General features: G+C 68.3%; 52 protein-coding genes and 3 tRNA genes (1 of these 55 cut by a window edge). 31 read left to right on the forward strand and 24 right to left on the reverse strand.

The features are described from left to right. Positions 1–45 precede the first annotated feature (45 nt). From Q0A34_RS07055 to msrB, 5 genes are all read left to right on the forward strand, one after another. Positions 46–121 (forward strand) — tRNA-Gly (locus Q0A34_RS07055). Positions 122–166: 45 nt separating this feature from the next. Further along, positions 167–238: transfer RNA gene (locus tag Q0A34_RS07060), tRNA-Val, on the forward strand. 39 nt (positions 239–277) lie between these two features. After that, a tRNA-Gly gene (locus Q0A34_RS07065) sits at positions 278–353 on the forward strand. A gap of 124 nt (positions 354–477) precedes the next feature. Continuing rightward, positions 478–1,836 (forward strand): glycosyltransferase family 87 protein, encoded by a 1,359-nt coding sequence (locus Q0A34_RS07070; protein ID WP_291479295.1) that lies wholly within the window; start codon positions 478–480, stop codon positions 1,834–1,836. A 5-nt stretch (positions 1,837–1,841) separates the two neighbouring features. Continuing rightward, positions 1,842–2,273 carry a peptide-methionine (R)-S-oxide reductase MsrB gene (gene msrB, locus Q0A34_RS07075; protein ID WP_291479296.1) on the forward strand — a complete coding sequence of 144 codons (432 nt, stop codon included), beginning with the start codon at positions 1,842–1,844 and terminating at the stop codon, positions 2,271–2,273. Positions 2,274–2,276: 3 nt separating this feature from the next. Here msrB and hemQ read toward each other — a convergent pair whose 3' ends face one another. The 3 genes from hemQ to hemE form a co-directional block, all read right to left on the reverse strand. Continuing rightward, the gene (gene hemQ / locus Q0A34_RS07080; RefSeq protein ID WP_291479297.1) at positions 2,277–2,996 is read right to left on the reverse strand and encodes a hydrogen peroxide-dependent heme synthase; all 720 of its coding nucleotides are present in this window, start codon (positions 2,994–2,996) and stop codon (positions 2,277–2,279) included. 124 nt (positions 2,997–3,120) lie between these two features. Continuing rightward, on the reverse strand, positions 3,121–4,545 hold the full coding sequence (gene hemG / locus Q0A34_RS07085) for a protoporphyrinogen oxidase (protein ID WP_291479298.1): 1,425 nt from the start codon (positions 4,543–4,545) through the stop codon (positions 3,121–3,123). After that, positions 4,542–5,723, reverse strand: a complete 1,182-nt coding sequence (gene hemE, locus Q0A34_RS07090; RefSeq protein WP_291479299.1) for a uroporphyrinogen decarboxylase — start codon at positions 5,721–5,723, stop codon at positions 4,542–4,544. Before hemE ends, hemG begins: the two co-directional genes overlap by 4 nt. Positions 5,724–5,813: 90 nt before the next feature. Between hemE and Q0A34_RS07095 the strand changes: the two genes are divergently transcribed. Then, positions 5,814–6,473: a DUF3000 domain-containing protein gene (locus Q0A34_RS07095; RefSeq protein ID WP_291479300.1), complete on the forward strand. Its 660-nt coding sequence runs from the start codon at positions 5,814–5,816 to the stop codon at positions 6,471–6,473. Positions 6,474–6,483: 10 nt separating this feature from the next. After that, entirely contained in the window at positions 6,484–7,767 is a 1,284-nt protein-coding gene (locus Q0A34_RS07100; RefSeq protein WP_291479301.1) for a ribonuclease D, read from the forward strand. Here Q0A34_RS07100 and dxs read toward each other — a convergent pair. From dxs to dut, 5 genes are all read right to left on the reverse strand, one after another. After that, the gene (gene dxs, locus Q0A34_RS07105; protein WP_291479302.1) at positions 7,760–9,688 is read right to left on the reverse strand and encodes a 1-deoxy-D-xylulose-5-phosphate synthase; all 1,929 of its coding nucleotides are present in this window, start codon (positions 9,686–9,688) and stop codon (positions 7,760–7,762) included. The two genes, Q0A34_RS07100 and dxs, sit on opposite strands and share 8 nt — an antisense overlap. Before the next feature lie 161 nt (positions 9,689–9,849). Beyond that, on the reverse strand, positions 9,850–11,178 hold the full coding sequence (locus Q0A34_RS07110) for a TRAM domain-containing protein (protein WP_291479303.1): 1,329 nt from the start codon (positions 11,176–11,178) through the stop codon (positions 9,850–9,852). After that, positions 11,175–11,819 (reverse strand): DUF3159 domain-containing protein, encoded by a 645-nt coding sequence (locus Q0A34_RS07115; RefSeq protein WP_291479349.1) that lies wholly within the window; start codon positions 11,817–11,819, stop codon positions 11,175–11,177. Before Q0A34_RS07115 ends, Q0A34_RS07110 begins: the two co-directional genes overlap by 4 nt. A 17-nt stretch (positions 11,820–11,836) precedes the next feature. After that, positions 11,837–12,682 carry a DUF3710 domain-containing protein gene (locus Q0A34_RS07120; RefSeq protein ID WP_291479304.1) on the reverse strand — a complete coding sequence of 282 codons (846 nt, stop codon included), beginning with the start codon at positions 12,680–12,682 and terminating at the stop codon, positions 11,837–11,839. 84 nt (positions 12,683–12,766) lie between these two features. Then, the gene (dut, locus tag Q0A34_RS07125; RefSeq protein WP_291479305.1) at positions 12,767–13,225 is read right to left on the reverse strand and encodes a dUTP diphosphatase; all 459 of its coding nucleotides are present in this window, start codon (positions 13,223–13,225) and stop codon (positions 12,767–12,769) included. A gap of 96 nt (positions 13,226–13,321) precedes the next feature. Between dut and Q0A34_RS07130 the strand changes: the two genes are divergently transcribed. Beyond that, positions 13,322–13,828 carry a DUF3093 domain-containing protein gene (locus Q0A34_RS07130; protein ID WP_291479350.1) on the forward strand — a complete coding sequence of 169 codons (507 nt, stop codon included), beginning with the start codon at positions 13,322–13,324 and terminating at the stop codon, positions 13,826–13,828. Positions 13,829–13,984: 156 nt separating this feature from the next. Here Q0A34_RS07130 and Q0A34_RS07135 read toward each other — a convergent pair whose 3' ends face one another. Together Q0A34_RS07135 and Q0A34_RS07140 are read right to left on the reverse strand one after the other, a co-directional pair. After that, positions 13,985–14,284, reverse strand: a complete 300-nt coding sequence (locus Q0A34_RS07135) for a DUF4193 domain-containing protein (protein WP_291479306.1) — start codon at positions 14,282–14,284, stop codon at positions 13,985–13,987. Between the two features lie 318 nt (positions 14,285–14,602). Beyond that, positions 14,603–15,535: an inositol monophosphatase family protein gene (locus Q0A34_RS07140; protein WP_291479307.1), complete on the reverse strand. Its 933-nt coding sequence runs from the start codon at positions 15,533–15,535 to the stop codon at positions 14,603–14,605. Between the two features lie 81 nt (positions 15,536–15,616). Between Q0A34_RS07140 and ppgK the strand changes: the two genes are divergently transcribed. Both ppgK and Q0A34_RS07150 read left to right on the forward strand, forming a co-directional pair. Beyond that, positions 15,617–16,414: a polyphosphate--glucose phosphotransferase gene (gene ppgK / locus Q0A34_RS07145; protein ID WP_291479308.1), complete on the forward strand. Its 798-nt coding sequence runs from the start codon at positions 15,617–15,619 to the stop codon at positions 16,412–16,414. Between the two features lie 102 nt (positions 16,415–16,516). After that, the gene (locus Q0A34_RS07150) at positions 16,517–18,157 is read left to right on the forward strand and encodes an RNA polymerase sigma factor (protein ID WP_291479309.1); all 1,641 of its coding nucleotides are present in this window, start codon (positions 16,517–16,519) and stop codon (positions 18,155–18,157) included. 88 nt (positions 18,158–18,245) lie between these two features. Here Q0A34_RS07150 and Q0A34_RS07155 read toward each other — a convergent pair whose 3' ends face one another. From Q0A34_RS07155 to Q0A34_RS07165, 3 genes are read right to left on the reverse strand one after another with little or no spacing between them, the layout of a single operon-like run. Beyond that, the gene (locus Q0A34_RS07155) at positions 18,246–18,620 is read right to left on the reverse strand and encodes a hypothetical protein (RefSeq protein WP_291479310.1); all 375 of its coding nucleotides are present in this window, start codon (positions 18,618–18,620) and stop codon (positions 18,246–18,248) included. 41 nt (positions 18,621–18,661) lie between these two features. Beyond that, entirely contained in the window at positions 18,662–20,371 is a 1,710-nt protein-coding gene (locus tag Q0A34_RS07160) for a DEAD/DEAH box helicase (RefSeq protein ID WP_291479311.1), read from the reverse strand. Continuing rightward, complete coding sequence (locus tag Q0A34_RS07165) at positions 20,368–20,610, reverse strand: DUF3039 domain-containing protein (protein ID WP_291479312.1); 243 nt, start codon at positions 20,608–20,610, stop codon at positions 20,368–20,370. Before Q0A34_RS07165 ends, Q0A34_RS07160 begins: the two co-directional genes overlap by 4 nt. Before the next feature lie 136 nt (positions 20,611–20,746). On the opposite strand from Q0A34_RS07165, the gene Q0A34_RS07170 reads away from it, so the two are divergent. The 6 genes from Q0A34_RS07170 (at position 20,747) to galE (ending at position 26,468) form a co-directional block, all read left to right on the forward strand. After that, positions 20,747–21,229 carry a DUF3099 domain-containing protein gene (locus tag Q0A34_RS07170; protein ID WP_291479313.1) on the forward strand — a complete coding sequence of 161 codons (483 nt, stop codon included), beginning with the start codon at positions 20,747–20,749 and terminating at the stop codon, positions 21,227–21,229. Continuing rightward, the gene (locus Q0A34_RS07175; RefSeq protein ID WP_291479314.1) at positions 21,186–22,793 is read left to right on the forward strand and encodes a methyltransferase; all 1,608 of its coding nucleotides are present in this window, start codon (positions 21,186–21,188) and stop codon (positions 22,791–22,793) included. The genes Q0A34_RS07170 and Q0A34_RS07175 overlap by 44 nt, the downstream gene beginning before the upstream one ends. Continuing rightward, positions 22,790–23,266 (forward strand): D-aminoacyl-tRNA deacylase, encoded by a 477-nt coding sequence (dtd, locus tag Q0A34_RS07180; RefSeq protein WP_291479315.1) that lies wholly within the window; start codon positions 22,790–22,792, stop codon positions 23,264–23,266. The genes Q0A34_RS07175 and dtd overlap by 4 nt, the downstream gene beginning before the upstream one ends. Before the next feature lie 196 nt (positions 23,267–23,462). Next, positions 23,463–24,605 carry a sigma-70 family RNA polymerase sigma factor gene (locus Q0A34_RS07185; protein ID WP_291479316.1) on the forward strand — a complete coding sequence of 381 codons (1,143 nt, stop codon included), beginning with the start codon at positions 23,463–23,465 and terminating at the stop codon, positions 24,603–24,605. A gap of 168 nt (positions 24,606–24,773) precedes the next feature. Beyond that, positions 24,774–25,463 carry a metal-dependent transcriptional regulator gene (locus tag Q0A34_RS07190; RefSeq protein ID WP_291479317.1) on the forward strand — a complete coding sequence of 230 codons (690 nt, stop codon included), beginning with the start codon at positions 24,774–24,776 and terminating at the stop codon, positions 25,461–25,463. Positions 25,464–25,469: 6 nt separating this feature from the next. Next, positions 25,470–26,468, forward strand: coding sequence for a UDP-glucose 4-epimerase GalE (gene galE, locus Q0A34_RS07195; RefSeq protein ID WP_291479318.1), 999 nt, complete (start codon positions 25,470–25,472; stop codon positions 26,466–26,468). Here the strand turns inward: galE and Q0A34_RS07200 are convergent. Continuing rightward, complete coding sequence (locus Q0A34_RS07200) at positions 26,425–27,753, reverse strand: DUF4192 family protein (protein WP_291479319.1); 1,329 nt, start codon at positions 27,751–27,753, stop codon at positions 26,425–26,427. The two genes, galE and Q0A34_RS07200, sit on opposite strands and share 44 nt — an antisense overlap. A 162-nt stretch (positions 27,754–27,915) precedes the next feature. On the opposite strand from Q0A34_RS07200, the gene Q0A34_RS07205 reads away from it, so the two are divergent. After that, a complete protein-coding gene (locus tag Q0A34_RS07205) occupies positions 27,916–28,941 on the forward strand; it encodes a PAC2 family protein (RefSeq protein WP_291479320.1) in 1,026 nt (341 codons plus the stop codon). Positions 28,942–28,949: 8 nt separating this feature from the next. Further along, complete coding sequence (locus tag Q0A34_RS07210; RefSeq protein WP_291479321.1) at positions 28,950–31,505, forward strand: DEAD/DEAH box helicase; 2,556 nt, start codon at positions 28,950–28,952, stop codon at positions 31,503–31,505. Here Q0A34_RS07210 and Q0A34_RS07215 read toward each other — a convergent pair. After that, on the reverse strand, positions 31,492–32,463 hold the full coding sequence (locus Q0A34_RS07215) for a hydrogen peroxide-inducible genes activator (protein ID WP_291479322.1): 972 nt from the start codon (positions 32,461–32,463) through the stop codon (positions 31,492–31,494). The two genes, Q0A34_RS07210 and Q0A34_RS07215, sit on opposite strands and share 14 nt — an antisense overlap. 182 nt (positions 32,464–32,645) lie before the next feature. On the opposite strand from Q0A34_RS07215, the gene Q0A34_RS07220 reads away from it, so the two are divergent. The 3 genes from Q0A34_RS07220 (at position 32,646) to hrpA (ending at position 37,975) form a co-directional block, all read left to right on the forward strand. Further along, entirely contained in the window at positions 32,646–33,242 is a 597-nt protein-coding gene (locus tag Q0A34_RS07220) for a peroxiredoxin (RefSeq protein WP_291479323.1), read from the forward strand. Position 33,243: 1 nt separating this feature from the next. Continuing rightward, on the forward strand, positions 33,244–33,768 hold the full coding sequence (locus tag Q0A34_RS07225; protein WP_291479324.1) for a carboxymuconolactone decarboxylase family protein: 525 nt from the start codon (positions 33,244–33,246) through the stop codon (positions 33,766–33,768). A 73-nt stretch (positions 33,769–33,841) separates the two neighbouring features. Then, positions 33,842–37,975 (forward strand): ATP-dependent RNA helicase HrpA, encoded by a 4,134-nt coding sequence (hrpA, locus tag Q0A34_RS07230; RefSeq protein WP_291479325.1) that lies wholly within the window; start codon positions 33,842–33,844, stop codon positions 37,973–37,975. Between the two features lie 3 nt (positions 37,976–37,978). Here the strand turns inward: hrpA and nrdR are convergent, their stop codons facing one another. Both nrdR and Q0A34_RS07240 read right to left on the reverse strand, forming a co-directional pair. Next, a complete protein-coding gene (gene nrdR / locus Q0A34_RS07235) occupies positions 37,979–38,440 on the reverse strand; it encodes a transcriptional regulator NrdR (protein ID WP_291479326.1) in 462 nt (153 codons plus the stop codon). Positions 38,441–38,519: 79 nt separating this feature from the next. Next, a complete protein-coding gene (locus Q0A34_RS07240) occupies positions 38,520–38,909 on the reverse strand; it encodes a hypothetical protein (RefSeq protein WP_291479327.1) in 390 nt (129 codons plus the stop codon). Between the two features lie 481 nt (positions 38,910–39,390). Here Q0A34_RS07240 and lexA point away from each other — a divergent pair, with 481 nt between their 5' ends. After that, on the forward strand, positions 39,391–40,071 hold the full coding sequence (lexA, locus tag Q0A34_RS07245) for a transcriptional repressor LexA (protein ID WP_363316436.1): 681 nt from the start codon (positions 39,391–39,393) through the stop codon (positions 40,069–40,071). A gap of 89 nt (positions 40,072–40,160) precedes the next feature. Here the strand turns inward: lexA and ptsP are convergent, their stop codons facing one another. Then, positions 40,161–41,879 (reverse strand): phosphoenolpyruvate--protein phosphotransferase, encoded by a 1,719-nt coding sequence (gene ptsP, locus Q0A34_RS07250; protein WP_291479329.1) that lies wholly within the window; start codon positions 41,877–41,879, stop codon positions 40,161–40,163. 192 nt (positions 41,880–42,071) lie between these two features. Between ptsP and Q0A34_RS07255 the strand changes: the two genes are divergently transcribed. Both Q0A34_RS07255 and Q0A34_RS07260 read left to right on the forward strand, forming a co-directional pair. Further along, a complete protein-coding gene (locus Q0A34_RS07255; protein ID WP_291479330.1) occupies positions 42,072–42,860 on the forward strand; it encodes a DeoR/GlpR family DNA-binding transcription regulator in 789 nt (262 codons plus the stop codon). Positions 42,861–43,049: 189 nt separating this feature from the next. Next, entirely contained in the window at positions 43,050–43,319 is a 270-nt protein-coding gene (locus Q0A34_RS07260) for an HPr family phosphocarrier protein (protein ID WP_291479331.1), read from the forward strand. 19 nt (positions 43,320–43,338) lie between these two features. Here Q0A34_RS07260 and Q0A34_RS07265 read toward each other — a convergent pair whose 3' ends face one another. After that, a complete protein-coding gene (locus Q0A34_RS07265) occupies positions 43,339–44,691 on the reverse strand; it encodes a solute carrier family 23 protein (RefSeq protein ID WP_291479332.1) in 1,353 nt (450 codons plus the stop codon). A gap of 10 nt (positions 44,692–44,701) precedes the next feature. Further along, positions 44,702–46,153: a GTPase HflX gene (hflX, locus tag Q0A34_RS07270; RefSeq protein WP_291479333.1), complete on the reverse strand. Its 1,452-nt coding sequence runs from the start codon at positions 46,151–46,153 to the stop codon at positions 44,702–44,704. 48 nt (positions 46,154–46,201) lie between these two features. Here hflX and Q0A34_RS07275 point away from each other — a divergent pair, with 48 nt between their 5' ends. Next, on the forward strand, positions 46,202–46,978 hold the full coding sequence (locus Q0A34_RS07275) for a hypothetical protein (RefSeq protein WP_291479334.1): 777 nt from the start codon (positions 46,202–46,204) through the stop codon (positions 46,976–46,978). Then, positions 46,971–47,477 (forward strand): hypothetical protein, encoded by a 507-nt coding sequence (locus Q0A34_RS07280; RefSeq protein ID WP_291479335.1) that lies wholly within the window; start codon positions 46,971–46,973, stop codon positions 47,475–47,477. Before Q0A34_RS07275 ends, Q0A34_RS07280 begins: the two co-directional genes overlap by 8 nt. Positions 47,478–47,506: 29 nt before the next feature. Here the strand turns inward: Q0A34_RS07280 and dapF are convergent, their stop codons facing one another. Both dapF and miaA read right to left on the reverse strand, forming a co-directional pair. Continuing rightward, positions 47,507–48,454: a diaminopimelate epimerase gene (gene dapF, locus Q0A34_RS07285; protein ID WP_291479336.1), complete on the reverse strand. Its 948-nt coding sequence runs from the start codon at positions 48,452–48,454 to the stop codon at positions 47,507–47,509. Positions 48,455–48,464: 10 nt separating this feature from the next. Further along, positions 48,465–49,409, reverse strand: a complete 945-nt coding sequence (miaA, locus tag Q0A34_RS07290) for a tRNA (adenosine(37)-N6)-dimethylallyltransferase MiaA (protein WP_291479337.1) — start codon at positions 49,407–49,409, stop codon at positions 48,465–48,467. Between the two features lie 100 nt (positions 49,410–49,509). Between miaA and Q0A34_RS07295 the strand changes: the two genes are divergently transcribed. Further along, positions 49,510–50,814 carry a DUF349 domain-containing protein gene (locus tag Q0A34_RS07295; RefSeq protein WP_291479338.1) on the forward strand — a complete coding sequence of 435 codons (1,305 nt, stop codon included), beginning with the start codon at positions 49,510–49,512 and terminating at the stop codon, positions 50,812–50,814. On the opposite strand, the gene Q0A34_RS07300 is transcribed toward Q0A34_RS07295, so the two are convergent. Both Q0A34_RS07300 and miaB read right to left on the reverse strand, forming a co-directional pair. Continuing rightward, the gene (locus Q0A34_RS07300; protein WP_291479339.1) at positions 50,815–51,582 is read right to left on the reverse strand and encodes a hypothetical protein; all 768 of its coding nucleotides are present in this window, start codon (positions 51,580–51,582) and stop codon (positions 50,815–50,817) included. Then, a complete protein-coding gene (gene miaB, locus Q0A34_RS07305; protein WP_291479351.1) occupies positions 51,575–53,089 on the reverse strand; it encodes a tRNA (N6-isopentenyl adenosine(37)-C2)-methylthiotransferase MiaB in 1,515 nt (504 codons plus the stop codon). The genes Q0A34_RS07300 and miaB overlap by 8 nt, the downstream gene beginning before the upstream one ends. 210 nt (positions 53,090–53,299) lie before the next feature. Between miaB and Q0A34_RS07310 the strand changes: the two genes are divergently transcribed. The 4 genes in view from Q0A34_RS07310 to Q0A34_RS07325 are tightly spaced (at most 30 nt apart) and all read left to right on the forward strand, a layout consistent with a single transcriptional unit that may run on beyond the window. After that, complete coding sequence (locus tag Q0A34_RS07310; protein ID WP_291479352.1) at positions 53,300–54,028, forward strand: amino acid ABC transporter ATP-binding protein; 729 nt, start codon at positions 53,300–53,302, stop codon at positions 54,026–54,028. Between the two features lie 12 nt (positions 54,029–54,040). Continuing rightward, positions 54,041–54,934, forward strand: a complete 894-nt coding sequence (locus Q0A34_RS07315) for a transporter substrate-binding domain-containing protein (RefSeq protein WP_291479340.1) — start codon at positions 54,041–54,043, stop codon at positions 54,932–54,934. 30 nt (positions 54,935–54,964) lie between these two features. Continuing rightward, positions 54,965–55,654, forward strand: coding sequence for an amino acid ABC transporter permease (locus Q0A34_RS07320; RefSeq protein WP_291479341.1), 690 nt, complete (start codon positions 54,965–54,967; stop codon positions 55,652–55,654). Next, positions 55,654–56,578: the 5' portion of an amino acid ABC transporter permease gene (locus Q0A34_RS07325; protein WP_291479342.1), read on the forward strand. The gene runs 14 nt beyond the window's last position; the window shows 925 of its 939 coding nt (coding positions 1–925); its start codon is at positions 55,654–55,656; the stop codon falls past the right edge of the window. The genes Q0A34_RS07320 and Q0A34_RS07325 overlap by 1 nt, the downstream gene beginning before the upstream one ends.

Genomic DNA, 56,578 nt, shown 5'->3' on the forward strand with positions numbered 1-56,578 from the left:
CGAAACCTATAGAGTTCTGGGTCGCACCGGTACTACACGGTGCTTGCGGATGTAGCGCAGTTGGTAGCGCATAACCTTGCCAAGGTTAGGGTCGCGAGTTCGAGTCTCGTCATCCGCTCCACTCCCCCGGTGGCACCTTCACGGTGTCGTCGTGGTGTGAGTTCCCGCGCGTTTAGCTCAGCGGGAGAGCGCTTCCCTGACACGGAAGAGGTCACTGGTTCGATCCCAGTATCGCGCACGGACAGTCCCCCACGGGGCTGCTCAACAGCAGGACAATGCGGATGTAGCGCAGTTGGTAGCGCATAACCTTGCCAAGGTTAGGGTCGCGAGTTCGAGTCTCGTCATCCGCTCCACTCACGAAGGGCCCACCGACCACCGTCGGTGGGCCCTTCGCCGTGTCCGCACGCCCGCCCCGTCAGACGGGAGGGACGCGTGGCGGTCCACCGTTTCCGCCGGACAGTCACTAGAATTCGCACAGTGACTGCACAGATGACCCCGGGCGGTGCCACACCAGGCGCCACAGACACCGACAGCACCCGTACCGGCCGCTACGGCAGACTGTCCGGTTATCTCCGCACCCCCGCAGGCGCCCTCACCATGGCCGCCTGGCCACTGGCCTTCTTCACCATGCTCCACCGGATGTTCCTGCACCCGCAGAACAACCACCCCACCGACGACTTCACCACGGTCTGGAACGCCCTCCACCGGTTCCTCGACGGCGTGCCCGTCTACGACGAGAACTACAGTTTCGTCGACCCCCACTACCTCTACTCCCCCGGCGGAACACTCCTGCTCAGCCCACTGGCCCTGCTTCCGTCCTGGGACGCAGGCCGGATCCTGTTCATCTTCGCCAACGGGGCGGCGGTGTTCCTGGCCCTGGCCGTCCTGACGAAACTGGCCAGGCGTCCGCTCACCGGGCCCGTCCTCCCTGTCGCCGCCTTCCTTGTCTTCTCCACGGAGTCGGTGACCAACACCCTGCTGTTCTCCAACGTCAACGGCGTGCTTTTGCTCGTCGAAGTCGTCTTCCTCTGGCTGCTGCTCGTCGGGTCCGGCGACGTCTCCTGGCGGTTCGGGGCGGGGACGGGCACCCGCAGTACCGCAGCGGCCGTGCTCGCCGGCATCGCGGTCGGCCTGGCGGTCACCGTCAAACCCCAGTTCGCCGTCCTGCTGTTCCTCCCGCTGGTGAAGCGGCAGTGGACGGCGCTGGCCTCCGCCGTCGCCGTCCCGGTGGTGTTCAACCTCGCCGCCTGGCCACTGATGAACCAGCCCGCCGACTACTTCGACAAGCTGATGCCCTACCTCAGCGAGGTACGCGACTACGCGAACTCCTCGATCTCCGGTGTGGGGGTCTACTTCGGGATGGGCGACTGGTTCATCCTGACCCTGCGGGGCCTCAGCGCGCTCGCCGTCGCCGTCGCCGTTCTCGGACTGCTGCGGTGGCGGAACTCCGACCCGCTGATGTGGGCGTCGACCACCACCGGCATCCTGATGACCGGGGTATTCCTGGTCAGTTCACTCGGCCAGATGTACTACTCCATGATGCTGCTGCCGATGATCTTCACGGTCTTCTGCCGGCTGTCGGTGATGCACAACCCGGTCACCTGGATCGGCGTCTACTGGTGCATGTCCGGCGACTCCTGGAACTCCGACCGGTGGGAGTGGCCGGGGCGTATCGTCGAGTACACCCGCGGGACCGTCGGCTGGGGACTGATCGTCCTCACGGCGGCGACGACAGTGGTCGTCTGGCTCGTCACCGACTGGCGACGGCAGCACCGCGGGGGTGCCGTCACGGCGGCACAAGAGACAACCGAGGAACACCAACGGGAACAGAGGTAACCGCGATGACCGAGAACCGGCCCGACGTCCGTCCGCTCGAGGACTTCTCCGCACTCACCGACGACCAGTGGCGTGAACGCCTGTCGCCGGAGGAGTTCCAGGTCCTGCGGAACTCCGCCACGGAGCGGCCCTACACCAGTGAGTACACCGACTCCGAGGCCGAAGGCGTCTACCTGTGCCGCGGCTGCGGTACAGAGCTCTTCCGCTCCACCGAGAAGTTCCACTCCCACTGCGGCTGGCCGTCCTTCTTCGACCCCGCGGACTCCGACGCGGTCGAGACACGGGTGGACGACTCACTGGGCACCAGGCGGACCGAGGTCGTCTGCGCCACCTGTGGCGGCCACCTCGGCCACGTCTTCGAGGGCGAGGGGTACGACACCCCCACCGACCTGCGTTACTGCATCAACGGGATCGCCCTGCGGCTCAGGGAAGACTGACCGTCAGGGCAGTTCGGCGATGAAGGCGGAGAGCTCGGCGGCGTCCCCGTTGACCCGGCGCCCGGTGAAGAAGGGCACCTCCTCGCGGACGTGCCGTCGGGCCTCGGTGTAGCGCATCTTGTACATAAGGTCGACGATGCGGTCCAACGTCGGGCTCTCGAAGGCGAGGATCCACTCGTAGTCGCCCAGGGCGAAGGCCGGGACCGTGTTCGCCCGCACCTCGTCGAAGCCACGCGCAGCCATGCCGTGCTCGGCGAGGATCGTCCGACGCTCCTTGTCGGGCAGGAGGTACCACTCGTAGGAGCGCACGAACGGGTACACCGCGACCCAGTCGCCGGGATCCTCCCCCATGATGAACGACGGCAGGTGTGACTTGTTGAACTCGGCGGGTCGGTGCAGGGCGGAGTTCGACCAGTAGCCGTCGCAGCACCGGCCCACCGTGGTCTCTCGGAGGAATCGGCGGTAGGCCCGCTGCAGGTCCTCGAACTTCTCCGCGTGCCACCAGATCATGATGTCCGCTTCCGCACGCTGCCCGGTGAGGTCGTAGACGCCCCGGACGGTGAGCTCCTCGTCGTCGAAGGACGCGAGGAACGCCTCCAGGTCCGCGGCGGCGGCCGCCCGGGCCTCCCCGTCGTCCGGCAGCTCACCGTTGCGGACGGTGAACACCGACCACATCGTGTACTGCAGTTTCTCGTTGAGCTCCCTGAAATCGAGCTTCGCCATGCTGTCCGTCCACCTGTCCTTGTCCGTCGACCTGTCTGAATGTCTCCCCGCCGATCTTAGCCACTGAGGGCCGCTGGCCTCCGGCGGGCGGGAACGCCGGGGCCCGGGTTGCTGTCAGAGCTCGTCAAAGCTCGTCCGCGATCTTGCGGGCCGCCGACCGACCGCTCTCCGCGCACGCCGGCACTCCCACGCCCCGCAGGTAGGCACCTGCCACCGCGATCCGCGGAACCTCGCCCACCGCCGCCTCGGCGACTCCCATGAGCTCGGTGTGGCCCACCCCGTAGACGGGGAGGCCACCCCACCACCGCTGCACGAAAGTCTCGCTGGGCCGACGGGTGACTCCGGTGACCTGCGCCAGGTCCTCGACGGCGTAGTCCACCAGAGTCTCGTCGTCGGCGTCGAGGAGTCCGGGGTCCCGGTACGTTCCGAAACTGGCGCGCACGAAGCCGCCGCCTGCGCCGAGATGCTCACCCAGGTGCGGCCACTTACGGGAGGAGAAGGTGAAGGCCTTGGCGTGCGTGGGCCCGTCCTCGCCGATGAGGATGCCCGAGCGTTCCGGCAGCCCCACGGGGCCGTCCGTGCCGGAGTAGCTCATGCCGACCACCACCGAGCTGGCCAGCTCGACACCTCCGAGGATGTCCGCCGCATCGGGGACGAGGTCCTCGAGCAGCACAGAGGCGGTCGGAGCAGGAGTGGCCACGACCACGGCGTCCACCGTGCCGACCGGCTCCAGGTAGATCCGGCCGTTGAGCCGTCCGATCTCCTCCACCTGGGTGTCGACGTGGATGTCCGCACCCGACAGCTCCACCAGACGGGTGATCAGCGTGCGGTAGCCCGAGGCCAGTGAGTTGAACGCCGGTCCGGCGGCCTCACCGGAGGCGGCCGCCCGCAACGCCCGTGCCTCGGCGACGGCCGTGGACAGGTGGACGTCCTCTCCCCTGGCGGCCAGGTCGTCCATCGCCTCCGCGACCGCCGGGACGGTCGCCCGGAGACCGAGGTCGTCCGCCGAGCAGGAGTACACCCCGCCCAGCATCGGCGACACCAGCCGCTCGACGACCTCGTCACAGTACCGTCGACGAACCAGCTCGCCGACGTTCACGTCGTCGCCGACCACCCACGGCAGGGGGGCTCCCTCGCGTTCGGCGTCCACCGCCCGCCGTCCACGGTCACTGAGCACCCCGGCGACGTCCTCGCCGGTGGCCGGGATCCCCATGACGGTGGCCGGCGGAATGTCGACGAGCTCGCCGTCGACCAGGAACGCACTCGGGGCGCCCGAGGGTGTGCGCAGCTCATCGCCGAGACCGAGGTCCCCGACAAGCTGCGCCATCCCGGTGTGTCGGGTCAGGAAAGCCTCGGCCCCCATGTCCACCGGACCGGTGGCGAAGTCCACGGTCTTGAGCTTGCCTCCCAACCTGCCGTACGCCTCGAGGACGAGGATCTGCGCCCCGGGACCGAGCCGACGCCGCAGTTCCCAGGCGGCGAACATGCCCGACACGCCGCCGCCGATCACGGCGACGCGTGGTCCGGTGGTCTGCCCGGTGTCCGTCACTGTCCGTGCACCTCCGCGAATGCCCTGGTGATCGCGTCCGGGTCGGTCTCGGGGAGGACACCGTGCCCGAGGTTGAAGATGTGCCCGACGGCGTCACCGGCGGCCACGGCCCGGTCGGCCTCCCCGCAGACCCGCGCGACCTGCTCGCTGATGACGTCCGGCCCGGCCAGGAGGATCGCCGGGTCCAGGTTGCCCTGGATCGCCCGGACACACCGTCCGGCCGGCACCCGCTGGTCCCCGGCTGCGTGGGCGTCGGTCAGGGAGGCGGTGACACGCCGGGCCGCGACGTCCAACGGGGTCTTCCAGTCCACACCGATGACGTCCGGGCCCACCGCGGCCATCTCACCGAGCAGCTCCCCGGTGTTCACACCGAAGTGGGTCACCGGGACCCCGTAGGGTCGTACCGCGTCGATGATCCGGCGCGAGTACGGTGCGACGAACTCCCGGTAGTCACGCAGACTGAGGAATCCGGCCCAGGAGTCGAAGAGCTGGACGGCGTCCGCCCCCGCCTCGATCTGCACCTGCAGGAACCGCACCACCGTGGGTGTCAGTTTCTCCATCAGGGCGTGCCACAGCTGCGGCTGCGAGTACATCATCGCCTTGGTCACACCGTGGTTCTTCGACGGGCCCCCCTCGATCAGGTAGGACGCCAGGGTGAACGGCGCCCCGGCGAAGCCGATGAGCACCTGGTCGTCGCGCAGTTCCCCGAGGATCCCGGCGATCCCCTCCACGACGGCACCGAGCTGGGACGGATCGACGACGGGCAGGGCGTCCACGGCCTCGGCCGTACGCACCGGCGACTCCAGCACGGGCCCACGTCCGGCGACGATGTCGACGCCCACCCCGGCGGCCTTCAGCGGCACGACGATGTCGGAGAAGAGGATGGCGGCGTCCGCGTCATGGCGGCGCACCGGCTGCAGGGTGATCTCCGCGAGCAGGTCCGGGCGGAAACAGGAGTCGAGCATCCCGACGTCCCTGCGGATCTCGCGGTACTCGGGCAGCGACCGGCCGGCCTGACGCATCATCCACACCGGACGACGGGAGGGGGTGTCGCCCCGCACCGCCGCCAGCAGGGGGGCGTCGGAGGAGGCGCGACGGGCGGATCGTGCCGCGACGACCGCCTCTTCAGTCGGACGGAGATCGGCGGTGCCGACCGGGGACGGATTCTGGTCAACCATGTCTCCAGATTATGCCAGTCCGACGGTGAAGTGGAGCAGCGACGGCGCGCCTGCACCACATGCCGGCGACCGACGGTTATGTTGACCCCTGTGAGCGTTGATTCAGAGACGACAGGTACACCGGGTCCGGCTGCGACGGCCGACGGCACGGCGGCTGTTCCCGGCCCGTTCCGGGAGGCGGTCACCTCCATGCACGCTGCACCGGTCCGCAGCGGCATCACCGTGACCGACATCCGTCCGCCACGGAAACTCGCCCCCTACAGCCATGCGATCGGCCTGGAGGTCGACCGATTACAGGGCGGAGCCGCCACCCCCGGGGTTGTCGGGCACGACGGTGGGGAAGCCGCCGTGCCCACAGACTCCGACGGAGACGCCTTCGGCAGGCTCATCCTCCTCCACGACCCCCGCGGCGCCGAGGGGCCGGGGATGATGAAGCTGGTCGCCTACATCCAGGCCGACCTCGACTCCGCGGTCGCCGAGGACCCCCTGCTCCCCGAGGTCGCCTGGGACTGGCTGACCGAGGGGTTGGCGGGGAACTCCTTCAGCGACCTCGGGGGCACCGTCACCGCCACGGCCTCCAGCAGGTTCGGTGACATCGGCGGACCGGCCAACGCCTTCCAGCTGGAGATGCGGGCGTCCTGGACCGCCGACGACGTCGACCTCGCCGGACACGTCACCGCCTTCTCCAAGGTGCTGGCCAATGTCGCCGGTCTTCCTCCCGAAGGAGTGACCTCCCTCCGCAGTCGGTAAGGTGACTGCTGTGGCTGAACACCTCTCCTCCCCCCGCGGCGGCGTGCCCGCCCTGTCCGACACCACGGCGTCGGTCCGGGCCGTCACCGAGTCGCTCTCCCGCGGGCGCGGCCCCGTCGCCGTCGACACGGAGCGCGCGTCAGGCTTCCGCTTCAACGACCGTGCCTTCCTGGTGCAACTGCGCCGGGAAGGCGCGGGCACTCACCTGGTGGACCCCGCCGCGGTACCGGAGGCCGGGGAGATCCTGGCACCCCTGATGGACGGGACCCCGTGGATCCTGCACGCCGCACACAGTGACCTGCCCGCACTGACGTCGCTGGGCTGGACCACCCCTGAACTCCACGACACCCAGATCGCCGGGCGGCTGCTCGGCTACGGCCAGATCGGCCTGGCCGGCATGCTGGAGGAGTTCCTCGGGGTGACGGTGGCCAAGGACAAGGGGCGCGAGGACTGGTCGGCCCGGCCCATCCCGGACGCCATGCTGTCCTATGCCGCGCTGGACGTGGAACTGCTCATCGAGCTGCGTGACGTCACCCTGTCGCGGCTCGAGGCCCTCGGCCGCGGTGACTGGTACCGCCAGGAGTGCGAGCACGTCCGCGCCGCCTGGTCCTTCCCCGTTCCGGAGCCCGACTGGCGTCGACTCCGGGGCATCGGCCATGTCCGGGACCCCCGGGGGCTGGAGGTCGTGCGCCGGCTCGTCGCCGCCCGGACCTCCGTGGCCCGTGCCAGGGACGTGCCGCCGGAGCATGTGCTGCGCAGCTCGTCGATCCTCGACCTCGCCCAGCAGCCCGGTCAGGCGGACCGGCGACTCGGCCGGGAGGTCTCCGGGGCGTCCCGCCTGGCCCGCTCGTCGCGGGGCAAGGCCGTGGCACGCGAACTGACCACAGTACTCTCCACGGCGGTTCGCGAAGCTGTGACGGCGGACGCGTCGACCCTGCCCGACCGCCCGAGGACCTCGGGGGGCCGGCCCGACCACCGCACCTGGGAACGTGACCACCCGGTCGCCCACCGCCTGTCGGAGGGGTTCCGTGCATCGCTGTCCGGCGTCTCCACCCGGACCGGGATCCGTGCCGAGGACCTTCTGACGGTGCGGGGCCTGCGCGCGGTGGCGTGGGACGTCTCCTGCGCGTTGCACGGCCCCTCGGCAGACTCTGTCGCTGATCCCGTCAGCAGGCTGGAGGAGATGCTGGGCAGCGCCCTCGAGGCGACCGGCTGCCGACGGTGGCAGTGCGACCTGCTCATCGACGCGTTCCTGCCCGTCCTCGCGGACGAGCCGGGCGCCCCCGTCAGCTGAGGTCGGACGCCCCGCTACGCCGGCGGACCTCGAGTGCTGCCCACCGCCGGACCCGCTCTACCACGGAGTCGGTGTCCAGTCCCAGCTCAGCGAGCACCTCGTTGCGTGAACCGTGGGCAAGGAAGCGCTGGTCGATGCCGAGGTAACGCACCGGTGTGGAGACCGCGGCCTCCGACGCGGCACGGGCGAGCATCTGGCCCGCCCCGCCGTGGACGCCGTTGTCCTCGACAGTGACCACCAGGTCGGCCTCCCTGACACGGTCGACGACCGAGGGCGCCACCGGGGTGACCCACACCGGGTCGATCACGCTCACCTCGTGGCCGTCAGCCGCGAGTGCCCCAGCGGCGGCCAGCGACTGTGCGGTCAGCGGGCCGTAGTTGACCACCAGGACCCGCAGCGTGTCGGCGGAGGGGACGACCTGCTCCTGCGGGGAGACCAGTACGTCGTAGTCCGCACAGGATTCCACGGCCGGCACGTCCGGCGGGACCGCCCCCTTGGAGAACCTGACCACCGACGGGCCGTCCGACACCGCGACGCACCGGTCCAGGGCCTCGACGAGGCGCGTCCCGTCACGCGGGGCGGCGACCCGGATCCCCGGCACGACACCGGTGATCGACAGGTCCCACATCCCGTTGTGGCTTGCGCCGTCGGAGCCGGTGACACCGGCACGGTCCAGGACGAAGGTCACCGGCATGTGCAGCAGCGCCACGTCCATCAGCATCTGGTCGAAGGCCCGGTTGAGGAAAGTCGAGTACACGGCGACGACCGGGTGCAGGCCACCGAGGGCGAGACCCGCCGCAGAGGTCACCGCATGCTGTTCGGCGATGCCGACGTCGAATGTCCGCTCCGGGAACACCTCGGCGAACCGGGTGAGTCCGGTGGGCCCCGCCATCGCCGCGGTGATGGCGACGACGTCCTCCCGACGACGGCCGATCTCGATGAGCTCCTCGGCGAAGACGTCGGTCCAGCCGCGGGCGCTGACCTGCACCGCCCGGCCGGTCAGCGGGTCGATGACACCGGTGGAGTGCATCTGGTCGGCTTCGTCGTTCTCCGCCGGGGCGTAGCCGTTGCCCTTCTTGGTGACGATGTGCACGATGATCGGACCACCGTAGTCCCGGGCGTAGGTCAGGGCCGCCTCCACGGCACGGATGTCGTGGCCGTCGACCGGCCCCACGTACTTCAGGCCGAGGTTGCTGAACAGCTCCTGCGGGATGACCGCATGCTTGACCCCCTCCTTGAAACTGTGCAGCAGCTTGAAGGCGTGCTCTCCGACGGCGCCGAGGCGGCCCAGCGAGTTCTTCCCCTGCTCCATGACCTTGTCGTAGGCCGGCTGCATGCGCATCCCGGCCAGGGAGTGCGCCAGACCGCCGATGGTCGGTGAATACGACCTGCCGTTGTCGTTGACGATCACGGTCAAGGGGCGTTCCTTGCCTTCGGCTATGTTGTTCAAGGCCTCCCAGGCCATACCGCCGGTGAGCGCACCGTCACCGATGACGGCGGCGACCCTGCGTTCGCTCTGGCCGGTCAGCTCGAAGGCCTTGGCCAGCCCGTCGGCGTAGGACAACGAGGCCGACGCATGGGAGGACTCGGTCCAGTCGTGCGGGCTCTCCGCCCGGTCCGGGTAGCCTGACAGCCCGTCGCGCTGCCGCAGCGTGTCGAAGAGGTTCCGACGCCCGGTGAGGATCTTGTGGACGTAGGACTGGTGGCCGGTGTCGAAGATGATCGGGTCCACCGGCGAGTCGAACACCCGGTGGAGCGCGATCGTCAACTCGACGACGCCGAGGTTCGGGCCAAGGTGACCACCGGTCGCCGACACCTTCTCGATGAGGAACTCCCTGATCTCACCTGCCAGGGTTTCCAGTTGTCCTGGAGTCAGCGTCCGGAGGTCCGCCGGTGACGATATCTGTTCAAGAATCGACATGCCCGTTCTCTCTTCTCCGTCCCTGTCTTCCCCCGTACCGGCGCCCGTGGTGGGGAGACCGGTGCCGGGGTACGACAACCTACGCTTCGTTCTTGCCGCCTGAGTCACAGGCACTCCGTCTATCTTACGGTCCTTCACCGCGTTCACGTCATCGGACCTCATTACCGCGTGTGACCGAGGGGTTCCCCGTCGTCGTCGTCCCGCCGGACGTACCGGACGAGAACCTCGACGTGGTGGGTCAGCCCGAAGGCGTCGACGACAGTGGCCGAGTCCGGGTGGTAACCGTGCCGGGCGAAGGCCGCGGCGTCCCTGGCCGCGGTCGCCGGGTCACAGCCGATGTGCAGCACCGTCCCCGGACGGTGGCCTGCGACGGCCTCGACGACCTTCGCCCCGGCCCCGGTGCGCGGCGGGTCCAGCACGACCACCGACAGCGGCCCACTGCCTGGAGCCGCACCGCGCAGGCCGCCGGTGCTCTCGGCGACATCCCCGGTGACGAACCGGACGTCCCGGCCCGCCAGGCTCTCCCGTCCCGCAGCGGTGGCGGGGGACGCGATGTCCACGCAGTCCACCGCGATACCCGGTGCGGCGTCGGTCAGCGCGGCGGCGAACACGCCGGCACCGCCGTAGAGGTCCCAGGCCAGCCCATCTGCGGACGGGGTGTTCTCCCGGACCCACCCGGAATACATCTCCGCCGCCCCCTGATGCGCCTGCCAGAACGCCTCGACAGGCACCCGCCAGGACACCCCGGCGACGGTACGGACGACCTCACCGGTTCCACCGAGGACACGCCTGCGCACCGGGCGCCGGGCCTGGCCCGGTCCCCACTTTGCCGCCCGCCCTCTGCGTCTCCGGCCGGCACGGGGCACCGGCGGCACCTCCACGACGCCTCGGACGCCGTCGTCTCCCAGGGCAACACACACCTCGGCGCCCGGGGTCAGGTCATACCCCGCGAGTTCCTCCGACAGGCCCTCCGCGAGGCCCGGTGCCCACTGGGCACAGCCGTTTCCGTCCAGTGCGACAACCCCGGACCCGTTGCGTTCACGCAGGCCCGCGCGACCGGCGTCGTCGACACCGAGCCGGACCCGCGTGCGGTAGCCGGTGAACGGCTCCAACGACCGGCTCTCCGGTCCCGCACCGTCCCGGAGTGCCCCCAGATCGACCCGCCCGATGCGCTGGAACTGCTCGGTCACGACCTGCGTCTTGAACGCCAGTGAGCCGTCCCGGTCGACGTGGTCGAGGTCGCAGCACCCCGCCCCCGCCGCGGCGGCGGGACACCGCGCCGCCACCCGGTGCGGCGACGCCTCGGCGATCGCCGCCGGGTCGGTCACCGAGGCGGTGAGGAAGCGCCTGCCGGGCGAGGGCTCGTCGACACGGACGGGCACCCCCTTCTCGCCGGGCAGCGCACCACGGACGAACATCACCTGCCCGTCCACCCGTGCCACGCCGCTGCCACCGTGGGCCGGTCCGAGGATGTCGACGCGCCCGGTCATGCGGCCCGCTCAGAGGCGTTGGCCTTGCGGACCGCCCAGACCGTCACCAGCACCACCACGGCCGTCAACGGAAGTCCCATGATGATACGGGCCACTCCGAGTGCACCGACCGCGTCATCCTGGACGTAGAGCCACCGCTGGACGGCGAAACGCCCGAGGAAGACCACGGACCAGGCGAAGGTGGCGACGCTGTAGACCCGTACCGCGAGCCGGTTTCCCCGCCAGCGGTGCCCCGAACCGTTGACCCCGTGCCAGATCACCGCGACAAGTGGCCAGCGAACCACGATCGACACCAGGAAGACGACGCCGGCGGCCAGGGAGTACCAGATACCGTAGGCGAAGTAGCCCTTGGCGTCGCCGAGCAGCCAGGCGATCACCGCGCAGATCCCGACCCCCAAAAGTCCGGAGACCGCGGGCATCAGGGTCTCCTTGCGTGCGAGGCGCCACAGGAAGACAAGCACCGACACCGCCACCGCGGCGACAAGCGCGGGCGCCAGCCCCCACCTGGAGTTCACCGGTACCAGCACCAGCACAGGAAGCACCGAGGCGACGAGCCCCGACAGCCCACCGAGCTGCTCCAGCACAGTCGGCGTGGCGGCCTGGTCGGCCCCGGCGGTGTTCTCCGGACCGGCCGGCTCCACGGAGCGCACGTCGTCGGTCACTCGCCGTCCCCCGAATTCCCTGCCGGATTCCCCACCGGATTCCCCTGCTGGCTCTGCTGCTCCTTCTGCCGCTGCTCGACGACCTTCCGCAGCTCCTCGGCCATCGCGGCCGGGATGGTGACCGGGAGCGACTGGCCCGCCGGCAGCGGTTCGTCGCCACGGTAGACGAAGGTCCGGGAGATGACCTCGTAGGCCAGTTCGGCGAGCTGGTCGGCCTTGTCGGCCGGGCCCGCCAAGGTCATCCTCAGCATCCACCGGGGCCCGTCGACCCCCACCACGCGCATGGTTCCGGCCTTCATCGTGCCGATGATCTCGGTGCCCCAGAGACTCTCCCCCAGCCGAACCTCGAGTCCGTCCGCGGTCATCCCCTTGGTGACCTCGGGGATGTTCTCCTCCCACTGACGCCCGGACCGCGGAGCCGCGAGCGCCACCGGGGTCAGGCGGCCGTACGGGGTGAGGATGTGAATCATCTGCGGGCCCTTGGGGCCCATCTCCACCTGCACCTCACCGTTGTGCGGCACCGGCACCCGCAGTGAGCCGAGGTCCAGTCCGCTCTTGGCGAAGTCCGAGTAGTCGAAGGTGGTGTAGTCCACGCTGTCCCCGTCGAAGGGACCGAAGTCCCCGTTCACCGGGTCGTAGACCGGCTGCGGCGCCCGATCACGGTCCGACGCCTCCGGAGCGCCGGAGGCGTCCCGCGCATCCGTCTCCGCCGGGGTGGCCGGGGGTGCCGACGCGTCACCGGTGCTGCTGTCGGTCGCGGCGTCCGGGCCGGGCGAGACGGACGGGCGGTTCTCACCGGTGCCGGCGTCGGCACCGCTGTTCTTCTTGCTGAAGGGCCACATGGGTCGGTTGCTCCTCGCTTATCGGGGTCGATCGGGGTCGGTCTCGGGGTAGGTCGGGGTGTCTCAGGCGTTGTCGGGGGCGGTTCAGACGCCGGTCGAGCCGTGACCACCGGCGCCCCGGGCCGTGCCGCCCAGTTCAGCGATGTCGGGCACCTCCTCCACCTCGCAGAGGGAGACCTCCTGCACCAGGAACTGGGCGATGCGATCACCACGGTTCACCGTCGCCGGGACCTCGGGGTCCAGGTTGATCAGACAGACCTTCACCTCGCCACGGTAGTCCGCGTCGACGGTCCCGGGGGCGTTCACGATGGAGACCCCCTTCTTCCATGCGAGCCCGCTGCGGGGGTGGACCAGTCCGACGGTGCCGTGCGGCAGCGCGACGGCGATGCCGGTGCCCACCAGTGCCCGTTGACCGGGCGCCAGGGTGACGTCTTCGGCGGAGTGCAGGTCAAGACCCGCGTCGCTGGGGTGGGCCCGCGTCGGCAACGGCAGGTCCGGGTCAAGTCGCACGATGCGCAACGGTGTGTGGAGACTGTCAGTCATGGTCACGGAGTCTACCGGCGGCTCCCGGTTACTGGCGGAAGCGCCCGCAGGTTAGACTAAGGGACCGTGAGTGAGCCCGAGGTGACAGGAGACGACGTGCCACAGGATTCCGGAGAGACCCGGTCCGGGGTGACCGGTCCGGGCGTGCTCTACCGCGAGCGTCAACGTGTCCCGATGTCCTGGTGGCTGATCGGACTGGGGCTGAGCACGCTGATCGGATTCCAGGGTCAGATGAGCCGGGAGTGGTACTGGGGGGTCGTCGTCGGGCTCCTCGTCCTGGGTGCTGTGGTCTGGGCGCTGATCCACCTGTCGAGCAACGAGCTCATCGTCGAGCGTGATGCCGACGGCGAGACCTGGCTGCGCGCCGGGGAAGCCTCCCTGCCGACGTCGGTCGTCAGCCGCAGTCTCCCCGTCCCGCCCACTGCCCGCAGCGCCGCGATGGGCAGGCAGCTCGACCCCGCCGCCTTCGTGTACCACCGCCCCTGGATCCCGTCCATGGCGATGCTGGTGCTCGACGACCCGGACGACCCCACCCCCTACTGGCTCGTGTCCACCCACGAACCCGAGCAGCTGCTCTCCGCTCTCGGCACCCCGCAGGTGTAGACGCACAGCCCCACAGACGCACCGAGGCACGGAGGCACCGACACACCACGGCCCCGGCGGGAACTCCCCTGGAGTTCCGGCCGGGGCCTCAGCGTACGACAGCGCAGGACGACATACGACGGCGCACGGCGGGGTGCCCTCACCTCCGCCGCCCGCTCACTCGCAGTCGACGCAGACGAGGTTTCCCTTGCCGTCGTCCTCGGCGATCCTGCTTCGGTGCTGCACCAGGAAACAGACGGAGCAGGTGAACTCGTCGTTCTGACGGGGGATCACGGAGCCACTGAGTTCCTCGCCGGAAAGGTCGGCCATCGGCACGTCGATGGGTTCGACGATGTCTCCGTCGTCGGTGTCATCGACGACGGGCTCAGCCTTCTCCGCGGCCTTCAGCCCCTCGAGCGAATCAGTCTCGATCTCGTCTTCGGGGCGGGTGCGGGGGGAATCGTAGTCAGTCGCCATGATGATGCTCCTTGGTTCCCTTATCCGGGCGGGGCGGGCCCGTTGACGAATAAGGCTGTGAAGTTAGATATGTGCAGGTGTGGTCACGTGTCAGCGAGAGCCGGGTCCCCTTCGAGTCACCGGAAACCCTCACCCAACGACCGTGGAACACCCTGGCCGTAACGAAGCGTCATCGGCGGATATTCCCGGCGTTTGACGCGCATAGTAAAGCAGCGGAGTTCCATTGTCACTTCGCTGTCCCACACACCTTCCCGGCCAGCCGGGCGACACTCCCCTGACCTGCTCGAAAAGCCCGTGGGACGGGTGCACCACAGAGGCTCAGAACGTGATGTCGAGCACCCTGCCGGCGAGGTCGTCGACGACACCCAGAGCCGAGGCGAGGATCCCCAGTCCGTCCCGGTGTCCGCGGTCCAGTGGCGGCATGAACACCACGGCCCCCGCCCGGGCCGCGATGAGACTTCCCGCCGCATGGTCCCACGCCCCCAGCCCGTGCTCGTAGTAGGCGTCGAGCTGCCCCACCGCCACGGAGCACAGGTCCAGCGCAGCCGAACCCGACCTGCGGATGTCGCGTACCGCGGGGAGCATCTCCACGAGCAGTTCCGCCTGGACACGTCGGCGGGAGGAGACATAGGAGAATCCGGTGCCCACCAGTGCCGACTCCAGCCGGTCCACGGTCCTGGGAAGGGCCCCGCGGGAGACCCGGTCCTCCCCCGCCACCGTCGTCACGAGGTCCCCGCCCGAGCACGCCGAATACACCGTGTCCCGTGCGATGTCAGCCACTGCACCTGCCACGGGCACCCCGCCGACACAGGCCGCGACACTGACCGCGCTGGCGGGGATCCCGTAGACGAGGTTGACTGTCCCGTCGACCGGGTCGACGACCCAGGTCACCCCCTGCTCCGCGAGAGCGCCGCCGTCCTCCTCCCCCAGGATCGCGTCGGGGCCGCATTCACCTCCGGTCAGTTCACGGAGACGCCGACGGATGAGACTCTCGCTGGACCGGTCGATGGCAGTCACCGGGTCGACGTCGGAGAGTTTGGTGTCCTCGACGCCGAGTCGCCCTGACCCGCCGACGGCCTGAGCCCGTTCCCGGCGGACGTGCTCGGCGGCCTCGGTGGCGACCGTGAGCGCGACCTCCCGGAGGTCCTCCGGGGAGCGGCCCGACAGATCCGCGAGGGGAGCCGCCGGGTCGGCATCGGTGGTCTCACGGTCGAGTCGGATCAACGGTGCAGGAACGGTAGCGGAAGCCATGTCCCACATTCTGCCACCGCCGGGCCTGACCCGCGGCGCGTGCCCACGGCATACCTGGCGACTCGGGTACCATCCGGTGGCATGAAATCGACGGACAGGGAAAGCGGGACAGGAACGGCCGGCACGGCGTTCGGGGTGGACATCGGGGGCAGCGGCATCAAGGGCGCTCTCGTCGACCTGGAGACCGGGGAGTTCATCGGCGACCGCATAAGGATCGACACACCACGCCCGGCGACCCCGGCGGCAGTCGCCGACGTCGTCGCCGGACTACTCGACGAGGCCGGCTGGACGGGCCCCGTCGGGCTCACCGTACCCGCCGTCGTCCGAGACCAGGTGGCTGTCACCGCGGCGAACATCGACCCCGCCTGGATCGGCACCGACTGCCAACGTCTGTTCGGTGAGCGCCTCGCCGTCGACGGGCGACCCCGCCAGATCAGCGTGCTCAACGACGCCGACGCCGCCGGCATGGCCGAGGCCGCCTACGGTGACGTCGACACGCACCAGGGCACGGTACTTTTCCTGACCTTCGGCACCGGGATCGGTTCGGCGTTGCTCTACAACGGCGCCCTGTTCCCCAACACCGAGCTCGGGCACCTCCTCTTCCCCGCCATGGACGCCGAGAAGTGGGCCTCGTCGGCGGTGCGTGAACGCGAGGACCTGTCCTACCGGGAATGGGCGCGACGGGTGGACCGGGTGCTCCAGGAGTACGTGCGCATCCTCAACCCGTCGAAGATCATCGTCGGCGGCGGGATCTCCAAGAAGCACCACAAGTGGGTCCCGGAGCTCACCGTGGACGCCGAGGTCGTGCCGGCGTCACTGCTCAACCGGGCGGGGATCGTCGGGGCGGCGATCGCCGTACGTGACAACATGCGACCCTGATCGCTGAAATTCACTGCAACTGGGTTATAATTGGGGGTCGACTGTGCTCCTGACCAAGGACCACACACTGCAAGTCCCCTGACCCCGCAAGAAAGGTCTTTCGTGGCGGCCCACACCAGTTCCACCTCCGGTAACGACACCGAGGGCACCGACGTCCCCGGCACTTCGGCATCGTCGGCCGGTCGAAGGGTGGCCAAGAAGACCACCGCGAAGAAGGCCGTCCGCACGGCCACACGCAAGGCGGCGACCCCGGTGACTCCGGCGACGTCCTCCGCCCCCGCGTCAGCCGACTCCTCCGCCACCTCCACCGGGAGCACCGGCGAGGGAGACACGCCGAAGAAGACCGCGGCCCGGAAGGCGACCCGCAAGACAGCCGAGAAGTCCACGGCGAAGAAGACGGCAGCGAAGAAGACCGCGGCGAAGAAGACGGCGGCGAAGAAGGTCGCCGGACGCGCCGCCACTGCCGTCACCGACGAGAACGATCTCCAGACCACCTCCGAGCAGACCCGCCGTGAGGCCAAGGCCACCGGCGCGGACTCCGCCACCGACAGCGAGGAGGACGAGGACGCCGAGGGCTTCGACGACATCGACGACCTCGACGAGGATCTCGAGATCGACGACGACAACGTCGACGATGTCGACGATGTCAGCGACGGCGACTCGGACTCCGCGTCGCCTGCGGTGGTCACCCCCGCCGGGGCCGTCACTGACGGGGACGACGACGAGGACGAGGAGGACGCGTCCCAGGAGGCCGGGAACTTCGTCTGGGACGAGGACGAGTCCGCGGCCCTGCGTCAGGCCCGCAAGGACGCCGAGCTGACCGCCTCGGCGGACTCCGTGCGTGCCTACCTCAAGCAGATCGGTAAGGTCGCACTGCTCAACGCCGAGCAGGAGGTCTCCCTGGCCAAGCGCATCGAGGCCGGGCTCTACGCCCGCCACAAGATGGACGAGCTCAAGGAGAGCGGCGAGAAGATCTCCCCCATGCAGCGTCGTGACTTCCGGGAGATCGAGCGTGACGGCCGTAAGGCCAAGAACCACCTCCTCGAGGCCAACCTGCGTCTGGTGGTGTCCCTGGCGAAGCGATACACGGGCCGCGGCATGGCCTTCCTGGACCTCATCCAGGAGGGCAACCTCGGTCTGATCCGCGCCGTGGAGAAGTTCGACTACACCAAGGGCTACAAGTTCTCCACCTACGCCACCTGGTGGATCCGTCAGGCCATCACCCGCGCCATGGCCGACCAGGCACGCACCATCCGCATTCCGGTGCACATGGTCGAGGTCATCAACAAGCTGGGCCGTATCCAGCGTGAGCTGCTGCAGGACCTGGGTCGCGAACCCACCCCGGACGAGCTGGCCCGTGAGATGGACATCACCGTGGACAAGGTGCTGGAGATCCAGCAGTACGCCCGTGAGCCGATCTCCCTCGACCAGACCATCGGCGACGAAGGCGACAGCCAGCTCGGTGACTTCATCGAGGACTCCGAGGCCGTCATCGCGGTGGACGCGGTGAGCTTCACCCTGCTGCAGGACCAGCTCCAGGACGTGCTGCACACGTTGTCCGAGCGCGAGGCTGGCGTGGTGAAGCTGCGTTTCGGCCTCACCGACGGCATGCCCCGCACCCTGGACGAGATCGGCCAGGTCTACGGGGTCACCCGGGAGCGTATCCGCCAGATCGAGTCGAAGACGATGTCGAAGCTGCGCCACCCGTCCCGTTCACAGGTGCTGCGCGACTACCTCGACTAAGTACCTCGACGAGGTGCCGAACGTCGCGGGGCTCCGGCTTTGCCTGGCTTCGCCCGGCTTTGCCTGGCTTTGTCCGGCCTGAGCTCCCCTAGGCCCCGTCGTCGCGTCGCTCCTCCATGCACTTGCGGACCTCGTCACCCGAGTTCGACGAGCAGTCCTGCAGCGACTGTGCGGTGCTGTTCGTCACCACCCCGGCGAGAGCCACCGCGACGATCGAGACCGCCACGGCGATCATCGGGTACGACCTGCTCCAACTCGTCGAACGCACCGCCACGATCAGCGCGACCAGTGCCACCAGCAGGACGGCGACACTGACGATCAACCCCACCCACGGGAACAGCGCCGCCGGCAACGCCAGCACGGCCAGGACCACGGCGGCGAGCCCCAGTCTGCTCTGGGACCGACCGCCCAGCACCACCGGGGCGCCGGAGTCTGCGGGACGCACGGAGTTCTTCTTCGCCATGGGCACAGTTTAACCGACGCGGTCAGCCGCCCCGCCAGCGATCACCAGTCCCGGAGGTAGGCGATCCGGTCGCGGAGCTGCTCGGCGGTGCACAGGGCGGTCGGCGGGCCTCCGCAGTTTCGACGGACCTCGTTGTGGATGGCGCCGTGGGGACGCCCGGTGCGCTGCGACTTGGCCCCGACCAGGGCGTTGAGCTTCTTGCGCAGTGCGGGCAGTTCCTCGCTGGCGACCTTCCTGCCCCGATCCTCTGCCGGCGCCTCCGGCTTTTCAGCGGCGGTCTGTTTCGCGGCCCGGTCCCTGTTGTCGAGCTGGCTGGACTGCCGAGCACGCAGCAGGGTCTTCATCTGCTCGGCGTCCAGCAGTCCAGGCAGGCCGAGGTACTCCTGCTCTTCCGCGGAGCCGGTCATGGTCGCTGTGCCGTAGGTGGAGCCGTCGAATATGAGGCTCTCCAGTTCGGCCTCGGCGCCGAGTGTCTCGTAACCGCCCGGCTCGTCGGGCTCGTTCTCCTCCTTGTTCGCCTGGGCGAGGAGCTCGTCGTCCCACCCTTCGTTGGGACGGTCAGGCTTGCCGAGAACGTGGTTGCGCTGTCGCTCCATGTTCGACGCCAGGTCGAGGAGCACCGGGACGCTGGGCAGGAAGACACTGGCGGATTCGCCGGGGCGCCGGGAACGCACGAAACGTCCGATCGCCTGGGCGAAGAACAGCGGCGTCGACGCCGAGGTCGCGTAGACGCCGACGGCCAGGCGCGGGACGTCGACCCCCTCAGACACCATGCGCACCGCGACCATCCACTGGTCGGTGGAGTCGGAGAACTCCTTGATGCGGTCACTGGAGCCCTGTTCGTCGGACAGGACGACGGTCACCTTCGTGCCGGTGATCTTCTCCAGGATCGCGGCATAGGCCCTCGCCGTGGTCGTGTCGGTGGCGATGACCAGCCCGCCGGCGTCCGGGATGGACTCCCGCAACTGCATCAGCCGGGTGTGGGCCGCGCTGAGGACGGCCGGGATCCACTCGCCCTTCGGGTCCAGTGCCGTCTTCCAGGCTCGTGCGGTCTGCTCGGCGTTCAGCGGAGTTCCCAGCCGGGCCTCGTACTCCTCGCCGGCGCTGTCACGCCACCGTGCCTGCCCCGAGTACGCGAGGAAGACGACCGGCCGCACGACGCCGTCGGCCAGGGCGTCGGAGTAGCCGTAGGTGTAGTCCGACTGGGACACCAGTGCCCCGTCGACCTCCTTGTAGGTGACGAAGGGGATCTCGGAGTCGTCGGACCTGAACGGCGTACCGGTGAGCGCCAGGCGCCGTTCGGCCTGCTCGTAGGCGAAGCGGACCCCGTCGCCCCAGCTCTTCGCGTCGCCGGCGTGGTGGATCTCGTCGAGGATCACCAGCGTCTTTCGTGCCGTGGCGACCTGGTAGTGCTTCGTCGGCTTCATCCCGACCTGCGCGTAGGTCACCGCCACACCGTCGTGGGCGTTGTTCACCGCGGAGGAGTTGGTGAACTCCGCGTCGATGGAGATGCCCTGGCGCGCGGCGGCCTGCGCCCACTGGATCTTCAGGTGCTCGGTGGGCACCACGATGACGAGCCGCTGAACGACCCTGCTGTCCAGCAGCATCCGGGCGACAGTCAACGCGAAGGTGGTCTTACCTGCACCCGGGGTGGCCACCGCGAGGTAGTCCTGCGGGGCTGTGTCGATGTAGCGTCGGAGTGCGGCCTGCTGCCAGGCACGGAGCGTGCCGTATGCGTTGGCCCCACTCACTTCTTCCGGAGCCCCTTGTAGATGCTCTCGCAGTCGGGGCAGACAGGCGAGCCGGGCTTCGCCTGCTTGGTGACGGGGAAGGTCTCGCCACACAGGGCGACGACCATCCGACCGTTGATCGCGGAGTCGACGATCTTGTCCTTCTTGACGTAGTGGAAGAACTTCGGGGTGTCGTCCGAGGTCGTGTCTTCGGTCCGGACGTCGGGCCGCTCAATCGTTGTCGTTCCAGGAGTAGTCACGTCCCCATAATGCCCTCCCACGGCCGTGTTTTCCACCCGCGCCGGTCGGCGCTCACTTCCCCGGTCACTTCCCCGCCCACGTGCCGGGACGGTACCGGGGGTTGTGGCGGACATGCACGGGACTACGGTTGTGCCCATGTCCCAGCACCAGTCCCGTCGTCGCCGAGGTGACGACGTCTCGGTCATCACCGATGCCCGGCGTTCACCCCTGGACGACTGGCGGCACCGCCGCCGCCTCTACGCGGCACTGCAGCTGGCACGTATCCCGCTGCTGGTCGCCGCCGTCGTCGCCTACGCGTGGCTGCACAGCCCGGTCCTCGCCGCGGTGTTCGCCGTCATCTCGCTGCCTCTGCCCTGGGCGGCGGTGCTGCTGGCCAACGAGAAGACCGACGACCGGGAGAAGGGCCAGCCGAAGGTCTACAAGCCGGCACTGGCCCGGCAATACCGCGACAGCATCACCGACCCCCAGCTGGGACGCCCGGTCAGCGGTGAACTCGCCGGCGCCGGCCACGCCGTCATCGACGCAGAGACCGACACAGACACAGACACAGCCGACAGAAATGACACCGACACCCATGGAGCGCAGCGACTTGACGGACACGACGACACAGACCGCTGACCCCGGCTCCCCGTGCCTGGGAGAACTCGTCCGCGCCCTGGCCGCCATGGACTACGGCTCTGCACTGCTGCTCCGCAGCCTGGGCAGGGAGGGCCATGCCGAGGCTCTCGCCGGCAATCCCGCCGGTGCATGCTGGCACCTCGACCGCCGGACGGGCCCGGGCGAGGACGGCGCCCCTGCCCGGGAGAGTCTCCTCACCCGCGCGTTCTTCCTGCGCATGCCGGTTGACCGGGACGACCTCGCCCGGCTGCTCGGTACGTCCCTGGTCGACGAGCTGTGTACGGCGGGCGTCCTCTCCGAGAGCCGCCGGGAGGGTGCTCCGGCCACCGTCCGCTCCCAGGTCGACGTCCGTCCCGTCGCACACCCGGTACACCGGGCGGACGGCGGTGAAGCCCTCGTCGTCTCCGACGCCGATGCGTCGCTGGAGGACAGGAACCCCGGCGCCGACCATGTCCCCGGCGTCGGCCAGGCCCCGCTGACGTTGCTGAACCAGGTGCCCTCGACCCCGGTCGGACGGCTGCTCGACCTCGGCACCGGGTCCGGGGTGCTGGCGTTGACGGTGGACGCGTGGCAGACCGTGGCCACCGACGTGCACGACCGCGCACTGGACTTCGCCCGAGCCTCACACCGGTCGGTCACCGACCGCACCGTCGACTGGCGCACCGGCAGCTGGTTCGACCCGGTTGAGGGCGAGAAGTTCGACCGGATCATCTCCAACCCGCCGTTCGTCGTCGGCCCCGCCGAGGACGGCCAGATCTACCGCGACTCCGGACTCCGCCTCGACGACGCGACGCGGACCGTGGTCCAGGGTGCGGCGGAACACCTGGCCCACGGTGGTACGGCCCACCTTCTCGGTGCGTGGGCGACATCGTTGTCCGAGTCGGCCGCCAGCCGCGTGGCCGGGTGGATCCCCGCCGAGGGGGTCCGTGCGTGGGTGATTCAGCGAGACGAGGTCAGTCCCTCCGTCTACGTCCGTACGTGGACCGCGGACGCGTCGCTGGACCTGCGCACCCCGGCCGGTCAGACCCGGGTGCGGAGGTGGCTGGACTACCTCGACGACAACGGTGTGACCCGGATCGGCATGGGCTACGTCCACATGCAGCGCATCGACGGCCCGTCCGAGGTGACCTTCGAGGTGCTCGACTCCCCCGACCTCGGCTTTGTCGGCGACGAGGTGGGCGAGTACTTCGTGCGCGCCGGGTGGTTGGCACAGCGTGACGCCGGTGAGATCCTCGACGCCCGCTTCCAGGTACGTCCCGGGCTGGCGAGGGAGAACGTGGAGGTCGCCCGGACTGACGGGGACGAACCCGGGTTCCGAGAGGCGGTCGTCCGTCTCACCCGTACCGACGGCCCCGGATTCAGTCACGACATCGACGACGCACTGTCCTCCGTGGTCGCCGGTCTGTCCCCTCACGGGCTGAACCTCCGCGACGTCGCCGGCCTGTACTGCGCCGTGAACGACCTTGACGAGGAGGAGTTCACCGACGCGCTGGTCCCGCTGGTCGTGGACCTGGTGCGCCACGGTATGGTGCTCCCCGCCGAACTGCTGGAGGAGGAAGCTTGAGAGCCGTGGTAAGTACCGTGCACGAGGCGAGCGTGACCGTGGACGGCGAGGTCGTCGGCGCGGTGGACGCCGACCGCGACGGTGCCGGCCGTGGAGCCCTGCTGGCGCTGGTCGGGGTCGGGCGCGAGGACGGCCCCGATGCATGGAGGACGGTGGCGCGGAAGATCGCCGAACTGCGGATCCTGCCACGCGTGGGTGAGCCCTGGGACGGTGTCCGGGACGCCGGGGCACAGGACAACGGGGCCGAGATCCTGGTGGTCAGCCAGTTCACGCTCATGGGCGCCACTGCGAAGGGCCGGCGTCCGTCCTGGTCTGCGGCGGCTCCCGGGCCGGAGGCGGAGGAGGTGATCACCTGGATCGTCGAGGACCTGCGGGGGCGGGGGCTGCGGGTGGAGACCGGAGTGTTCGGCGCCATGATGGACGTCCGTTCCACCAACGCCGGCCCTTATACCGTGGTCGTCGAGGCGGAGTGAGGAGACGCTCCCGCCACCGGGGTCCCCCTCCCCCACATGAGGGTGACCCGGAACTTCATTGCCAGAGCCACTCACCTGCAGCTTCCATCACACGTCGGGTGAGAAGGTGGCGAGAACGTTAGGGCCGGAACAATTTCCGAACGCGACCCGTTGGACTGTTTAGAGCTTCCGCCACCGAACCCAGGAGGTCAACCAGATGGGCAACCGCACGACGAAGAACTCCGGCACACCGGAAGAGAACGACATCCTGGAGACCACCCGAGAAGCCGCAGACACCCCCGCGGAGATCGACGAACTCCAGGATGTGGCGGTCGCGCCGTCCGTGGACCCCGTGGAGGATCCCGCGGACGCCGTGGATGCCGCCGTCGCGGATGACACGGCCGACGACGTTCCCGAGGACAAGGGACGCCGCCGGGGAAACAACGAGAATCCCTCGGCCGACCTGGTTCGGGTGTACCTCAACGGAATCGGCAAGACGGCACTGCTCACCGCCGAGGACGAGGTGGAGCTTTCCAAGCGCATCGAGGTGGGCCTGTACGCGGAGCACCTTCTGGAGAACAGTGACAAGCTGACCCGTGCAGCCAAGCGTGACATGAAGATCCTGGCCCGTGAGGGACGTGCGGCACGCACCCACCTGCTGGAGGCAAACCTGCGTCTGGTGGTGTCCCTGGCGAAGCGGTACACCGGTCGTGGCATGCCGTTGCTCGACCTCATCCAGGAGGGCAACCTAGGGCTGATCCGCGCGATGGAGAAGTTCGACTACGCCAAGGGCTTCAAGTTCTCCACCTACGCCACCTGGTGGATCCGTCAGGCCATCACCCGTGGCATGGCCGACCAGTCCCGTACGATCCGGCTGCCTGTGCACCTGGTGGAGCAGGTGAACAAGCTGTCCCGGATCAAGCGTGAGATGTACCAGCACCTGGGCCGTGAGGCGACCAACGAGGAACTCGCCGAGGAGTCCGGCATCGACGAGTCCAAGATCGAGATGCTGCTCAAGCAGTCCCGCGACCCGGTGAGCCTGGACATGCCGGTCGGCTCCGACGAGGAGGCCCCGCTGGGCGACTTCATCGAGGATTCCGAGGCGACGGACGCTGAGGCGGCGGTGGTGGCCTCCCTGCGCCACTCCGATGTACGGGCGGTGCTCGACACCCTGGAGGAACGCGAGCAGGACGTGATCAAGCTGCGCTACGGCCTGGACGACGGGATGCCCCGCACCCTGGACCAGATCGGCCGGAGTTTCGGGCTCTCCCGCGAGCGCGTGCGGCAGATCGAGCGTGAGGTCATGACGAAGCTCCGCGAAGGCGACCGGGCAGCCCGACTGCGCGAATACGCGGTCTGACACGGAGCGAGGCGGTCTCGACCTGTCCGGCTCGTCGGACAGGTCAGACCGCTCAACCATGTCCGCCGATAACCGTGTAGGTTGTAGGTCACTAGTGTGTGAATAAATCCCGTGAATGCGACCGTGAGTTTTCGCTGGTCGTATACGTCAGAGAAAGGCCATGGTCGAGTGAAGGACCTCGTCGATACCACTGAGATGTACCTCCGGACGATCTACGAACTGGAGGAGGAGGGCATCCCTCCGCTCCGCGCCCGGATCGCCGAGCGACTCGACCAGTCCGGCCCGACCGTCAGCCAGACCGTGGCCCGTATGGAACGTGACAATCTTCTCTGGATCGCGGACGACCGCTCCCTCAAGCTCACCGAGGAGGGCCGGGAGCACGCCACCGCCGTGATGCGGAAGCACCGCCTTGCCGAGCGCCTGCTCGTCGACGTCATCGGGCTGCCCTGGGAGTCCGTCCATGACGAGGCCTGCCGGTGGGAGCACGTGATGGGTGACGAGGTCGAGAAGCGGCTGCTCGCCGTGCTCGAGGACCACAACACCTCACCGTTCGGAAACCCGGTGCCAGGTCTCGAGAAGCTCGGCCAGACCTCGGTCGGCAACCCGGACAACTCCCACCGTGCCTCGGACCTGGACCTGAGTTCCCCGCGTAAGGCCACGATCGTCAGCTTCAATGAGATCGTCCAGGTCGAGCACAAGGTCATCGGCAGGCTGGGACAGTACGGGATTCGGCCCGGGACCACGGTGACCATCCAGGACACCCCGGACGGGCTCACCCTGCAGACCCCCGGCGGGGACAGTGTGGTTGTCCCGGAGGAGCTGGGCCACGCCATCCGTATCGTCGTCGAGGGGAACTGAGAACCTATGGGTCTCGCTGAAGGAAGCCATGTCCTGGTCACCGGCGGCGCCGGCTACGTGGGGAGCGTCTGCGCGACGGTGCTCTGCGAGCAGGGCTACCGGGTCACCGTGATCGACGACCTCTCCACCGGCAACCGCGAGGCGGTGCCGGCGGACGCGACCTTCCTGGAGGGGGATGTCCTCGACCGGGCTCCGGAGGCCCTGGCCGACGACTGTGCCGCGGTCTTCCACTTCGCCGCGAAGTCGCTGGTGGGCGAGTCGGTCGAGGCGCCTGACATCTACTGGCACGGAAATGTGGTCACCTCGCTACGGCTGCTGGACCTGATGCGCGGTCACGGTGTCGACAACCTCGTCTTCTCCTCCACCGCGGCCTGCTACGGAGAGCCGGCGTCGGTGCCGATCACCGAGGACATGGCGACGGCCCCGACCAACCCCTACGGGGCGTCGAAGTTGTCGATCGACCAGATCATCACGTCCTACGCCCACGCCTACGGGCTCGGTGCCACGAGCCTGCGCTACTTCAACGTCGCCGGCGCCTACGGGGACACCGGAGAGAACCGTGTCGTTGAGACACACCTGATTCCGCTCGTACTCCAGGTGGCGCTCGGTGCCCGGGACAAGATCATGGTCTTCGGCGACGACTGGCCCACCCCCGACGGGACGTGTGTGCGCGACTACATCCACATCCGCGACCTCGCCGACGCACACCTGCTCGCCGCCCGCTCCAACACGTCCGGGGAGCACCGCATCTTCAACCTGGGTTCCGGCGACGGCTACAGTGTCCAGCAGGTCATCGACACCTGCCGTGAGGTCACCGGGCACCCCATCCCGGCGGTCACCGCACCCCGTCGTGCCGGCGACCCCGCCACCTTGATCGCCTCCTCGGCACGGGCGGTCAAGGAGCTCGGCTGGACCCCTACCCGCAGCGACCTGCACACCATCGTCTCCGACGCATGGGCCTTCACGTCCCGGCTCGGCGACCGAGCGCATTTCGCACGGCGGTAACCGCCTCTCGGTCCAGCACCGGCTCCGCCACCGCCCCGTGACCGGGTTGCCCGGCAGGCGCGGTGGTGGCCGACACGGCCTCGATCTGGGAGAGTCCCTGGTCGAGGATGCTACGGACAGCTCTGGCGGCAGAGCCGTCGCACACCCCGTCCCACAGGACACCCGCCAACGACATCGTCAGCAGGTCGTCCCCGAGCTGTCCGGTGTCACCGTTGACCCCCGGCAGGCGGCCCGCCCCACTCTCCTGCGCCATCTCCTGCAGGCAGCGCCGGGCAGCCCGGTGCCCCAGCGCCCCGTGGTTCCCGCACCACCCCAGGACCGCCACCAGCAGGAGTGCCCGGCTACGCAGAGAACACCGAGCCAGTGCCGCGGTCTCCAGCAGCAGCGCCATCACCACGGTCGCCGCCCCACCCGCGGCCAGCGTCACCAGAGACGGGAAGAGCCGCACGTTCGTGCAGAATGTGTAGACCTTCTCCGCCGTGTCCCGGTCTGCCAGGGTCCGGCGCACGGCGTCCCGCGCCAGTCGTAGGGGCGCTACGTCGTCTTCCCCCCGGTGCCCCCGGGTCTTCCGTGCGGCCACCTCGTCCCGGAGTCTGGCCACCAGGGCACAGACGTCCGACGGGGTCACTGCGCCGCCGAAGTCTCGCCCTCCGGACCCCGTGGTCCAGCTCGCCGGCAGATGTGCCCGCACCTCCCCGTCCTCGACCGGGTCGAGCTCCCTGTCGATCGACTCCGACGTCGCCGCCGAGTCATGCACCGTCGTCCCGCCCGTCGAGAGGATCGGGCTTCGCTGGGGATCCTCGAGTTTCCCCCGGCGTCGGACACACCAGCCACCTCCTCGGCCCGACGGGACCACCTCCCGCCACACGCCCCCGCCCCTCACGGACTCGGTGACGTAGACACCGGACACACCGACGGCGTTGTCGTCCAGTTCACACAGCACCGTGGTGAGCACATCCGTCGTACGGCCGTCGAAGGGCCAGCTGTGTGGCGCGACGACGATGACGGCCGCCCGGGCGTCAGGCATGTCGTAGACGGCCCCACACAGTGCGTCTGTGCCGGCTGCGGCTGACTCGGGCAGGAGATCGGTCCGCACGACCGGCCCGACCGCCTCCAACCGGTCCCCGTGATAGCTGAGTCCTACGAGCACGACACTGGCCGTCGGGGTGAACCCGAGGAGCCCGGGAACTGCCGCGATGAGTCCCCCGGGACCGCTGTCGATGACGACGGGACCGCCGGAGGGAATTCCGGGGCCCCGCGAGTGGTTGTGGTGAGTGGAAGTCATGGAGACATCCTCCACCGGAGACCCGCCCGCGGTTCCTCCGCTCCAGTGGTTCAACCAGGAGCATGTGGACAAGCCGCACCCTGTGGAGATCCACTGGTGCGGGAAGGGCGACTGGTAGAATAGATCCACTGCGTCGCACGTCAGTGAAGGGAGCACACGAACATGTCCGACAGTAACCATATGTACGAACTCGAGTACCCCGGCCCTTCGGCACAGACCGACGGCGGCGAGGACGGACTGTCGATGGTCATCGCTCTCCAGGGCTACGCCGACGCCGGACAGGGCGTTCGGCAGGCGGGACAGCACCTGCTCCAGGCACTCGACCACTCCGCGGTGGCGACCTTCAACGTCGACGAGCTCATCGACTACCGGTCCCGCCGTCCCGGGGTCACGCTCGACCACGGGCGCGTCGTCGACAGGGAGGACCTCTCCCTGGCCCTGTACCGCATGGAGGATTCAGACGGCCAGCCGTTCATGCTCCTCACCGGCCCGGAGCCGGACCTGCGCTGGGAATCCTTCAGCAGGGCCGTCGCCGAACTCGCCTCGCGCTCCGGGGTCGACCGCACGGTCACCTTCTACGCCGCGCCGATGACCGTCCCGCACACCCGGCCCCTCATCGTCACCGCGCACGGTTCCGACCCGTCACTGATCGAAGGCCTGCGGACCTGGGAGTCCCGGATGATCGTCCCGGGTGCGGCGATGCTGGACGTCGAGCTGCTCCTGTCCCGGGGCGGGCTCTCGACGGTGGGACTCACCGCACACGTCCCGCACTACATCGCGGCGTCCGACTACCCGGAGGCAGCGTACGGTCTGCTGCACACCCTGGAGTCCGTGGCGGACCTCAATCTCCCGCTGCGGGCCCTGGAGGCGGACATGGACAAGGTCCGGCAACAACTCGCCGACCAGGTCGACGACTCCGCCGAGATCGCCTCGGTCGTCGGCGCCCTGGAGCGCCAGTACGACGAGGACCAGTCGCGTCAACGCAGGCGCCGGGACAACGCCCTTCTCCCCCCCGGCGAGGAGGTGCCGTCCGGTGAGGAGATCAGCGCCGAAGTCGAGCGGTTCCTCGCCAGCGCGATCGACATGTCCGGGGACGACAGCGGTGATGACGGCGCCGGAGCCACCGACGACGGCCCTGGGTACAATTCAGACGACAACCCCGACGATCTCGACGACCCCGACAGGTAAGAACACCGGTGACGACGCCCGCTACTGACACCACCCTCTCCGCCCTCCTCCCCGACCTCGACGAGGTCCCGGAGAGCCTGGTGGACGACGCGGTCCTCGAATCCTTCCTCGCCTGGGCCCGCGACCGCGGCCTCACCCTCTACCCCGCCCAGGAAGAGGCTGCGGTGGCGCTGGCCGCCGGAGACAACGTCATCCTCGCCACACCGACCGGATCCGGCAAGTCGCTGGTGGCCACGGCCGCCCACTTCATCGCCCTGGCGCACGGGAAACGCACCTTCTACACCGCACCGATCAAGGCCCTGGTGAGTGAGAAGTTCTTCTCCCTGTGCGAGATCTTCGGCCCGGCGAACGTGGGCATGATGACCGGCGACGCCACTGTCAACGGCAAGGCCCCCGTCATCTGCGCCACAGCGGAAGTCGTGGCGAACATCGCACTGCGCGACGGGGCCGCCGCGGACATCGACCAGGTGGTGATGGACGAGTTCCACTACTACTCGGAGCCGGACCGTGGGTGGGCGTGGCAGGTCCCGCTCCTGAGCCTTCCCCGAGCCCAGTTCCTCCTCATGAGCGCCACTCTCGGTGACACCGCCTGGCTCGAGGAGGACCTCACGCGCCGCACGGGACGCACCACCACTCCGGTGACCGGCACTGTACGTCCGGTCCCGCTCGAGTTCGACTTCGTCTACTCCCCCGTGCACGAGACACTGCAGGACCTCATGGACGCCGGCAAGGCGCCGGTCTACATCGTTCACTTCTCCCAGCGCGAGGCCGTTGAACGCGCCCAGGCCCTGACGAGCATGAGCTTCGTGGACAAGGAGCGCAAGGCGGAGATCGCGGCGGCGATCGGCGACTTCCGCTTCACCTCCGCCTTCGGAAAGACTCTGTCCGGTCTGCTGCGCAAGGGCATCGGCATCCACCACGCGGGCATGCTGCCCAAGTACCGCAGGCTCGTCGAGAAGCTCGCGCAACAGGGCCTGCTCAGCGTGATCTCCGGAACCGACACCCTCGGCGTGGGCATCAACGTGCCGATCAGGACGGTGCTGATGACCGGCCTTGCGAAGTACGACGGCATCAAGCACCGCATCCTCAAGTCCCGGGAGTTTCACCAGATCGCCGGACGCGCCGGACGCGCCGGCTACGACACCCAGGGCACGGTGGTCGTGGAGGCGCCCGAGCACGAGATCGAGAACTTCCGTCTGCGTGAGCGGGCGGGGTCGGACCCTAAGAAGCTGAAGAAGCTCAGGAAGAAGTCCGCTCCGGAGGGACGGGCGACGTGGACGAAGTCGACCTTCGACCGGCTCACGACCGCGGAACCGGAAGAGCTGGTCAGCCAGTTCCAGATGTCGCACTCCATGCTGATCAACGTGGTCGCCCGCGACGAGTGGACCTACGCTGCGCTGAAGAGCCTGCTGAGGGACAACCACGACACCCGGGCCAAGCAGAACCGTGACATCCTCACCACGATCGACCTGTACCGGGGCCTGCTCCGCACTGAGATCGTCGAGGAGTACGGGGCGGACACCCCGTCCGGCAAGGACGCCAGGCTCACCCGGGAGCTGCAGCGGGACTTCGCGTTGAACCAACCGTTGTCCCCGTTCGCGCTCGCGGCCTTCGACCTGGTCGACCCAGAGTCGGAGACCTACACCCTGGACGTGATCAGCACGGTCGAGGCCATCCTGGACAACCCCAACCAGGTGCTCACCGCCCAGCAGCGGGAGCGGAGAGGTCAGGAGATAGCCGCGCTGAAGGCCGAGGGGGTCGACTACACCGAACGTATGGCGATCGTGGAGGACATCACCTGGCCGAAGCCCCTGGAGGAGGAGCTGGAGCAGGCCTACGACATATTCTGCGAGTCCAACCCGTGGGCCGGCGAGTTCGACCTCGCACCGAAGTCGGTGGTCCGCGACATGATCGAGAAGGCCATGACCTTCTCTGACCTGATCGCCACCTACCAGTTGGCGAGGTCGGAGGGTGTGGTGCTGCGGTACCTCACCGACGCCTGGCGGACGCTGTCGCACACCGTCCCCCCGGAGCGCCGTAACGACGAGCTGGAGGACATCATCGTCTGGCTCGGCGAGCTCATCCGCCAGGTGGATTCCTCGCTGGTCGACGAGTGGTCGGCCATGGCTGACCCCGACAGGCCGGTCACCGAGGAACAGGTCGCCGAGCACGCCTTCGGTGTCGACGACCCGACCCGGCTCAGCGCCAATCCCCGCGCCCTGCGTCGAATGGTCCGGAACCACTTCTTCCGGCACGTGGAGCTGTTCGCCTTCGAGAAGGAGAAGGAGCTCGCGGAGATGGACGACTACCTCGATCAGGCTCCGGACTGGCCCGCGGAGATGGACGCCTACTTCGACGAGTACGCCGACATCGGCGTCGACGCCGGCGCCCGGTCCCCCGACCTGGTGCTCATCACCGAGGAAGGGCGGCGATGGACGGTGCGCCAGATCCTGGACGACCCGGAAGGCGACCACGGGTGGGCGTTCGAGGGTGTCGTGGATCTCGACGCCTCGGACGACGCCGGGGAGGTCCGGCTCAGCGAGCTGCGGGTCATCCAGGGTTGAGCCGGGCGTCCAGCACTGCCCGGCTGACCTCCACACCGGACCCGTAGGCCTCGGCGACCACCGTGCCGATGGTCCGGAACGCCTCGTCGCGGGTGGAGCTGGACCGGTAGCTCAGGTTCACGGTCCGGCCGGCGGTGGCCGCGCCACCGTCGAACGTCGCCAACGCCACTCCCGGACGGTCGCATTCCGCCGCGACGGCGCTCACCGGCACCAGGGTGCAGCCCAGTCCGCCGATCACGCACTGCACGACGGTCGACAGGCTGGCCGCCCTCGTCACGGATCTGGCGGGGTCCACCGTGAGCGACGCCGAACGGCACAGGTCCAGCACCTGGTCGCGGAGACAGTGGCCGTCATCCAGAAGCAGAAGGTCGAGGGTGTCCAGTTCGTCGAGAGTGACGTCCCGGCGACCGGCGAGACGGTGACCCTCGGGCACAACCAGGACGAACTCCTCGCGGTAGAGCTCGATCTGCTCGATGCCTGCACCGGTGACGGGCGACGCGACAACAACCGCGTCCAACCCGCCCTGCCGCAGGGAGTCGACGAGGCTGCTCGTCTTCTCCTCCACGATCTTCGGTTCCAGTTCCGGCGCCACCGACGGCAGGGACCGAAGGAGGTACGGGAGGATGAACGGGGCGACAGTCGGGATGATGCCCAGTGCCATAGACCCGGCCAACCCGCCGTGGGCCCCACGGGCCTGGCTGATGAAGGTGTCGAGACTGTCGAGCGTCGCCTGCGCGTACGGCAGCAGGTCACGGCCGATGTCGGTGACGATGACCTTCCTGGTGGACCTCTCGATCAGCTGAACCCCCAGACCATTCTCCAGTGCCGCCAGCCCCTGGGACAGTGACGGTTGGGAGATACCCAGCTGCTGGGCAGCAGCGCCGAAGTGCCCGTGCTCGGCGACCGTGGCGAAGGTCCTCAGTTGGGCGATCGTCGGCCGGTAGACTTTATTGACCATGCCTATCACTGTACATTATTGGTGAAAGTTAAACCTATCCACTTCACTCAATAGCGGTCACCTATCAACATGCCGCCATAGATCAGTTATACCTTTGCACCAGTTCTAGTTTCATGGCATAATCGGCCATGCTCAAGCAAGCAGCGAGCGTCCGAATTTCACGACCCCAGGAGGCATGCACCATGTCCATTCTCACCGTCGGTGACCAGTTCCCCGAGTTCAACCTCACCGCACTCAAGGGCGGCGACCTGCACGAGGCCAACGCCCAGCAGCCGGACGACTACTTCGAGAACGTCAGCCTCGACAAGTACCAGGGCAAGTGGAAGGTCGTCTTCTTCTACCCGAAGGACTTCACCTTCGTCTGCCCGACCGAGATCGCCGCCTTCGGCAAGCTCGACGAGGAGTTCCAGGACCGCGACACCCAGATCCTGGGCGGCTCCACGGACAACGAGTTCGCCCACTTCAACTGGCGCGCCACCCACCCGGAGCTCAAGGGTGTCCCCTTCCCGATGTTCGCCGACGTGCGCCACGACCTGATCCGCGCCCTGGGTGTCGAGAACGCCGACGGCGTCGCCGACCGTGCGACCTACATCGTCGACCCGGACAACGTCATCCAGTTCGTCTCCGTGACCCCGGACGCTGTCGGCCGCAACGTCGACGAGGTCCTGCGCGTCCTCGACGCCCTGCAGTCCGAAGAGGTCTGCGCCTGCAACTGGCAGGCCAACGACCCGACCAAGAACATCAACAAGATGGACGTCGTCCAGGAGGCGCTGAAGTAGCATGTCGATCGACAACCTGAAGTCCGGTCTCCCGGAGTATGCCAAGGACCTGAAGCTGAACCTCAGCAGCCTCGCACGCTCCACGGAGCTGAGCGAGCAGCAGCTGTGGGGCACCTTCGTCGCCACCGCCGCCGCGACCCGCAACGACCAGGTCCTGTCCGAGATCTCCGACGAGGCCAAGTCGCACCTGTCCGACGAAGCGTACAACGCCGCCCTCGCCGCCGCCTCGATCATGGCGATGAACAACGTCGCCTACCGTGCCCGCGGCTGGCTCGGCGACGACTACGCCCAGGTCCGCATGGGCCTGCGTATGAACGTCATCGGCAAGCCGGGCATCGAGAAGGTCGACTTCGAGCTCTTCTCACTGGCCGTCTCGACCGTCAACGGTTGCGAGCACTGCACCATCGCCCACGAGAAGACCGTGCGTGAGGAAGGCCTCACCAAGGAGCAGGTCTTCGAGGCGGTCAAGATCGCTGCTGTGGTCCAGGGCGTCGCCCAGACCATCGAGATCGAGGACGCACGCTAGACACGTCCCCGTCGGCCCGTCGTGCACCTGTTGCGCGGCGGGCCTTTCCCGTCTCCGGTGGTAGGATCGTCGGGTGGTTTCCGACGAAGACAACGCAGGTGACAGCAGGGCGACGAGCCGCAGGAAGGGCCGTGGCAGGCAGCGCGGGGCACGGTCGGGACGGTCGGACCGGTCGGGACGCAGCCCCCGCCGCTCCCCGCGGCTGAACCTCACCGAGAACCTCTCCTTCCCCGAGTCCCTCCCCGTGTCGGCACGCAGGGACGAGATCATCGAGGCGATCAGGGACAACCAGGTAGTGATCGTCGCCGGCGAGACCGGTTCCGGGAAAACGACCCAGCTCCCGAAGATGTGCCTGGAACTCGGCAGGGGTGCCGACGGGAGAATCGGTCACACCCAGCCGCGGCGTATCGCGGCCCGAAGTGTCGCCGACCGTATCGCCGACGAGCTCGGGGAGAAGGCCGGGGAGCCGGGGAGCCGGGTCGGCTACAAGATCCGCTTCGACGACCATGTCCACCGGTCCACCGCGGTGAAGCTGATGACCGACGGCATCCTGCTGGCTGAGATCCAGCGTGACCGACTCCTCAAGGCGTATGACACGATCATCGTCGACGAGGCGCACGAACGCAGCCTCAACATCGACTTCCTGCTGGGGTACCTGCGTGAGCTGCTGCCGAAACGTCCCGACCTGAAGGTCATCATCACCTCGGCGACGATCGACCCGGAGTCCTTCGCCGCCCACTTCGCCGACGCGGACGGCAATCCGGCGCCGGTCATCGAGGTCTCCGGACGCACCTACCCTGTGGAGGTCCGGTATCGCCCGCTGACTCGGCTCGTGCCGGACACCGGGGCCGGTGGGAAGGACGGGGAGCAGTCCTTCCGCGAGGTCGAGACCGACCCGGTCGACGGCCTCCTCGACGCCGTGCGTGAACTCATCGCCGAGGGACCGGGGGACATTCTCTGCTTCTTCTCCGGCGAGCGCGAGATCCGCGACGCGGCTGACGCCCTGCAGGACGAGAAGTTCCGCGGCGTAGACATCCTCCCGCTGTTCGGTCGACTCTCCGCCGCCGAACAGCACCGGGTCTTCTCCCCCGGCAGCCGACGCCGGATCGTCCTGGCGACGAACATCGCCGAGACCTCACTCACGGTCCCGGGCATCAAGTACGTGATCGACACCGGCTATGCGCGGATCTCCCGGTACTCCCACCGCACGAAGGTCCAACGCCTGCCTGTCGAGGAGATCAGCCAGGCCTCCGCGAAACAGCGGTCCGGTCGCTGCGGCCGCACCTCCGACGGCATCGCGATCCGCCTGTACTCCGAGGAGAACTTCGAGGCCCGCCCGGAGTTCACAGACCCTGAGATCCTCCGGACCCACCTCGCCAGCGTGATCCTCTCGATGGCGTCGCTCGACCTGGGGGACATCCGCGAGTTCCCGTTCCTGCAGCCCCCGGACTCCAAGTCCGTCCGCGACGGCGTCCAGCTGCTCCAGGAACTCGGGGCACTGGACACCTCCACCGGAGATTCCGGGACGTCCGGGAAGTCCGGGAAGACCGGGAAGACCGGGAAGTCCGGGGCTTCACAGACTCCCAGGCTCACCGACACCGGCCGCGACATGGCCCGTATCCCGACGGACCCGCGGCTGGCGAAGATGCTGTCCGCGGCGCACGCCAACGGGGCACTCGAGCAGATCGCGGTCATCGTCGCGGCCCTGAGTATCCAGGACGTCCGGGAGCGGCCCGCCGAGCACCAGGCCCGCGCCGACCAGCTGCACGCCCGGTTCGCCGCCGGTTCCGACTTCATCTCGGTCCTCAAGCTCTGGAACTACCTGCAGGAACGCCGGCAGGAGCTTTCCGGCAACAAGTTCCGCAGGCTGTGCCGGGACGAGTTCATTCACTACGTGCGCGTCCTGGAGTGGATGGACCTGGTCCGCCAGCTGTTCACGGTGATCCAGGAGCTGAAGTGGTCGGTTCCGAATGTGCGGCACTTCCGTGAACTGACCTTCGATCTCGGTGACGAGAAGTCCGCCGCTCCCGATGAAACGGCGGTCCACAAGTCGCTTCTCGCCGGCCTGGTCACCAACGTGGGCATGCGCCAGGGCAATTCGCGCCAGTTCACCGGCACGCGCAACACCTCCTTCGTGATCCACCCCTCCTCCCACCTGTCCAAGAAGCCCCCGCAGTGGGTGATGGCGGCCGAGCTCGTCGAGACCTCACAGGTCTTCGCCCGTACGGTTGCCCCGGTGGTCCCGGAGTGGATCGAGGAGATCGCACCTCAGTTGATGCGCTACTCCTACTCCGACCCCTTCTGGTCGAGCAAGCAGGGTGCGGCTCTGGCGGTCGAGAAGGCGTCCATGCTGGGGCTCCCCGTGATCGGCGACCGTCGGGTCAACCTCTCGAAGACCGACCCGGAGACAGCCCGGGAGATGTTCATCAGGCATGCCCTCGTCGAGGGTGACTGGCGCACCAGCCACAGGTTCTTCCGGAACAACCAGCGGATGCTGGAGGAGGCCGGTGAACTGGAGGACAAGGCTCGGCGGCGTGACATCGTCATCGACGACGACGCCATCTTCGCCTTCTACGATGAACGTCTGCCGTCCGGGATCGTCTCCTCCCGGCATTTCGACTCCTGGTGGAAGAAGGCGAGGAACAAGGAACCCCACTTGCTCGACATGACCGCCGAGGCTCTGATCGGTTCGGACGGCGGTGCCGCCGAGGCGCGCGAGTTCCCCGACACCTGGCGTCAGGGGTCGATGGAGTTCGACCTCACCTACGTCTTCCGCCCCGGTGACCCGTCCGACGGCATCACCATGCGAATTCCGCTGCCCCTGCTCGCCGGTGTGACCGACGAGGACGCCACCTGGCTAGTCTCCGGAATGCGCGAGGAACTCTGCGTCGCACTGATCAGGACGCTGCCCAAGCCGCTGCGGACCACGGTGGTACCCGCCGCCCAGTTCGCCCGCGCCGCGCTGGAACGTATGACCCCTTACGACGGTCCGATCGACCAGGCTCTGGCGGACGCGCTGCGTTCCCTCGGGGGAACGGGGATCAGCGCCGGGGACTTCGACTGGAGCCGGGTACCCGACCACCTGCGTATGACCTTCGCCGCCGTCGACAGACGGGGAAAGGTCGTCGCAACGTCGAAAGACCTCGGTGAACTGCAGGAACGGCTCTCCGGTGAGATCACCCAGTCCATTGCCGCGGCCACTGCCCGGTCGTCCCGGGGATCCGGGTCCGAGGGGCCCTCTCCCCGGGACTCGGCCGTGCACCGCCCGTCCGGGAAGGGCGGGGCGAAGAAGGACCGTGGTAGCGGCAGGAGGTCGTCCGGCGGTGGTGGCGGTGTACTGGCGCGGTCGGAGTCGTGGACCGCCGAGGACATCGGCACCATCCCTGAGTCCGTGGAGACCGTGGTCGACGGACAGACGACGTCGGCCTATCCGGCACTCGTCGCCGCTGAGGAGGGGCGTGGCAACGGGTTCGTGCTCAAGGCCTTCCCCACTCCCCAGGCCGCGGCCGGTCAGCAGTTCTCCACCGTCCTGGAGATGATGGTCACAGCGTGCCAGGTGTCGACCAGGCAGACGGTCAAGGGGTTGCCGTTGCGGCAGCGTGTGGCTGTCGACACTTACCCGCACGGTGGTCCGGACGCACTGGTCGACGACTGCCGCGTGCTGGCGTGCCGTGAGCTCCTCGACCGTTACGGTCCGGTGATCCGTGACCCGGAAAGGTGCGCTGAGGCTCTGTCCGCGGCAAAGGAGAAGGGACCTGGTCTGGTCCGCCAGATCTTCGTGGCGATCGCCCCGGCGGTGCTCGCGGTCGCCGACATGTCCCAGGAGCTGGAGGCGTGGGACGGCGAGGCCATCGAGGAGATGAAGGGGCAGTTGCGCTTCTACCTCGGGCCGCACCGGGTCGCCAGGAACGGGGTGGAGAATCTGAGACATGTTCCCCGCTATGTCGCGGCGATGAAGGCCCGTCTGGAGTTGATGGAGTCCGACCCGGACCGCGAGGCGGCGTTGGACGACCAGGTCAGGGAGTGCACTGAGGCGATCGCCGCGACCCGTGAGCGGCTTCCCGCGTCCCGTGCCGCGTCACCGCAGTTCAAGGATGTGGAATGGCTCGTGGAGGAGTTCCGGGTCTCGTTGTTCGCCCAGCATCTGGGGACGTCACGTCCCGCCAGCGCTGCGCGGGTGAAGAAGGCCCTGGCGAAGATCCGGTGACCCCTATCCGGTGGCGTCGTCGCGGCGTTCCTGCAGGGCCCGGATCTCCTTCTCGAAGTCCTCGGTGGACCTGAAGGACTTGTAGACCGAGGCGAAACGCAGGTAGGCAACCTCGTTGAGGTTGCGCAACGGTTCGAGGATGGCCAGGCCGATGTCGTCGGCGGCGACCTGCGAACCGTGTGAGGCACGGAGTGACTGCTCCACGTCGTGGGCGAGGATCTTCAGGTCGTCCGTCGAGACTTCGAGCCCCTGGCACGCCCGACCCACTCCCCGGATGACCTTGTCACGCCGGAACTCCTCGGTGACACCGCTACGCTTGGTGACCAGAAGCACGGAACGTTCCAACGTCGTGAACCTGGTCCGGCAGGAGAGGCACTCGCGCCGACGCCGGATCGCCGAACCGGATTCCACCGTGCGGGAATCCACCACCCTGGAGTCTTCGGAGCGGCAGGCGGGACAGAGCACGGGGGTTCTCCCTCACAGAGATCAGCGGAACAGTACGGGCCCACATCATACCCCCGGTCTGCACCACGGGTCCGCCGGGTCAGTACACGGGGACGACAACCTGACGGGTCCCCTGCCCTGCGGTACGGTCTCCCCCGTCAACCGGGACCTCACCGAGGTCACTGGTGTCGTTCAGGGAGGAGATACGCGCCACCGCGTCCCCCACGGACACACCCGGTACGTGCTCCCTGGCGATGTCCGCGAGACTCTCTCCCTCTCCGACGGTGACGGTCGCGGTGGTAACGGGCGTGGTGACGCCCTCCTCCGTGCCGGTAAGCACGGGGGACACGGCGAGCATCACGACCAGCGACGACAGGGCCACCAGCGTGACACCCGGAGACACGATCACCGACGCCGCCCGCCGCCGGAACCGCTCCCGGCGGGACGGGAGGTCGAACGGACGTTCCCGAGCCGTGTTCCGCTCCCGCACTCGGGACACCTGAACTGCAGACGGACGGCGGGCCACCCCGTACCCCCAGGTGTTCGATCCACCTGCCCCGGACACCTGCGTCCATTCAGGACGGCGGTAGATGGGACGACGGACGACGTCCCGGCGATCCTGTACCGACATCGTGCTCATGACAACCCTCTTTCCGTGGGAACGAACCTGACTCGTGGATTCTGACAGGACCATGACACCACCGCGGCCGGACACCGTCTCGCGCCCCTGGCAGAATCTTCGTCCGTGTGTTCGAACTGTTCTCTCTGCGGCCGAAGGTAGCACGGGTGTTCGACGTTGTCCACCGTCGTGCCGACATTTTCGAACACCCTGATGAACAAAGTCCGGCTTGTCATGTAGTGTCGGAGCCACGACCGGTACAACAAGACCAGGAGTGGGTCAGATGTCAGAGAAGCAGAAGTCCTCCACGGGGGCGGCTCCCGGAGGCAGGAAGCGCGCCTCCCAGAGCGGAATCGGAGCGAGCGGCGACGACAAGGGGCGGGAGAAGCTCTCCGACCGTCAGCGTCGCATCATGGATGTCATCAAGGACGCCACCCGGTTCCGCGGGTATCCGCCGAGCATCCGCGAGATCTGCGACGCGGTCGGCCTGAACTCGACCTCCTCGGTGTCCTACCACCTGCGCGAACTGGAACGGAAGGGCTACCTCCGGCGTGAGGACAACAAGCCCCGTGCCGTGGACATCCGCGACTTCGACGAGGACCGGGCGCCACGGCCGGGCCCCAAGCCCGCTGCCGCACCTGCCCCGGACGGAATGCCTGCGCCCTCCTTCGTGCCCGTGGTGGGACAGATCGCCGCCGGCTCGCCGATCCTCGCCGAGGAACATGTCGAGGCCCACTTCCCGCTTCCCCAGGAACTGGTGGGCGGCGGCGAACTCTTCCTGCTCCAGGTCGTGGGCGAGTCCATGCGCGACGCCGGAATCTTCAACGGCGACTGGGTCGCCGTCCGGTCACAGAAGGTCGCTGAACTCGGAGACTTCGTGGCGGCGATGATCGACGGCGAAGCCACCGTCAAGGAATTCCAGAAGGACGGCAACGGGGTCTGGCTGCTCCCCCACAACGACCTGTTCGAACCGATCCCCGGTGACAACGCCGACATCCTCGGTCGGGTGGTCGCCGTGCTCCGTAAGATCTGACTTCCACCCCGACCTCACGGTCGGTGACAGCACCCGGGGGAGGCACCGGACCACGGTACCTCCCCCGGGTGCTTGCTCTTCTCCGGCAGTCAGAGGTCGAGAACAGCCGCAGCGGCGTTCTTCGCCTCCTCGGCGCCGTCCGCGTCCAGTGCGGCGGCAGCCATCTCCCGGCAGACCGCGAAGTCGATCTCCCCGAGCTGCGCCCCCACCGCAGCCAAGGCGGGCGGGGCAGCAGAGAGGGAAGTTACGCCGAGTCCTGCCAGCACACACGCCAACAGGGGGTCGGCGGCCGCTTCGCCACACACCCCCACCGCAGTCCGGGTCACCGCACCGGCCCTGCACGTGGTGTGGACGAGGCGCAGCACCGACGGCTGCCACGGGTCAGTCAGGTGCGCCAGGGACGCCGACATCCTGTCAGCCGCCATCGTGTACTGCGTCAGGTCATTGGTGCCGATCGAGACGAAGTCCAGGTGGGGCATCATCTTGTCGGCCATCAGCGCCGCCGCCGGTACCTCGATCATCGCACCCGCCACCAGCCCGCGGTCATGGCACAGCTCGGCGAACCACTGTGCCTCGTACACCGTCGCCACCATCGGCGCCATCACCCAGGTCTGGGCGGAGGAATCCTCCCGGCCGGACTTCTTCAGTGCCAGGGCGATACCGTCGAGCTGCCGCTCCAGCAGCTCCTGGTTCGTCCGTGCGATACGCAGACCACGGACGCCGAGCGCCGGATTCTCCTCGTTCTCCGCCATCACGTAGGGAACCGGCTTGTCGGAACCGGCGTCCAGCGTGCGGATGACCACCTTCCCCTCCGGGAAGGCGCTGAGCACCTCGGCGTAACGGTCAGCCTGCTCCTCCACCGACGGTTCAGTGGTCTCGCTGAGAAAACCCAGCTCGGTACGGAACAGTCCGATGCCCTCGGCGACGGACTCCGCTGCCTGACGCGCGGCGGCGCCGTCCTGCACATTGGCCAGGAGCTGAACCCGGTGACCGTCGGCGGTCTGTGCCGGCCCGTGCCAGCCACGGACCTTCGAGGCCAGTTCAGCGGCCGCGGCCACCCTCCTCTCCACGTCGGCCGGGTCAACACCGGTCTCGACCGTACCGGCGGCGGCGTCCACGAGAACGTCGGTTTCCGCGGGGATGCCGCGCAGCGAGGTCCCCACCGCCACGATGCACGGGATGTCCAACTGACGGGCGATGATCGCGGTGTGGCTCGTTGCCCCGCCCTTCTCGGTCACCACGGCGACAATCAGTGACGGATCCAGCGTCGCGGTGTCCGCCGGTGCCAGGTCGTCGGCGAAGAGCACATGGGGCGAGTCGACCTCGGGAATCCCCGGTTCCGGCTCCCCACGCAACTCCGCGATGACACGGTCGCGGACGTCCATGAGGTCGGTGACCCGCTCGGCCATGACCCCGCCAGCCTTGAGGAACATCTCGACGAAGTCATCGGTGGCCTGCTTGACCGCGTAGACGTTCGTCTGACCTCCGTTGATGGACTTCCGGACCTTCTTCGCCCAGGCCCGGTCCTTCGCGATCGCGACCGTCGCCTCGAGGACCTGCCGGGCATTGCCCTCCACGGTGGCGGCACGCGCACTGAGCCGGCCGGCGACGGTGTCCACCGCCGTGGTGAACGCCTCGAACTCTGCCTCCCGCTCCCCCTCAGCGACAGTCTTGTCCGGCCCCGGGAGCTCCGGCCGGTCCGTCACCCAGGTCACGGGCGCGAAGACCGTGCCCGGAACCACTGACTTTCCCTTCAGGACGACGGGGTCACCGTCAGAGGAAGGTGCGGAGGAATTCGTGTCTGCCATAGTGTCTGGTCTCCCACAGGTGTTCAGAAAGGTTTTCTGAAAGGACATCGGTTGACGTACAAAGGTTGGCGTCCACACTACCCTGTTCCCACCCCTCAGTTCGGGTGTGCGGGAGCCCGTCGGCGTTGTCGGAGTGGCGCGCCCACCCCCGAATCGGCGTCACCGGTGCACTCACCCCATACAATGCACATCATGAACTCAGAGGAACGTCGCCGTCAGATCGCGTCACTGACCGCAGTCAACGGGCGTGTCACCGTGGTCGAGCTGGCGGAGCGTTTCGCCGTCACCCCCGAGACCATCCGGCGTGACCTGACCGTGCTCGACAACGACGGCGCGTTGCACCGTGTCCATGGCGGTGCGGTACCCACCAACACTTTCCAGACGCGGGAAACCCCCATCGAGCTTCGCAGCAACACCTCCACCGAGGCGAAGATCCGGATCGGGCGGGCGGCCTCGGAGCTGCTCCCCCGCACCGGCACCGTCTTCCTCGACGCCGGGACCACCACCGCCATGTTGGCCCACGCGATCGCGGAGGCCGGCCGTCCGGACGAGAACCCGTACCGCGGACTGACTGTGCTGACGAACTTCCTGCCCCTGGCCGTCCGTCTCTCGGCGGCGGGACTGTCCGACGTCCAGCTCATCGGCGGACACATCCGTCCGATCACCCAGGCCGTGGTCGGGGACATCGCCCTGCGCACCATCGGGGTCCACCACGCCGACATCGCCTTCATCGGCACCAACGCCCTGTCCATGGACCACGGGCTCTCCACCGCCGATGCCGAGGAGGCCGCCGTGAAGCGGGCGATGATCGCGAACTCGGACCGGGTCGTCGCCATGTGCGACTCCACGAAGTTCGGGCGCGACTACCTCGTCAGCTTCGCCACTGTGGCGGAGATCGACGTCCTCGTCACCGACGACGCCGCACCCCACCAGTACCTCGAGGCGTTCGACGCCGAAGGGGTCACCGTCGTGACCGCCTGACCCCACCGTCGGCGCCGGCCGAGCACCGGGGGCGGCGACGTGGGGCAAGCTGGCGGGGTGGCCGGCCGGGATACCGCACAACCCCGGGCGGTTCAGCTACGCTGTCTGCAAGAGAGTGAGGCGCTCCACACTTGAGGTGGCCGCACTCTGAACCCCTCGATACGACGACCCGAAAAGGACCTGAGAACCATGGCCTCCACCACTGTCACCGTCGGCTCCACCGTCGGCCTGCACGCCCGCCCCGCCACCATCATCGCGGAAGCGGCAGCCAACTACGACGACGAGATCCTGCTCTCCCTCCCCGGTGAGGACGACGACGAGCCCTCGGACGCCTCCTCCTCCCTGATGATCATGGCACTGGGCGCCGAGCACGGCGACGAGGTCACCGTGACCTCCGACAACGCCGAGGCCGTCGCGGCCATCGCGGCGCTGATCACCAAGAACCTCGACGAGGACTAGCGCCGGGACCGGTCAGGGTTCAGCTCTTCAGGTGGTAGTCCCTGACCGAGAAGTCGCGCCCCTCGCCGACGTTCTCGAACAGCCACCGCAGTACCGGGTAGCCGACGATGACGCCCACCGAACCCCAGGCGATGCCCTCGAGTTCCAGCGACCCTATCTGCAGGGTGAGGTTTCCGATCCCGGCGGTCAGCGCCACGGCCGCGGCCGCGAGGTTCACGGGGTTGGTCAGGTTCACGTTGTTGTCCTGCCAGATCCGGATGCCCAGCAGCCCGATCATCCCGTAGAGGACCATCGTCGCCCCTCCCAGCACGCCCGCGGGGATCGTGTTGATCACCGCACCGAACTTCGGTACGAAGGCCAGGATGATCGCGGTGCCCGCCGCCACCCAGTAGGCCGCCGTCGAGTAGACCTTCGTCGCGGCCATCACCCCGATGTTCTCCGCGTAGGTGGTCGTCCCCGATCCCCCGAACCCGCCGGCCAGGGTGGTCGCCAGGCCGTCGCCGATCAGAGCCGGTCCCGCCTCATCGTCCAGGTTGCGCCGGGTCATCCCGGCCACGGCCTTGACATGGCCCACGTTCTCGGCGATGAGCACGACCACGACGGGAAGTGTCAGCAGGACCGCGCTGGCGTGGAACTCCGGGGTGTGGAAGTCCGGGAGGCCGAACCACGCCGCATCACCGATGACGTCACCGGCGTCTCCGGCGATGTTCCCGGTCACCACGGCGAACAGCCACCCCACGACGACGCCGATGAGGATCCCCAGGCGTCCGACCATGCCCCGCCCCGCCACGGTCACCACGAGAACGGCGCACAGTGTCACTGCGGCGACCATCGGCTGTTCGGCGAAATTCGAGGTCGCCGCCGGGGCGAGGTTCAGGCCGATCAGTGCGACGATGGCCCCGGTCACGGCCGGCGGCATCACGGCGTCCAGGACCCTGCGCCCCGCAGCCTTGACGAGCACGCCCACCAGGATCAGGACGAGGCCGGCGACGAGTACGCCGCCGAGCTGCGCCGGGAACCCCTCCGCCCGGGTCGCTGTCAGGGGGGCGATGAAGGCGAAGGAACTGCCGAGATAGGACGGCACCCGGTTACGGGTGATCAGCAGGAAGATGATCGTGCCGACCCCGGAGAACAGCAGCGTGGTGTTCACCGGGAACCCGGTGAGGGCCGGCACCAGCAGTGTCGCGCCGAACATCGCGATGACGTGCTGCATGCCGATCCCGGCGGTGCGTGGCCAGGTCAGCCGTTCCTCCGGGGCCACTACCGCCCCGGGCCTGATGCTGCGGCCGTCCCCGTGCAGTGTCCACCCGAAGAGCCTGCCGCGCGGCGGCTCTCCGGCGACCCGGCCGGTCTGTGTCGTCTTCTCGTCCATTCGGACGAGCTTATTCTGTCCCGTCCTCCACCGCGATTCGCAGGTCCGCCAGTTCCGCGGCTATCACCCTGGGGAGCCTGACCTCCACCCTGGTCCCCTCCTCGGTGTACTCCTGCCCGAGCACGGTGCCGTACTCGTGCAGGCGGGAGACCACGTCTCCCCGGTCGAAGGGGACCTGCAGGACGACGTGGTCGTCCAGCGAGTTCAGGAAGAGCTCGAGACGGCTCTCCAGCACCGCGATCCCCTCACCGGTGGCGGCGGAGACGAACACCACGTCGTCCAACCTGCTGCGCAGCTCCGCGAGCACCAGCGGGTCGGCGGCGTCGACCTTGTTGATCACCAGGATCTCCGGGGGTGCAGCCTCACCGGTCTCCTCGGCGATGTCACCGATGACCTTGTTGACCGCGGCGATCTGCTCCATCGGGAAGGGGTCGGACCCGTCGACGACGTGCAGGACGACGTCGGCGGCCATCACCTCCTCCAGGGTGGACCGGAACGCCTCGACCAGCTGGGTCGGCAGGAAACGGATGAACCCGACCGTGTCGGAGAAGACGACCGCCCGTCCGTCCGCCAGTTCGGCACGGCGGGTGGTCGGGTCCAGGGTGGCGAACAACGCGTCCTCGACGAGGACGCCCGCCCCGGTGAGTGCGTTCAGCAGGGAGGACTTGCCGGCGTTGGTGTAGCCGGCGATGGCGATCTGGGCGATCGCGGAAGTGTCACGCCGGTCACGTTTGATGTCGCGGGACTTCTTCATCCCCTGGATCTCCCGGCGGAGCCGGGCCATCTCGCTGCGCAGCCGTCGACGGTCCGCCTCGATCTTCGTCTCACCGGGGCCACGCAGTCCGACACCGCCGTTGGAGCCCGCCCGGCCACCCGCCTGCCGGGACAGTGCCCCACCCCACCCGCGGACGCGGGTGATGAGGTACTCCAACTGGGCCAGGGCGACCTGCGCCTTGCCTTCCTTGGACTTGGCGTGCTGGGCGAAGATGTCGAGAATCAGCATCGTGCGGTCGATGACCTTGACGTCGAGCGCCTTCTCCAGTGCGATCATCTGGCCAGGGCTCAGCTCACCGTCGGCGATGACGGTGTCGGCGTTGGTCTCGACGACGATCTGACGAAGTTCCTCGACCTTGCCGGATCCGATGTACGTTCCGGCGTCCGGCTTGTCCCGGCGCTGGTAGAGCATGTCGGCGATGTCGGAGCCGGCCGTCTCGGCGAGCGCGGCCAGCTCCGCCAGGCGGGCCTCGATCTGCTCGAGGGTGCCCTCGGTCCACACGCCGACGAGAACGACCTTCTCGAGACGGAGCTTGCGGTACTCGACGTCGTAGCCGTCGTCCTGTTCGGTGGAGTGGATGTTCGTCCCGCGGTTGAGGCGGCGGAGGCTCGACCGCTGTTCGAGGTCCAGCTCCCCGACCGTGGTCTCCGCGTGGATCTCTTCGGGATCATTGTTCATGCTTGTCATTGCCCTCCATCTTTCCACGAGTCGCAGCCGCGGAGTAGAGTCGCTCCCATGATTCCGGAACTGAAGAGTGTGGGGCTGGCTTTCAGCCGTTGGCAGGATGCTCTGGAGGCGGCGTACGGGACGGGGGCGCTGCGGGTCACCGGGGAGGTGCGCGACGGACAGGTTCTGCAGTACGACGACCCCAGCGGGGCACGGCTGGTGATCCTGGCGGTGCCGCCCTACGGCTCCTTCGCCAGCTTCAGTGGTGGTGCGGAGACCTCGGCACACCTCAGCATGGTCGACGACATCGTCGGCGTGCTCGACATCGTGGCGGACTCCCCTGTGCTGCAGGTCCGCGCCGATGGAGCGCCGGTGATCGCGTCGCTCACCGCCACCGTCGCCCAGGGCCCCCTGCTGTCGGAGGAGGGCACGCTGACCTACCAGCCGATGCAGGTCACCGCACTTGCGGCGGACGTGGCGGTCCACCGTAGCCGTGACGACGCCGCCCGGGCCGGGGTGCTGCGGGTCGGTGTGGTGGACTCGACCGGGCTTGCCGACCTGAACTCAGGTGCAGTGGCGCCCCACGCCGCCGCCACCGTGGCCGTGGAGGTCACCTCGGCCGAGCGCCGGACCGCGGCTTTGACCGGACAGTCCTTCTGGGTGTGCACGGTCACCGCCCCGTTCGAGTTCAGCGTGGTTCTTCCCGACAACGGTGAGGACACCCTCCCCGCCGGCACGATCCTCGCCGGTTCCGTCCAGTTCACCGCCACCGCAGTGGACCCGGCGTCCTGCTCCTCAGGAGGGTGCGGTTGCGGGTCAGGAGGTTGCGGAGGGTCCTGTGGCTAGGAGCCTGCCGAAGACCTTCGTCGCCGCGTCCTTCGTGGTCGCGCTGTCGTGGGTCGTGATCAGCACCCTGGGGCGGCTGGGTGTCCTCGTCGCGGTGGTGCTGGTCATCACCGCTGTGGTCACGGTCGTGCGCCAGGACTCGGACCGCGAGATCGCCGCACTGAAGCGGTCGATCGACCTCTCCGCGACGGACATCGCGGCCGTCCTCGACGACTGGGACGAGTTCCGCTACTCCAGCGACCCCGCCCGGGTACGCGACCGTCAGCTGCACCGCCCCGAACTCTGCGACGCCCGGTCCGGGATCTCCAGTGTCTCCCGCTTCCATGCCGCCGCGGGCTCCTGCGAACGTTTCCTGCGGCACCTGCCCGAACGCACCACGTCCCTGACCACCGTGGCCACCCTGACCGAGCTGCTGCACGAGACCGACCAGCGCGCGCTGAGCCTGCAGCGGTTGTGGGACCGTGCCCGTCAGGACTCAGCCAACTCCCGTCACCACTGACCGGCTCCCGCCGGGAACGGCTCGGCCCCTCATGCCTCAGTCGCGGTGGTCCCGGTGGTGACCTCGGTGGTGAATACCAGCTTCGAGGGACCGCGTAACGTCGCGGCAGTCGGCCGGCCCTCCCCGTCCGCACCGACGGTGACCGCGACCTCCCCGCCGGGGACGACCACCCGGACGGTCTCCTCCCAGGTCTGCGGTGTGCCCGCCGCCCCGTCGAACCGGTCCACCAGTGCGGCGACCGCGGCGGCGACGGTCCCTGTACCACAGGACAGGGTCTCTCCGACCCCACGCTCATGCACCCTCATGTGCACTCCCCCGTCACGCAACGCGGTCACCAGCTCGAGGTTCACCCCCGTCGGGAAGACACCGGTGTCGTAGTCCGGGGCGCGGTCGACCCGCAGGTCGGCGAGACCGGCGGCGCTGAGCCCGGGGACCACACACGCCAGGTGCGGATTACCCATGTCCACCCCGACGCCCTCGTACCGGACGCCGTCGAGGGTGGCTGCGGAGGTCCCCGTGATGACGGGGACGCCCATGTCCACGCTGACCTCCGCGTCAGTGTCGGTGACCGAGTGGATCCTCACGTCGCGCCGTCCCGCCCGGGTCCCCACCCGAAGGGTGCCGTCGTCGTTGAACTGCCCCGGGTCCGTCAGCGACAGCGCGCTGAGCGCATGGGCGAAGACACGCACGCCGTTGCCGCACATCTCCGCGACGGAGCCGTCGGCGTTGCGGTAGTCCATGAACCAGTCGTCGTCCCGCACGTCCTCAGGCAGGCCCTCCAGGACGCCGCGCCGGACCAGCACCCCGGCGGTGGCGAGTCTGATCACGCCGTCGGCACCGATGCCGCGGTGCCGGTCCGCCAGGGACCGTACCAGTCCGGCGGTGAGGTCGACGGCGGCCTCGGGATCGGGGATCAGGATGAAATCGTTGCCGGTCCCGTGTCCCTTGATTACCTCTGTCCGGGTGCTCTCGTCCATGGAGGAGAGTCTATCCCCCCACCGTGCCCGCCGCCGCCACCGCAGTGGCGACCACACGGTCACGGACATCCGGCGCCGAGGCGTCGATCCAGGTGATCCGCGGATCCCGCCGGAACCAGGCCCGTTGCCGACGGGCGTACCGGCGGGTGCCGGTCACCGTCCGCTCTACCGCCTCGGTGAGAGTCAGCTCACCGGCGAGATGGTCGAGAACCTGCGCGTAACCGATCGCCTGCCCTGCCGTCGACTCACGGCGCAGTCCCTGTTCCACCAGCGCCCGGACCTCCTCGACGAGCCCCTCACCGAACATCCGTCCGACCCGGGTCTCGAGACGGGGGTTCAGCCACTCCGCGGTGGCGGACAGTCCGATGATTGCGCAGTCCCAGCGGGTCGGCCGGTCCTTGGGGGGCTGGGACGCTGCGAAGGGACGGCCGGTGAGCTCGATGACCTCCAACGCCCGCACGGTCCTGCGCCGGTCCCTGTCCTCGATCACCCTCGCGGCCTCCGGGTCCCGCTCCTCCAGTACCGCATGCAGCGCCTCTACCCCGATCCGGTCGCCCTCCCGCTCCCACCTGCGGCGGACCGAGGCGTCCGTGGGTGGCAGGTCCCAGTTGTCGAGCAGGGCCTGGACGTACATCATCGAGCCGCCGACGATCACCGGCGTCCTTCCCCGGGAGCGGATGGCCTCGACGTCGGCGATGGCCGCGTCGCGGTAGCGGGCGACCGACGCGTTCTCCGTGACCTCCAGGACGTCGAGCTGGTGGTGCGGGATTCCGCGCCGCTCACCGGGCGGCAGTTTCGCCGTACCGATGTCCATCCCCCGGTAGAGCTGCATCGAGTCGATGTTGACGATCTCGCCGTCGAGCGCCTCCGCCACCGCGAGTGCCGCCTCGGACTTCCCGGACCCCGTCGGCCCGACGACCGCCACCGGACGGCGGCCTCGCTGGTGTTGTGTCATGGGCCGTAAGTCTACGGCCGGTTCCGGCGGCACGGTAATGGTGCCCGACGGGGTCTGCCATAATGTCAGGCAGCACAGTCACTCGACCGAAGGACCACCGATGAACGTCCCGAAGCCCGGCCCCCGCCCCGGTACACGACCCGGACCGCGTCCGGGCGCACAGGCCGGCGTCGCCCCCGTCAGCACCACCGTCGCACCGTCCGTCGAGGACGCCGCCGCGCACGGCCGCATCGACGGCGAGGGTGTCGTGTGGCTGACCGTCACCGGTACCGGCGGCAGCGGTGAGACCACCGAACGTCGCGTCGGTGAGTGGAAGGCCGGCACCGTGGAGGAGGGTCTGGCCCACTACGCCCGCCGGTTCGCCGACCTGGCGACCGAGGTCGAGGTGCTGGTGGCCCGGCTGGGCACCCACCCGGAAGATGTCGCCCGCGTGCGTGCCGATGCCCGCCGTCTGCTCGACGGACTGCCGGAGGCCGCGGTGCTCGGCGACGTCGCGCGTCTGGAACGTCGGCTGACCGAGCTGCTGTCCCGCACCGGTGAGGTCGAACAGCAGGTGGCGGACCGGCGGCTGGAGCTGGTGACCGAGGCCGAACGCATCGCGGCCTCGGGCACCGACTGGAAGGCCGACGGCGACCGCCTCAGGGAGATCGGCGACCGGTGGAACGCCGCCGGCGGTGACCGTGCCGCAGGGCGGGAACTGGCGGCGCGGCTCCGCACGGCGCGGGAGACCTTCGCCGAGCGACGCGGAAGCCACTTCGCCGAGCTCGACAAGCAGCGGGACGTCGCCCGCAGGGCGAAGGAGAGTCTCGTCGCCCGGGCGGTCGCCCTGCAGGACTCCAGGGAATGGAACGACACCGCCCGCGCCTACCGCGACCTGATGGCGGAATGGAAGGCGGCCGGCCGGGCACGCCGCGCCGACGACGACCGCCTCTGGGCGGAGTTCCGGCACGCCCAGGACGTCTTCTTCGCCGCCCGTGAGGAGGACAACCGCCGTAAGGACGAGGAGTTCGAGCGCAACGCCGAGGCCAGACAGGCCCTCCTCGACGAGTACGACGCCCGCATCGACCCGTCCGCCGACCTGGACCGTGCCCGTGAACTCCTGCGCGAACTCCAGGAGAAGTGGGACGCGGTCGGGTACGTCCCCCGGGCTCGGGTCCAGGAGTTCGAGGACAAGATCGGTGCGTTGGCCGCCCGGGTCAGTGACTTCGCCGAACAGCAGTGGCGTCGGACCGACCCGGAGGTCGAGGCCCGTGTCGCCCAGTTCCAGGCGAAGGTCGACCAGCTGACGGCGGACGCGGAGGCAGCGGAGGCGAAGGGCCGTCACTCGGCGGCCGCCGACCTGCGGAAACAGGCCGAACAGTGGCGTTCCTGGGCGCAGACGGCGGCTGAGGCCGCCCGCGACTAGTCAGTCGTCCTGCGGGGTGGCGTCGGATGCTGCGGTGCCGTCGCCACCGTTCTCCGCCCGCTTCCGACGTGCACGGACCCTGTCCCTGCGGTCGTCGACGATGTCGACGTCCTCCCGTGGGGCCAGTCCGGTGCGCAGCACCAGCTGGGCCGCCCGCGACTCCTCGTCCCTGCCGGCCTCGGCACGTCGCTTCTCCGCGATCGCCTTCTGCACGGCACCACGTCGCAGCAACCGGCTGGACAGGGCGATGAAGATGACGACCATCCCCACGAAGCCCATGATCAGGCCGAAGGACGGGCCGTCTCCGGGCTCCGTCGGCGGGCGCGACTGACGCATGCCGATCGCCAGGACCGCGTACACCCAGCCGATACCGGTGGCGATCCAGTTGATCCACGCCACCAGCGACGAGCGCGAGACCACCGTGCCCAGCGTCAGCAGGACACCGCCGACGAGCGCGAGCCACACGTAGACCCGCTCGGGCAGGGTCGTGACGTACGTCTGGGCGGTGTCGGAGAAGAACAGGACGTCGTAACCGCGCACCTCCCCGGAATGCGGCATGAAGATCGACACGAACACCACGATCAGCCCGCACAGGAGGACCGGCAGCGACGAGCCGAGGACGATCGTCCCGGCCGCCTGACGTTCCGCCCTGGCGAGGTCACCACCGGCGTTGCGTTCCAGTTCCCGCACATGCCGGTCCAGCGCCTCAGCACGGCGCCGGTTGACCGCCTCCCGGCTTTCGCCGGCCCTGTCCACTGCCTTACTCACAACCACATCCTCCACTCTGCGTCGTCGGCGTACCGGGCCGACCGATTCCGGGAAGCCCCAACCCGACGCCCACCGGAGCGGTGGTCGGCACGGTACCTGCCTCTGACATGTCCCCCGCCACGGTACGGCGGTGGGAGTGCACGGGCGAATCCGCGAGCAGAAAGTGCGGGGCCGACCCGGTGACGGTGACCTCCACGACGTCCCCGGGGCGGACCGCCGAGTCACCGGGCGAGAAGTGCACCAGGCGTCCGTCGCGGGCCCGGCCCGACATCCGTCGGGTCTGCGCGTTCTTCCGGCCTCCGCCGGCCTGGACGAGAAGTTCGACCCGAGTGCCGATCTGGGCGGCGTTGTCCTCGCCGCTGATACGCTCCTGCAGTCGTTCCAGCCGTTCGTAGCGGTCCTGGACCACCGACTTGGGCACCTGGTCGGTCAGCGACGCCGCGGGCGTCCCGGGCCGGGGCGAGTACTGGAAGGTGTACGCGCTGGTGAAACGGGACTCCTCGACAACCCGAAGCGTCTCCTGGAAATCCTCCTCCGTCTCACCGGGGAACCCCACGATGAGGTCAGTGGTGATCGCCGCGTCCGGCATCCTCTCCCTGACCTTCTCCAGGATGCCCAGAAACTTCCTCGACCGGTAGGACCGCCGCATCGCCTTGAGGATGCGGTCGGAACCGGACTGCAGGGGCATGTGGAGCTGCGGGCACACCGCCGGAGTCTCCACCATCGCGTCGATCACGTCGTCGGTGAACTCCGCCGGATGCGGACTGGTGAACCGCAGTCGTTCCAGCCCCTCGATCTCCCCGCAGGCACGGAGCAGTTTCGAGAACGCCGTGCGGTCGCGGTCCAGGAAGGGGTCGGAGAAGTTCACACCGTAGGCGTTCACGTTCTGACCCAGCAGGGTGACTTCGGTGACCCCCTGGTCCACCAGTGCCTTGACCTCGGCGAGAATGTCCCCCGGACGACGGTCCTGTTCGGCACCCCGCAGCGAGGGCACGATACAGAAGGTGCAGGTGTTGTTGCAGCCGACCGAGACACTGACCCATCCCGCGTAGGCGGACTCCCTCTTCGCCGGCAGCACCGACGGGAACTGCTCCAGGGAATCGGCGATCTCCACCTCGGCCCGCTCGTTGTGCGCACTGCGCGCCAGCAGGGTCGGCAGGGACCCCATGTTGTGCGTGCCGAAGACGACGTCGACCCACGGGGCCTTCTCCACGACGACGTCCTTGTCCTTCTGCGCCATGCATCCGCCGACGGCGATCTGCATGCCGGGATTCTGCGCCTTGACGTCCTTGAGCTGCCCGAGGGTGCCGTAGAGACGGTTGTCGGCGTTCTCCCGCACCGCGCAGGTGTTGAAGACGACGACGTCCGGGGTCGCCCCGTCGTCGGCCGGGGCGTAGCCGGAGTCCTCCAGGAGTCCGGAGAGCCGCTCGGAGTCATGGACGTTCATCTGGCACCCGAAGGTGCGGACCTCGTACGTTCGGGTGCCCCGGTGGTCGGACCGGGTCATTTCAGCAGTACTTCGGGATTCAACCACGGTCCCCGAGTGTAGTCGAGCACCCCCGGCAGAACGAACGGCCACCCGCGGTTGTACCACCCCGGAACTGCACATACCCGGTGTTTACCAGATCGTAACGTGACTCAGGCCTCAGCGGGTTCCCCACAATGGGGGAAATAACATTAGACTTCACCTATGACTGTTCAAGAGAATGCATCAAGCATGATCACCCTTACCGGGGTGAACAAGTACTTCGGTGACTTCCAGGCGTTGAAGGACATCAACCTGGACATCCCCTCCGGCCAGGTGGTCGTGGTCCTCGGACCGTCCGGCTCCGGCAAGTCCACGCTGTGCCGGACGATCAACCGACTCGAGACGATCGACACCGGCGAGATCCACATCGACGGGGAACTCCTGCCGGAAGAGGGCAAGGACCTCGCACGGCTCCGGTCGGAGGTCGGCATGGTGTTCCAGTCGTTCAACCTCTTCAGCCACATGACCATCCGGGACAACATCACACTGGCCCCGATGAAGGTGCGCAAGACCCCCCGGGCGGAGGCGGACAAGACAGCCGACCGGCTGCTCGACCGGGTCGGCATCGCCGTGCAGGCCGACAAGTACCCTGCACAGTTGTCCGGCGGCCAGCAGCAGCGCGTCGCCATCGCCCGAGCCCTGGCCATGGAGCCGAAGGTGATGCTCTTCGACGAGCCGACCTCCGCCCTGGACCCCGAGATGATCAACGAGGTGCTCGACGTGATGGCCGACCTCGCCGCGGGCGGCATGACCATGGTGGTCGTCACCCACGAGATGGGCTTCGCGCGCCGTGCCGCCGACCGCATCCTGTTCATGGCGGACGGTGCCATCGTCGAGGACACCGATCCGGAGACCTTCTTCACCAGCCCCTCGTCTGATCGAGCCAAGGACTTCCTGGCGAAGATCGTCGGGCACTAGGAGGAGGATCCCATGAAGCACCGCACACGGCTGCTGCGCCGGATCGCAGCCACCGTCGTCGTCGCCGCCGGGGCCTTCAGCATGGCCTCCTGCGGCAGCTCCGAACCCCGTTCCCTGTTGTCCGACATCGAGAACGGCAGTGTCGTCCTGGGCACCAAGTTCGACCAGCCCGGTCTGGGCGAGCGCACACCCGAGAAGGACTTCGCCGGCATGGACGTCGACGTCTCCCGCTACGTGGTCACCTACATCGCCGACAAGAACGGGTGGGACGTCCCCGAGATCGAGTGGCGCGAGACCCCGTCGTCCCAGCGCGAGACCCTGATCAACAACGGCGAGGTCAACATGATCGCCGCAACCTACTCCGTCAACGCCGGACGCCTCGCGGCCGTCGACTTCGCCGGCCCCTACACGGTCACCCACCAGGGGCTGCTCATCGAGGCCGCCACGGGCATCACGGGCCTGGAGGACGTCAAGGACGGCATGCGCCTGTGCTCCGTCTCCGGTTCCACCCCCGCCCAGAAAGTCAAGGAGGCCCTCCCCGGAGTCCAGCTGCAGGAGTTCGACACCTACGCCGCCTGCGCCGAAGGCGTGAAACAGGGCGTGGTGGACGCGTTGACCACTGACGCGACGATCCTCGCGGGGTTCGCACAGCGGTACAAGGAACGCTACAACGACGACTTCCGCGTCATCCAGCTGCAGAACCCGGACGGCTCCTTCTGGACAGACGAGCACTACGGCATCGGCCTTCCCAAGGGGGACGGCACTGACCGTGAGGCGGTCAACGAGGCGCTGGAGGAGATGTACGACTCCGGCGCCTTCGACGAGATCGTCAAGGACAACCTCGGGGCGGACTTCGAGGTCGGGCCGAAACCCGACATCGGTGACCTCTCATTCGCGGACAACTGAATCCACCACTGAAAGGAAGGAGGTACCGACATGAATCCCGATCTCTGGTCCGAAATGGGCCCGCAGCTGCTGGGGGTGTTCTGGGTCACGATCAAGCTGACGTTCTGGTCAGCCCTCGGGGCGATGATCCTGGGCACGATCCTCACGGCAATGCGCGTGTGCCCCGTCGGCATCCTGCGCACAGTCGCCACGGTGTACATCAACACCGTGCGTAACACGCCTCTGACGCTCATCGCCCTGTTGATGTCGCTGGGGCTCTACTACCAGCTCAACCTCTTGCTCGCCTCCAACAACAGCGAGAGTTTCATCGAACAGCAGAACTTCCGCCTGGCGGTTCTGGCGTTCATCCTCTACACCTCGACCTTCGTGGCGGAGTCCCTCCGTTCGGGAATCAACACCGTCCCGTTCGGACAGGCCGAGGCTGCCCGCTCCCTGGGGCTCACGTTCACCCAGAACTTCCGGTACGTGGTCTTCCCCCAGGCCTTCCGCGGGGCGATCGTGCCTCTGGGCAACACCCTGATCGCACTGATCAAGAACACCACTATCGCCTCCGTCATCGGCGTGGGCGAAGCATCCCTGCTGATGAAGACCATGACGGAGAACTATGCCAGTGACCTGCTCGTCATCTTCGCGATCATCGCGACCGGCTTCATCATCCTCACCCTGCCGACCGGAATGCTCTTCGGCTGGGCCGGCAAGCATTGGGCGGTGAAGCGCTGATGTCCACCCGCGCAACAGTTCTCTACGACACCCCCGGCCCCAAGGCCGTCCGTTTCAACCGTATTCTCACGGTGGCCACCGTTGTCCTGCTGCTCCTGATCCTCGCTTCCGCACTGTGGAAACTGGGGGACGGGGGCCAGCTGGACAAGGACAAGTGGGAGATCTTCTTCTACTCCACCACGTGGACGACTTACATCATCCCCGGTCTCATCAACACCGTCGTCGCGGCGGTCTTCTCGATCGTCCTCGCGCTCATCATCGGAGCGGTTCTCGGTATCGGACGGCTGTCCACGGTCCGTGCCGTCCGTTGGATCTGCGGAGTCATCGTCGAATTCTTCCGCGCCATTCCTGTCCTGGTGCTGATGCTGTTCGCGTACTCGCTGTTCGGCCTCTACGCGATCTTCCCCTCCTCGATGATCGGCTTCGCCGCGGTCGTCTTCGCCTTGACGATGTACAACGGTTCCGTGATCGCCGAGGTGCTGCGCTCCGGAATCGAGTCTCTGCCGAAGGGGCAGTCGGAGGCGGCATCGGCACTGGGCCTTTCCTGGGGCCAGACGATGCGGAAGATCCTCCTTCCGCAGGCTGTCGCCGCCATGTTGCCGGCGATCGTGTCCCAGATGGTCATCGCGCTGAAGGATTCCGCTCTGGGTTACATGATCGGTTTCGTCGAGGTCGTCCGCTCGGGACGTCAGCTCGGGGAGTTCTACGGAGCGATGCTCCCCGCTCTGCTCGTCACTGCGGCGATCATGATCCTGATCAACTTCGCCCTGTCGAAGCTGGCCGAGCGTATCGAACACCAGCTGCGTGCGGGCCGGGCCCGTAAGAACATCGCGGCCAAGGTGCCCCACCAGAAGGACCAGGGTATCGACACGAAGGACGTCGTGAACGTCGACTGGCACGCGCCCGGTCACAAGGACCTCAGGC

It is taken from the genome of Corynebacterium sp., from assembly GCF_022712195.1.
Classification (GTDB): Bacteria; Actinomycetota; Actinomycetes; order Mycobacteriales; family Mycobacteriaceae; genus Corynebacterium.

Bases quoted from the DNA above. Each gene is read 5' to 3' on its own strand.
- galE (WP_291479318.1), top strand. From the start codon at position 25,470: ATGGGTCTCGCTGAAGGAAGCCATGTCCTGGTCACCGGCGGCGCCGGC.
- Q0A34_RS07110 (WP_291479303.1), bottom strand. From the start codon at position 11,178: ATGACCGGGCGCGTCGACATCCTCGGACCGGCCCACGGTGGCAGCGGC.
- Q0A34_RS07135 (WP_291479306.1), bottom strand. From the start codon at position 14,284: ATGGCGACTGACTACGATTCCCCCCGCACCCGCCCCGAAGACGAGATC.
- Q0A34_RS07185 (WP_291479316.1), top strand. From the start codon at position 23,463: ATGGGCAACCGCACGACGAAGAACTCCGGCACACCGGAAGAGAACGAC.
- Q0A34_RS07120 (WP_291479304.1), bottom strand. From the start codon at position 12,682: ATGTGGCCCTTCAGCAAGAAGAACAGCGGTGCCGACGCCGGCACCGGT.
- Q0A34_RS07315 (WP_291479340.1), top strand. From the start codon at position 54,041: ATGAAGCACCGCACACGGCTGCTGCGCCGGATCGCAGCCACCGTCGTC.
- Q0A34_RS07200 (WP_291479319.1), bottom strand. From the start codon at position 27,753: ATGACTTCCACTCACCACAACCACTCGCGGGGCCCCGGAATTCCCTCC.
- ppgK (WP_291479308.1), top strand. From the start codon at position 15,617: ATGAAATCGACGGACAGGGAAAGCGGGACAGGAACGGCCGGCACGGCG.
- Q0A34_RS07310 (WP_291479352.1), top strand. From the start codon at position 53,300: ATGATCACCCTTACCGGGGTGAACAAGTACTTCGGTGACTTCCAGGCG.
- Q0A34_RS07265 (WP_291479332.1), bottom strand. From the start codon at position 44,691: ATGGACGAGAAGACGACACAGACCGGCCGGGTCGCCGGAGAGCCGCCG.
- hemE (WP_291479299.1), bottom strand. From the start codon at position 5,723: ATGGTTGACCAGAATCCGTCCCCGGTCGGCACCGCCGATCTCCGTCCG.
- ptsP (WP_291479329.1), bottom strand. From the start codon at position 41,879: ATGGCAGACACGAATTCCTCCGCACCTTCCTCTGACGGTGACCCCGTC.
- Q0A34_RS07275 (WP_291479334.1), top strand. From the start codon at position 46,202: ATGATTCCGGAACTGAAGAGTGTGGGGCTGGCTTTCAGCCGTTGGCAG.
- Q0A34_RS07255 (WP_291479330.1), top strand. From the start codon at position 42,072: ATGAACTCAGAGGAACGTCGCCGTCAGATCGCGTCACTGACCGCAGTC.
- miaB (WP_291479351.1), bottom strand. From the start codon at position 53,089: ATGACCCGGTCCGACCACCGGGGCACCCGAACGTACGAGGTCCGCACC.
- miaA (WP_291479337.1), bottom strand. From the start codon at position 49,409: ATGACACAACACCAGCGAGGCCGCCGTCCGGTGGCGGTCGTCGGGCCG.
- Q0A34_RS07140 (WP_291479307.1), bottom strand. From the start codon at position 15,535: ATGGCTTCCGCTACCGTTCCTGCACCGTTGATCCGACTCGACCGTGAG.
- dxs (WP_291479302.1), bottom strand. From the start codon at position 9,688: ATGTCGATTCTTGAACAGATATCGTCACCGGCGGACCTCCGGACGCTG.
- Q0A34_RS07320 (WP_291479341.1), top strand. From the start codon at position 54,965: ATGAATCCCGATCTCTGGTCCGAAATGGGCCCGCAGCTGCTGGGGGTG.
- Q0A34_RS07295 (WP_291479338.1), top strand. From the start codon at position 49,510: ATGAACGTCCCGAAGCCCGGCCCCCGCCCCGGTACACGACCCGGACCG.
- hflX (WP_291479333.1), bottom strand. From the start codon at position 46,153: ATGACAAGCATGAACAATGATCCCGAAGAGATCCACGCGGAGACCACG.
- hemQ (WP_291479297.1), bottom strand. From the start codon at position 2,996: ATGGCGAAGCTCGATTTCAGGGAGCTCAACGAGAAACTGCAGTACACG.
- Q0A34_RS07215 (WP_291479322.1), bottom strand. From the start codon at position 32,463: ATGGTCAATAAAGTCTACCGGCCGACGATCGCCCAACTGAGGACCTTC.
- dut (WP_291479305.1), bottom strand. From the start codon at position 13,225: ATGACTGACAGTCTCCACACACCGTTGCGCATCGTGCGACTTGACCCG.
- Q0A34_RS07205 (WP_291479320.1), top strand. From the start codon at position 27,916: ATGTCCGACAGTAACCATATGTACGAACTCGAGTACCCCGGCCCTTCG.
- Q0A34_RS07155 (WP_291479310.1), bottom strand. From the start codon at position 18,620: ATGGCGAAGAAGAACTCCGTGCGTCCCGCAGACTCCGGCGCCCCGGTG.
- Q0A34_RS07220 (WP_291479323.1), top strand. From the start codon at position 32,646: ATGTCCATTCTCACCGTCGGTGACCAGTTCCCCGAGTTCAACCTCACC.
- Q0A34_RS07175 (WP_291479314.1), top strand. From the start codon at position 21,186: ATGGAGCGCAGCGACTTGACGGACACGACGACACAGACCGCTGACCCC.
- Q0A34_RS07225 (WP_291479324.1), top strand. From the start codon at position 33,244: ATGTCGATCGACAACCTGAAGTCCGGTCTCCCGGAGTATGCCAAGGAC.
- Q0A34_RS07170 (WP_291479313.1), top strand. From the start codon at position 20,747: ATGTCCCAGCACCAGTCCCGTCGTCGCCGAGGTGACGACGTCTCGGTC.
- Q0A34_RS07260 (WP_291479331.1), top strand. From the start codon at position 43,050: ATGGCCTCCACCACTGTCACCGTCGGCTCCACCGTCGGCCTGCACGCC.
- msrB (WP_291479296.1), top strand. From the start codon at position 1,842: ATGACCGAGAACCGGCCCGACGTCCGTCCGCTCGAGGACTTCTCCGCA.
- dapF (WP_291479336.1), bottom strand. From the start codon at position 48,454: ATGGACGAGAGCACCCGGACAGAGGTAATCAAGGGACACGGGACCGGC.